This window comes from Exobacillus caeni (genome assembly GCF_005747095.1).
In the GTDB taxonomy this organism is placed as follows: Bacteria; Bacillota; Bacilli; order Bacillales; family Guptibacillaceae; genus Exobacillus; species Exobacillus caeni.
The window spans coordinates 227,933-285,603 of sequence record NZ_SWLG01000004.1 but is presented as its reverse complement, the minus strand read 5'-3'; the positions used below and the strand labels follow the sequence as shown (position 1 = coordinate 285,603).

The 57,671-nt window shown below is 42.6% G+C and carries 53 protein-coding genes and 1 riboswitch (2 of these 54 running past the window's edge); of the genes, 14 read left to right on the top strand and 39 right to left on the bottom strand.

Annotated elements, in window-relative coordinates; all coding sequences use genetic code 11:
- The 3 genes from FCL54_RS06950 to FCL54_RS06940 form a co-directional block, all read right to left on the bottom strand.
- Positions 1-1,135, bottom strand: the 5' portion of a protein-coding gene (locus tag FCL54_RS06950) for a M4 family metallopeptidase (RefSeq protein WP_138124690.1). Its footprint begins 509 nt before the window's first position; the window shows 1,135 of its 1,644 coding nt (coding positions 1-1,135); the start codon lies at positions 1,133-1,135; its stop codon lies off the left edge, out of view.
- 241 nt (positions 1,136-1,376) lie between these two features.
- Complete coding sequence (gene ltaE / locus FCL54_RS06945; RefSeq protein ID WP_138124688.1) at positions 1,377-2,399, bottom strand: low-specificity L-threonine aldolase; 1,023 nt, start codon at positions 2,397-2,399, stop codon at positions 1,377-1,379.
- 26 nt (positions 2,400-2,425) lie between these two features.
- Entirely contained in the window at positions 2,426-4,837 is a 2,412-nt protein-coding gene (locus tag FCL54_RS06940; RefSeq protein ID WP_138124685.1) for a sensor domain-containing protein, read from the bottom strand.
- 522 nt (positions 4,838-5,359) lie between these two features.
- Between FCL54_RS06940 and FCL54_RS06935 the strand changes: the two genes are divergently transcribed.
- Positions 5,360-5,944 carry a YitT family protein gene (locus FCL54_RS06935; RefSeq protein WP_138124682.1) on the top strand — a complete coding sequence of 195 codons (585 nt, stop codon included), beginning with the start codon at positions 5,360-5,362 and terminating at the stop codon, positions 5,942-5,944.
- Between the two features lie 41 nt (positions 5,945-5,985).
- Here FCL54_RS06935 and spoIIP read toward each other — a convergent pair whose 3' ends face one another.
- Positions 5,986-7,161, bottom strand: a complete 1,176-nt coding sequence (spoIIP, locus tag FCL54_RS06930; protein ID WP_246055162.1) for a stage II sporulation protein P — start codon at positions 7,159-7,161, stop codon at positions 5,986-5,988.
- A gap of 277 nt (positions 7,162-7,438) precedes the next feature.
- Between spoIIP and FCL54_RS06925 the strand changes: the two genes are divergently transcribed.
- The 3 genes from FCL54_RS06925 to FCL54_RS06915 all read left to right on the top strand — a co-directional run bounded on the left by FCL54_RS06925 (position 7,439) and on the right by FCL54_RS06915 (position 10,518).
- The gene (locus FCL54_RS06925) at positions 7,439-7,744 is read left to right on the top strand and encodes a c-type cytochrome (protein ID WP_425467110.1); all 306 of its coding nucleotides are present in this window, start codon (positions 7,439-7,441) and stop codon (positions 7,742-7,744) included.
- A gap of 258 nt (positions 7,745-8,002) precedes the next feature.
- Positions 8,003-8,138: riboswitch (FMN riboswitch) on the top strand.
- 144 nt (positions 8,139-8,282) lie between these two features.
- A complete protein-coding gene (locus FCL54_RS06920; RefSeq protein ID WP_138124676.1) occupies positions 8,283-8,864 on the top strand; it encodes an ECF transporter S component in 582 nt (193 codons plus the stop codon).
- 202 nt (positions 8,865-9,066) lie between these two features.
- A complete protein-coding gene (locus FCL54_RS06915) occupies positions 9,067-10,518 on the top strand; it encodes an amidase family protein (RefSeq protein ID WP_138124673.1) in 1,452 nt (483 codons plus the stop codon).
- Positions 10,519-10,765: 247 nt separating this feature from the next.
- Here FCL54_RS06915 and FCL54_RS06905 read toward each other — a convergent pair whose 3' ends face one another.
- Complete coding sequence (locus FCL54_RS06905; protein WP_138124667.1) at positions 10,766-12,484, bottom strand: peptide ABC transporter substrate-binding protein; 1,719 nt, start codon at positions 12,482-12,484, stop codon at positions 10,766-10,768.
- A gap of 426 nt (positions 12,485-12,910) precedes the next feature.
- On the opposite strand from FCL54_RS06905, the gene FCL54_RS06900 reads away from it, so the two are divergent.
- Positions 12,911-14,368 carry an aminotransferase-like domain-containing protein gene (locus tag FCL54_RS06900; RefSeq protein ID WP_138124664.1) on the top strand — a complete coding sequence of 486 codons (1,458 nt, stop codon included), beginning with the start codon at positions 12,911-12,913 and terminating at the stop codon, positions 14,366-14,368.
- Between the two features lie 148 nt (positions 14,369-14,516).
- Here the strand turns inward: FCL54_RS06900 and FCL54_RS24365 are convergent, their stop codons facing one another.
- Together FCL54_RS24365 and FCL54_RS24360 are read right to left on the bottom strand one after the other, a co-directional pair.
- On the bottom strand, positions 14,517-14,594 hold the full coding sequence (locus tag FCL54_RS24365) for a CocE/NonD family hydrolase (RefSeq protein ID WP_246055169.1): 78 nt from the start codon (positions 14,592-14,594) through the stop codon (positions 14,517-14,519).
- A gap of 61 nt (positions 14,595-14,655) precedes the next feature.
- Entirely contained in the window at positions 14,656-14,844 is a 189-nt protein-coding gene (locus FCL54_RS24360) for a hypothetical protein (RefSeq protein ID WP_246055160.1), read from the bottom strand.
- Positions 14,845-14,972: 128 nt separating this feature from the next.
- Between FCL54_RS24360 and FCL54_RS06890 the strand changes: the two genes are divergently transcribed.
- Together FCL54_RS06890 and FCL54_RS06880 are read left to right on the top strand one after the other, a co-directional pair.
- Positions 14,973-15,485 (top strand): ferritin family protein, encoded by a 513-nt coding sequence (locus FCL54_RS06890; protein ID WP_246055159.1) that lies wholly within the window; start codon positions 14,973-14,975, stop codon positions 15,483-15,485.
- 94 nt (positions 15,486-15,579) lie between these two features.
- Positions 15,580-16,179 carry a peroxiredoxin gene (locus tag FCL54_RS06880; RefSeq protein ID WP_246055168.1) on the top strand — a complete coding sequence of 200 codons (600 nt, stop codon included), beginning with the start codon at positions 15,580-15,582 and terminating at the stop codon, positions 16,177-16,179.
- A gap of 54 nt (positions 16,180-16,233) precedes the next feature.
- Here the strand turns inward: FCL54_RS06880 and FCL54_RS06875 are convergent, their stop codons facing one another.
- The 21 genes from FCL54_RS06875 to FCL54_RS06780 all read right to left on the bottom strand — a co-directional run bounded on the left by FCL54_RS06875 (position 16,234) and on the right by FCL54_RS06780 (position 39,363).
- Positions 16,234-16,359 (bottom strand): YuzL family protein, encoded by a 126-nt coding sequence (locus FCL54_RS06875; protein ID WP_138124659.1) that lies wholly within the window; start codon positions 16,357-16,359, stop codon positions 16,234-16,236.
- Positions 16,360-16,490: 131 nt separating this feature from the next.
- Entirely contained in the window at positions 16,491-16,955 is a 465-nt protein-coding gene (locus tag FCL54_RS06870) for an NUDIX hydrolase (protein WP_138124656.1), read from the bottom strand.
- Complete coding sequence (locus FCL54_RS06865) at positions 16,955-17,296, bottom strand: DinB family protein (protein ID WP_171016720.1); 342 nt, start codon at positions 17,294-17,296, stop codon at positions 16,955-16,957. Before FCL54_RS06865 ends, FCL54_RS06870 begins: the two co-directional genes overlap by 1 nt.
- 4 nt (positions 17,297-17,300) lie before the next feature.
- Positions 17,301-17,456 carry a hypothetical protein gene (locus FCL54_RS23855; protein ID WP_171016719.1) on the bottom strand — a complete coding sequence of 52 codons (156 nt, stop codon included), beginning with the start codon at positions 17,454-17,456 and terminating at the stop codon, positions 17,301-17,303.
- A gap of 210 nt (positions 17,457-17,666) precedes the next feature.
- Positions 17,667-18,845, bottom strand: a complete 1,179-nt coding sequence (locus FCL54_RS06860) for an acetyl-CoA C-acetyltransferase (RefSeq protein ID WP_138124650.1) — start codon at positions 18,843-18,845, stop codon at positions 17,667-17,669.
- 362 nt (positions 18,846-19,207) lie between these two features.
- A complete protein-coding gene (locus FCL54_RS06855; protein ID WP_138124647.1) occupies positions 19,208-19,984 on the bottom strand; it encodes a 3-hydroxybutyrate dehydrogenase in 777 nt (258 codons plus the stop codon).
- A 65-nt stretch (positions 19,985-20,049) separates the two neighbouring features.
- Complete coding sequence (locus FCL54_RS06850) at positions 20,050-21,369, bottom strand: GntP family permease (RefSeq protein WP_138124644.1); 1,320 nt, start codon at positions 21,367-21,369, stop codon at positions 20,050-20,052.
- Positions 21,370-21,397: 28 nt separating this feature from the next.
- Complete coding sequence (locus tag FCL54_RS06845; RefSeq protein ID WP_138124640.1) at positions 21,398-22,072, bottom strand: CoA transferase subunit B; 675 nt, start codon at positions 22,070-22,072, stop codon at positions 21,398-21,400.
- Positions 22,073-22,093: 21 nt separating this feature from the next.
- Positions 22,094-22,783 (bottom strand): CoA transferase subunit A, encoded by a 690-nt coding sequence (locus tag FCL54_RS06840; RefSeq protein WP_138124637.1) that lies wholly within the window; start codon positions 22,781-22,783, stop codon positions 22,094-22,096.
- Between the two features lie 242 nt (positions 22,784-23,025).
- Positions 23,026-24,393 (bottom strand): sigma-54 interaction domain-containing protein, encoded by a 1,368-nt coding sequence (locus FCL54_RS06835; protein WP_138124634.1) that lies wholly within the window; start codon positions 24,391-24,393, stop codon positions 23,026-23,028.
- 94 nt (positions 24,394-24,487) lie between these two features.
- Complete coding sequence (locus tag FCL54_RS06830) at positions 24,488-27,307, bottom strand: VWA domain-containing protein (protein ID WP_138124631.1); 2,820 nt, start codon at positions 27,305-27,307, stop codon at positions 24,488-24,490.
- Positions 27,288-29,120 (bottom strand): vWA domain-containing protein, encoded by a 1,833-nt coding sequence (locus FCL54_RS06825; protein WP_138124628.1) that lies wholly within the window; start codon positions 29,118-29,120, stop codon positions 27,288-27,290. The genes FCL54_RS06830 and FCL54_RS06825 overlap by 20 nt, the downstream gene beginning before the upstream one ends.
- An 11-nt stretch (positions 29,121-29,131) precedes the next feature.
- Positions 29,132-30,004: a DUF58 domain-containing protein gene (locus tag FCL54_RS06820; protein WP_138124626.1), complete on the bottom strand. Its 873-nt coding sequence runs from the start codon at positions 30,002-30,004 to the stop codon at positions 29,132-29,134.
- Positions 30,001-31,008, bottom strand: a complete 1,008-nt coding sequence (locus FCL54_RS06815) for an AAA family ATPase (RefSeq protein ID WP_138124623.1) — start codon at positions 31,006-31,008, stop codon at positions 30,001-30,003. The genes FCL54_RS06820 and FCL54_RS06815 overlap by 4 nt, the downstream gene beginning before the upstream one ends.
- Before the next feature lie 3 nt (positions 31,009-31,011).
- A complete protein-coding gene (locus tag FCL54_RS06810) occupies positions 31,012-32,604 on the bottom strand; it encodes an ATP-binding protein (protein ID WP_138124620.1) in 1,593 nt (530 codons plus the stop codon).
- Positions 32,601-33,467: an ABC transporter permease gene (locus FCL54_RS06805; RefSeq protein WP_138124617.1), complete on the bottom strand. Its 867-nt coding sequence runs from the start codon at positions 33,465-33,467 to the stop codon at positions 32,601-32,603. The genes FCL54_RS06810 and FCL54_RS06805 overlap by 4 nt, the downstream gene beginning before the upstream one ends.
- Before the next feature lie 4 nt (positions 33,468-33,471).
- Entirely contained in the window at positions 33,472-34,404 is a 933-nt protein-coding gene (locus FCL54_RS06800; RefSeq protein WP_138124614.1) for an ABC transporter ATP-binding protein, read from the bottom strand.
- Positions 34,401-36,818 carry a hypothetical protein gene (locus FCL54_RS06795; protein ID WP_138124611.1) on the bottom strand — a complete coding sequence of 806 codons (2,418 nt, stop codon included), beginning with the start codon at positions 36,816-36,818 and terminating at the stop codon, positions 34,401-34,403. The genes FCL54_RS06800 and FCL54_RS06795 overlap by 4 nt, the downstream gene beginning before the upstream one ends.
- Positions 36,819-36,947: 129 nt before the next feature.
- Positions 36,948-37,388: a GNAT family N-acetyltransferase gene (locus tag FCL54_RS06790; RefSeq protein ID WP_138124608.1), complete on the bottom strand. Its 441-nt coding sequence runs from the start codon at positions 37,386-37,388 to the stop codon at positions 36,948-36,950.
- A gap of 12 nt (positions 37,389-37,400) precedes the next feature.
- Positions 37,401-37,859 carry a GNAT family N-acetyltransferase gene (locus tag FCL54_RS06785; RefSeq protein WP_138124605.1) on the bottom strand — a complete coding sequence of 153 codons (459 nt, stop codon included), beginning with the start codon at positions 37,857-37,859 and terminating at the stop codon, positions 37,401-37,403.
- 4 nt (positions 37,860-37,863) lie between these two features.
- Complete coding sequence (locus tag FCL54_RS06780) at positions 37,864-39,363, bottom strand: hypothetical protein (protein WP_138124602.1); 1,500 nt, start codon at positions 39,361-39,363, stop codon at positions 37,864-37,866.
- Positions 39,364-39,560: 197 nt separating this feature from the next.
- Here FCL54_RS06780 and FCL54_RS06775 point away from each other — a divergent pair, with 197 nt between their 5' ends.
- Positions 39,561-40,073: a DUF3189 family protein gene (locus FCL54_RS06775; protein WP_138124599.1), complete on the top strand. Its 513-nt coding sequence runs from the start codon at positions 39,561-39,563 to the stop codon at positions 40,071-40,073.
- A 188-nt stretch (positions 40,074-40,261) separates the two neighbouring features.
- Here FCL54_RS06775 and FCL54_RS06770 read toward each other — a convergent pair whose 3' ends face one another.
- Complete coding sequence (locus FCL54_RS06770; RefSeq protein WP_138124596.1) at positions 40,262-40,597, bottom strand: hypothetical protein; 336 nt, start codon at positions 40,595-40,597, stop codon at positions 40,262-40,264.
- 98 nt (positions 40,598-40,695) lie between these two features.
- Complete coding sequence (locus FCL54_RS06765) at positions 40,696-40,926, bottom strand: hypothetical protein (protein ID WP_138124592.1); 231 nt, start codon at positions 40,924-40,926, stop codon at positions 40,696-40,698.
- A gap of 161 nt (positions 40,927-41,087) precedes the next feature.
- On the opposite strand from FCL54_RS06765, the gene FCL54_RS06760 reads away from it, so the two are divergent.
- Positions 41,088-41,504: a YuzC family spore coat inner layer protein gene (locus FCL54_RS06760; RefSeq protein WP_138124590.1), complete on the top strand. Its 417-nt coding sequence runs from the start codon at positions 41,088-41,090 to the stop codon at positions 41,502-41,504.
- 193 nt (positions 41,505-41,697) lie between these two features.
- Here the strand turns inward: FCL54_RS06760 and FCL54_RS06755 are convergent, their stop codons facing one another.
- From FCL54_RS06755 to FCL54_RS06740, 3 genes are all read right to left on the bottom strand, one after another.
- Positions 41,698-42,195, bottom strand: coding sequence for a universal stress protein (locus FCL54_RS06755; protein WP_138124587.1), 498 nt, complete (start codon positions 42,193-42,195; stop codon positions 41,698-41,700).
- A 936-nt stretch (positions 42,196-43,131) separates the two neighbouring features.
- Positions 43,132-44,481, bottom strand: a complete 1,350-nt coding sequence (locus FCL54_RS06745) for a TrkH family potassium uptake protein (protein ID WP_138124581.1) — start codon at positions 44,479-44,481, stop codon at positions 43,132-43,134.
- 238 nt (positions 44,482-44,719) lie between these two features.
- Complete coding sequence (locus FCL54_RS06740; protein ID WP_246055158.1) at positions 44,720-45,523, bottom strand: peptidoglycan-binding protein; 804 nt, start codon at positions 45,521-45,523, stop codon at positions 44,720-44,722.
- A gap of 222 nt (positions 45,524-45,745) precedes the next feature.
- Between FCL54_RS06740 and FCL54_RS06735 the strand changes: the two genes are divergently transcribed.
- From FCL54_RS06735 to FCL54_RS06720, 4 genes are all read left to right on the top strand, one after another.
- Positions 45,746-47,377 (top strand): GAF domain-containing sensor histidine kinase, encoded by a 1,632-nt coding sequence (locus FCL54_RS06735; protein WP_138124578.1) that lies wholly within the window; start codon positions 45,746-45,748, stop codon positions 47,375-47,377.
- 60 nt (positions 47,378-47,437) lie between these two features.
- A complete protein-coding gene (locus FCL54_RS06730; protein ID WP_138124574.1) occupies positions 47,438-48,091 on the top strand; it encodes a response regulator in 654 nt (217 codons plus the stop codon).
- A 154-nt stretch (positions 48,092-48,245) separates the two neighbouring features.
- On the top strand, positions 48,246-48,440 hold the full coding sequence (locus tag FCL54_RS06725; RefSeq protein ID WP_138124571.1) for a hypothetical protein: 195 nt from the start codon (positions 48,246-48,248) through the stop codon (positions 48,438-48,440).
- A gap of 37 nt (positions 48,441-48,477) precedes the next feature.
- On the top strand, positions 48,478-49,086 hold the full coding sequence (locus FCL54_RS06720) for a hypothetical protein (RefSeq protein WP_138124568.1): 609 nt from the start codon (positions 48,478-48,480) through the stop codon (positions 49,084-49,086).
- Positions 49,087-49,474: 388 nt separating this feature from the next.
- Here FCL54_RS06720 and FCL54_RS06715 read toward each other — a convergent pair whose 3' ends face one another.
- Together FCL54_RS06715 and hpaB are read right to left on the bottom strand one after the other, a co-directional pair.
- On the bottom strand, positions 49,475-51,076 hold the full coding sequence (locus FCL54_RS06715) for a flotillin family protein (protein ID WP_138124565.1): 1,602 nt from the start codon (positions 51,074-51,076) through the stop codon (positions 49,475-49,477).
- A 297-nt stretch (positions 51,077-51,373) separates the two neighbouring features.
- Positions 51,374-52,819, bottom strand: coding sequence for a 4-hydroxyphenylacetate 3-monooxygenase, oxygenase component (gene hpaB / locus FCL54_RS06710; RefSeq protein WP_138124563.1), 1,446 nt, complete (start codon positions 52,817-52,819; stop codon positions 51,374-51,376).
- A 133-nt stretch (positions 52,820-52,952) separates the two neighbouring features.
- On the opposite strand from hpaB, the gene FCL54_RS06705 reads away from it, so the two are divergent.
- Positions 52,953-53,666, top strand: a complete 714-nt coding sequence (locus FCL54_RS06705) for a class I SAM-dependent methyltransferase (protein WP_138124560.1) — start codon at positions 52,953-52,955, stop codon at positions 53,664-53,666.
- Positions 53,667-53,753: 87 nt separating this feature from the next.
- Here the strand turns inward: FCL54_RS06705 and FCL54_RS06700 are convergent, their stop codons facing one another.
- From FCL54_RS06700 to FCL54_RS06685, 4 genes are all read right to left on the bottom strand, one after another.
- Positions 53,754-54,371, bottom strand: a complete 618-nt coding sequence (locus tag FCL54_RS06700) for a hydrolase (protein WP_138124557.1) — start codon at positions 54,369-54,371, stop codon at positions 53,754-53,756.
- Positions 54,372-54,512: 141 nt separating this feature from the next.
- Positions 54,513-55,601 carry a Ger(x)C family spore germination protein gene (locus tag FCL54_RS06695; protein ID WP_138124555.1) on the bottom strand — a complete coding sequence of 363 codons (1,089 nt, stop codon included), beginning with the start codon at positions 55,599-55,601 and terminating at the stop codon, positions 54,513-54,515.
- On the bottom strand, positions 55,598-56,686 hold the full coding sequence (locus tag FCL54_RS06690) for a GerAB/ArcD/ProY family transporter (protein ID WP_138124552.1): 1,089 nt from the start codon (positions 56,684-56,686) through the stop codon (positions 55,598-55,600). Before FCL54_RS06690 ends, FCL54_RS06695 begins: the two co-directional genes overlap by 4 nt.
- A gap of 18 nt (positions 56,687-56,704) precedes the next feature.
- Positions 56,705-57,671, bottom strand: partial view of a spore germination protein gene (locus FCL54_RS06685; protein WP_138124549.1) — the 3' portion only. It continues 521 nt past the right edge of the window; 967 of the gene's 1,488 nt are visible here — the last part of the coding sequence; the start codon falls outside the window, past its right edge — the gene reads right to left on this strand; the stop codon is at positions 56,705-56,707.

Sequence of the window (57,671 nt, the reverse complement as noted above, 5' to 3'; positions counted from 1 at the left end):
GTGGAGCGAATGTGCTTCCATCCCCATCTCCATAAACCATTTGGGATCCGTTCCAGAACGCATTGTTATAATTTGAACCATAGTGGACGGTAGACGTTAATGTAGACCCGCTGTTATCATAACTGTTTCGGTTATGCGTGTTGTAATAATAATCATAGACTTTACCGGCATTGTAATGGGCATCTACATCTGCTCCCTGCGAGTATGCTGTCCATGCATTGTTGCTGTCAACAGAGTACCATCCCGGAATAGAAGTTCCGTTCTTTGCAGTAGTTGTCCTGATCACACCGCTCATCGGCTTTGTAACATCATAAAGATAGTATGTTCCACTTGAATAATAGGTGTTCAATGCTTTATATCCGCCGTTGACTCCATATCCGTATCCGGATGTCGCACTAGCTGTAACGGCGTTGTATGCCTCTACAATACTTCCGTCTCTAGCATCTACAAAGATTTGCCAGTTCGCAGGATACGGATCGATAAACTGCAGTTCCACTTTATATGCTAAACTGAACTTTCCGTTCTTTTCATGTACTACAAGCTTGCCTTTTTCAGCAGTTTCAAGCATGTCCGAATTTTTTACAAAGCTTGGCGCTTCACCAGACTCCCCATTGTTGTTCGTTTCAGCTTTTGTCAAATCAATGCTATCCCAGGCTTTTTCAATAGCGTCCTGCTTGCTAAGCTTAGGGGAAGTCGTTTTAACGTCAGCAGAAGCAGTTGGATGAACAGTTCCGTTAACGGCAGTCACTTTTCCTTCCTTATCTGTATGTACGATAAATTTCGCACCTTCAACAGGGACACCTTTTACAGATTGAATATATTCATAGTGCTTCATTCCAAGCTCGTCCGTTTTAACATCTAACAGTGTCAAATCCGTTTTAGGATTAAGCTTAAAAAGATCACTATTTTCTTTTAAGTATGTTTTAATCTCTTTTTCCGTGTTGTAGGACTTCTCAGAAAGCTTACCGGATAAAAAGGAAGGTACCTTATCATTTTTATCAAAATTTTTCTGGACAATCTCCATTTTGTCCATTGCCTTTTGCTGCAGTGCATCATCACTCATCGCATTGACTCCCGGTAAACCGGAACTAAATACCAGACCTGTTGCTAGAGCTAAAGCTAAACTTTTCTTCATCATGCTACCTCTCCCTTATCTTTTTTTGTAGAATATTTAAAATATTCTATACTAATGGTAGCACAGAAAAAAAGCGTCTTGTATTGGGAAATAAAGCGAGTTAAACAGCGAATAAACCCTTAATTATCAACGGGTTTCCCAATACAAAGATAAGCCGGGAAATGTTATAATAGAAGCTTTTCTATCCGGTTAGGGTTTTGGACAAAAATAAAGACAGGCGTACGCAACGCCTGTCAACTTGTTAGCCAGCTATTTTATTTAAGACAGATAAAGCCCTTTGAATTTCTTCTTCGGATACATCATAATGAGTGACAAAACGGAGTAAGTTTTCACCGAAAGCAACTGCAAGTACACCATTTTCTTTCAATTTTTCCGTCCACTGCCCTACGTTTTTTCCTGATTCAGAAATATCTACGACAACTATGTTGGTCTCCACATTATTTTTAACGCTTAATCCTTTAATTGTGGAGATTCCTTCAGCAAGCACCCTGGCTTTTTTATGATCATGAGACAACCTGTCAATCATATTATCAAGGGCTACCAGTCCCGGTGCCGCTAACACTCCAACCTGCCTCAGGCCTCCCCCTAACATCTTTCTCCACCTTCTGGCTTCTTCAATAAATTCTTTTGAGCCGGCTATAACAGATCCTACGGGTGCCCCGAGGCCTTTCGATAAACAAACCTGGATCGTGTCACTGTATCTGCCATACTCGGATAGTGCTACATCCGAGGCAACTGCTGCATTAAAGAGCCTTGCCCCATCAATATGGACCGGAATTCCTTTTTCCTGAGCGAGCTGATAGATATTCTTCATATCTTCAAGCGGATAAACTGCTCCCCCCGCACGGTTATGTGTATTTTCAAGAATGATCAATCCTGTTTTAGGCATATGTATATCAACAGGTCTTATTGCCGCTTTTATAGCCTCAACAGTCATATTCCCTCGTTTTCCTTTAACAGTCCGGGGCTGGACACCTGCAAGCGCTGAAATCCCAGCTCCCTCGTAATAGAAAACATGCGATTCCTCTTCAAGTATAATCTCATTGCCCGGTTGGCAATGCGTTAAAACAGCGATCTGATTTCCCTGGGTTCCACTCGTTACAAACAAAGCATCCTCTTTACCAAGCATTTGTGCCGCTCTTTTTTCTAATTTATTTACGGTAGGGTCTTCCCCGTAAACATCATCCCCGACTTCTGCTTCATACATCGCTTTTCTCATCTCTTCTGTTGGCTTTGTCACCGTATCACTTCGTAAGTCAATCATGGTTACCCTCCTGTTGTTTTACTCCATTATACAACAGAATCTGCTTTAAGAAATTTTGCTGCTTCTTCAGCAGGAACAGGTTGGCAGTAATAATAACCCTGGACTTCAATACATCCCAGTTCCTGAAGCAGGTCGATTTGCTCTTTCGATTCTACTCCTTCGGCAAGAATAGAAAGGCTTAAATGGTCAGCCATTGAAATCATCAATTTAACGATCGCTTCATTTTTTCTGTTTGTGCAGATATCCAAAATAAAGGATTTATCAATCTTTAAACGGTTAATCGGAAGCTTGCCCAGATAGCTTAATGAACTGTAACCTGTTCCGAAGTCATCGATGCTAATTTGAATGCCCCTGTCCCTTAGGTCATTTAATTTAGTAATCGTTGCTTTTTCATTAAACATAGCCATGCTTTCTGTGATTTCAATTTCTAAAAACCTTGCTTCTAACTTGCTTTTTTCCAATATTCCGTTTATCCGGCAAAGCACATCTTCCTGGTAGAAATGCCTTTGTGAAAGGTTGACTGCGATCAGAAGCGAAGATGCTCCCTGCTCATGCCACTGTTTCATTTGTTCGCATGCCTGTTCGAGGACAAGCTTTTCCAATTCGATTATTAAGCCGGTTTCCTCTGCGATAGGAATAAATTCACAAGGGGATATCAGCCCAAGCTCAGGATGGTTCCATCTTGCCAGTGCTTCAAAGCCGATCAGTATATTTTTCTTTGTATCAAACTTAGGCTGATAATAGACGATCACTTCTCGAGTGTCGATAGCCCGCTTCAAGTCATTTTCCATTATGATTTTATCCAGCGTGTTATTGTTCATTTCTGGCTTGTAGATGCAATAATTGTTCGTGCCGTGATCCTTCACATGGTACATGGCAATATCCGCATTTTTCAGAAGCTCATCTGTACTTTCTCCGTGCTCAGGATATACGGAAACTCCAATGCTTGTTGTTAACAAACATTCCTGTTTTTCAATCTGGAGAGGCTTGTGAAATACTGCAATAAGCTGTTGGGAAATGGTGTTGATGTATTCAACCGATGGCAGCGATGGAATGAACACGGTAAATTCATCCCCGCCTATTCTTGAAACAACGCTGTCTTCAGGAATGCTCTCCTTTAAACGAATTGCAATTGCCTCGATCACTTTATCACCAAATGCATGCCCAAAAATATCGTTGATTTTTTTAAAACGGTCAAAATCCAATAAGAGGACGGCAAACGTTTTATTTTTGTGCTTTTTTATATGAGCACGGACCCTTTTGACAAAATAGCGCCGGTTAGGCAGTCCTGTCAATTCATCATGATAGGCGAGATAGTGAATCATGTTTTCCGTTTTCTTGCTCTGAGTTATATCTTTCGCAATGCCATATACCCCGGTAACTTCCTCATTGATAGTAATGGGCATAAGGGAGACGAGCAGGTACAGCGGATCGTCATCTTTCTTCACGATCGCCAGTTCATATGTATCCATTCTCCCCTTTAATGCTTTTTCAAAGTAATACAAAGCTTTCTTCCGAACATCATTGCCCAGAAGCGGAAAGAAAGACATCTTTTTCAGCTCTTCTTCAGAATATCCCGTCATTTTAGTAACAACCTTGTTCACACTTGTAAAAAACCCGCTCTGGTTAAGAGAGAACACTGCATCGGGATTGTTTTCAAACAAGGAACCGTAGTGCTGCTGATTTTCTTGCAATCTTGCTGTTTGTTCCAGCCGTTTTGATTCTCCAAACCAGTCGGGCATAAAATTCAACAGCCAGACAGCAGCAAGCTCAAGGCCTAACAAGATCAAAAAAGCATTCGCAGGCTCGAGATCGGTGATAAGCTCCGATTTTAAAAACGAAAAAAACGCAAGGTACGGTGTTATGGAAAACGTGATCCCCATAATAGTACTGCCATGTGCCTTCCACTTTCCGATTACAGTATTTGATGACTCTCTTGCAAGCTGTAATACAAAGCGAAAAGCCGAATAGGCATACCCGGTAGTAGTTAGGAACGTTATGACAAAAAACAAGGGCATAAATACGATATCTTTAGAAAATAGAATAATGATACCAGCAATGAGGACTAGCAGTAACCCGATAGAAATGAACAATCCAGATAAAAAATATTCCAGGGGTCTCACAAACTGGTTGATCCCCGCTTTTAGGACGAAGAAAACAATAAGTGTACTGCCAGTAAATACAGCGACAAAGTGGGTTATGATTTTATCTGCCGGCATGATATCGATGATCGATAAGGAAATAGACAGATTCGATATCCAGAACGCCAGACCAACCCCAACCGAGCCACTCCACAAAACTTTTCTTTTATAAAGAACCATCTCATCATTTATTCTCTGAATCGTAGTAAAGAAAAGGTAAAATGCAGAGATAGACGTTATGATTCCAATCAACGTAAAAAAATAATTAATATTGTATGGTTCAAGAGTTCCAGTCATTTTATATCTCCGTTCAACGGTCTCCCATTTTTCTTTCTTTATCCTTGCAATAATGACTTTTTACATAAAAAACTTCAATTTCCCCCTTATTTTTCCACCAATAGATTATTTCTGCTAAATTTTACGTTCTCCTCTTAAAATAGAATAATATTTTTCACTTTTATTCCCCGGCTTCCCTTGTTTCCATCATCATCCTACAATGTATCCTTTTCGAATGAAAGGAAGCATTAGGACATACATATAAAGAAAACTCTCCGATTGCCAAGACCTTAAGTGAAGGCAGAGGTGTAGTTGCTCTTATCTATATTCTTAAACTTTTTTGCGACGTCGGTCCTTCTCCTCCGCTATAAAAGTTATATGTTCTATACGGTAAAGAAAACTCACCGATTGGCAAGCCCTTAAGTGAAGGCTGAGGTTAGTCGTCCTTGTACGTTAGCTCTCATATTTGCTCTTCATCGAATAACTTCATCTTATAAATTTATTCTCTGGACAAAAAAGTTTTATCCAAAGCAGGTGATAGTCATGGTTTTCAAGCGTTTCCTGGCTGTAATGACGGGAAGTTTTCTCGTAGGGGCAGGGATTAACGGTTTTCTTGTTCCCCATCATTTAATCGATGGCGGGATGATCGGTATAGGGCTTATAGTTAAGTATATGTGGGGATATAAACCTGGCCTGACAATCATTCTGTTGAGTGTTCCCCTTTATATTTATGCCTTTATTTATTTTCGGACATATTTCTATAACAGTCTCCACGGCCTGTTGTTATCTTCTTTATTCATCGATATTCTAACTCCCTTAAGAGGGATCTTTACTACCTCTATCTTGTTAAGTGCCTTGATCGGCGGTATATTGGTCGGCACAGGAATCGGAATCATGCTTCGCCATAAAACAAGTACGGGTGGAACCGATTTGCTCGCCCAGTTTATCGCCAGTTTCACTTCTATGAACGTTGGTATTATTATCTTTTTAATCGATGGTTTTGTCATCCTGGCAGGTGCACCGACAATCGGGTTGGATTCCTCGTTGTACTCCGCTTTAACCATCTCTGCGGTTGGATTTGCAACAAGTGTTCTAACAGTCAGGAAAAAGGAAGAATGGGTAAAATAAGAGATTGGCTCACCGTCTGGGATGAGCCAGTCTCTTATTTATTATTCTGCGCTAACTTTTTGTGCCTGCCAGTAAAAGTCACTGATCACTTCAGCAAGTGCAACGACCGTTCGGTTCAACTCTTCGATCGAATTATCCACCCCGCCGATTTCGATCAACAGCGAATTTGGAGACAAATCCTGGTTATATACCCCGTTGACTCCTTTTCCCTGTTTTTCGATTACTCCTCTGCTTAACCCCGGATACCTCTTTTCAAGGGCTTTATGCAGTTCTGTTGCCATCTGGTAGTTTTGCTCATAGTGAGGGTTTTCTTTTCCGATGACAAAAAATGTCCGAGCGTAAGACTTATTATTTATCGTAGCTGTTGTGACCTTTTCCCTGAATGAATCCCGGTGCAGATCAAAGAAAAACTGCAGGTCCTGATTGCTACCCATCGCAGATTGTACGATAGGCCTCGATGCATCATAGGATTTATAAGAATCCCAGCCTTTATTATTTAAGACAGAACCAATATTTGTCGTATCTACCTGTGTTCCAATCCCCCTCTTTTCAAGCTCTTCTCCCAGCTTTTCCCCAATCAAGGTAATGTTTGTTTTTCCATCTGACGCTTTGTTTGTATCCTTCGATCCTTCAAGTCCTAAAAGAGGAAGAAAAGATTCCCAGCTGTGTGTATGGTAGATATACACAACCTTCTTTCCATTTGTGGTTTGTACCGGTGGTGCTATCGGCTGCTGCGGGTCACTTACCTTCAGTTGTTCTTCGGCAACTTTCCTCTCTTTCAACAATTCTTCAACAGGCGGAGCTGATTCATTTGGTAGATTGGTATAATCCGTTCCTTCACCGGCAATTAGAATCTTGGAATCATATAATGCAAAGCCAGGAAGTTCCCTTCCGAGCAAGCTCCGTATATCGCCTGGTTTTACACTTGTAGCAAATTGAAAGGCTACCGACGAGAGGGCAGGCGGTTCACTTCCTTCAGGCAAAACTTGTGTAAAATAAGGATTTTCCCAACCCATTGTATAAACCAGCGCTTCAGTAGAAAAACTCGTTATCCATTCATGGAGCATGGACGAAGATAAGCGGTATTTTGATTCAGAAGAGGTAATAAAGCCTACCATGATAAACAAGACAATTAAACCTAAGATTATAAAAAAAGATATCGTTCTAAGATGCCTCTCCCGCGGCTGTCCATACATTCCAAACGCTGATCCTCTCATGACCTTACATCCTTTCTGAGCTTGTACTTATTTTCTTTATCAAATAGATAAAAGGTTCTTTTTCTTTTGTGTTATTCTATTTCTATGAACAGGTGATTTAAATTAGAAGAAGAAGTTTACTAGAATCAAAAATAGTAAATGTATAGTATTGTAAAAAAAAGAAAAAATAAAGATAGGCAATTCTAATCTAATCTTAAAATGTGATATGATATTATCGGAGGTGATACGGTTGAATAAGTACCTGGCTTATACATTATCGGTGATTGTTTTCCTTGGCATTGTCGTGGGATTTACATACTGGCTAACGTCAACTGAAGAACAGGCTGGCGGCGGAGAAGAACACGGCGAAGAAGCTGGAACAGAAGTTAATGCTGAAGAAGTCTTTGCAGCTAACTGTGCAAGCTGTCACGGTCAGAATCTTGAAGGGCAAGTTGGACCAGCTCTTAACAAGGTCGGAGGAAAGTACTCTCAAGAAGAGATTCTTGGCATTATCCAGAATGGTAAAGGCGGAGGAATGCCTGCAGGTGTTATCAAAGGTAAAGAAGCCGAAGCCGTAGCCAAGTGGCTTTCAGAGAAAAAATAATTTCGGTTACCAAAAAGCTTTCTGATATGTCAGAAGGCTTTTTTCACGTTTTAAAACATAACTAGTAGCAACAGGTACCTATTATAATCAAACAAAATCTAGATTATAATTTAGGGGCTGCATGAATCGGTATCTTACCGTTGTATCTGTATTGCCTTCCTGTTTAACATTTAATTCACCAATACTCAACAAGTGAAAGATATTTTATTTGAGAATAGCTATCAACAGAGGTATAATTATAACTGTAATTAAATATCGAACTATCTTCGGGGCAGGGTGTAATTCCCGACCGGCGGTGATGGAGAAGTTTTCCTAAGTCCGCGAGCCTTTATTTTGGGCAGGATCTGGTGCGATTCCAGGGCCGACAGTATAGTCTGGATGGGAGAAGATGGTGGTCAGAGCAAGTTTTAACATTATAGCTTGCTTTATTCCCCCATGCCAAAAACCGGAGCCCTGCACTCTCGGTTTTTTTTATTTTCTGGCTGTGGGACCACATCTCCTTTTTCGATGGTTCGGAAAAAAGGGAGAGATTTATTCTATGAAAACAAGATCAAAAACACAACGCATGATTGTTGTGGCCATGTTCAGCAGTATTTCTTATTTACTGATGCTGCTAGATTTTCCATTGCCGGGGTTTCCTCCATTCTTGCAAATTGACTTTAGTGAGATCCCAGCGTTATTTGTAGCTGTCCTGTACGGTCCACTTGCGGGAGTGGCGGTAGAAGCAATCAAAAATACGATTCATTACGGAATTGCCGGAAGCTTTACTGGCGTGCCTGTCGGTCAGCTTGCTAACTTTATAGCAGGAACGCTGTTCATCGTACCGACCGCATATATCTTCCGTAAATTTAAACAAACGAAAAAAGGGCTGACAGTCGGGTTAGTCGCAGGTACTTTATTAATGTCCATAATCATGGGATTATTGAATTATGTCCTGATCCTGCCTGCTTATACCTGGTTTATGGGATTTGAAGAAATGTCAGCTGCAGCACGCTCGACACTTGTTTTAACAGGCATAACACCGTTTAATATTATAAAAGGAATAATCATTGCAGTTTCTTTCATTCTACTATTTGTGAAACTGCAGCCATGGTTTGCCAGACAAACTAAAATAGCATAGCATGAACAACCGAACCAACTCAGGTTCGGTTGTTTTGTATTTTCAATGTTACACCCGCTTTCACTTTAGTTCCCCTGTACCGGCTCTTCCTTATTATCCTCTCTGTTCCTGCTCTTTTTGCTAATTCAAGTTCAATTAAAAGGATTTAAGGATTTTTTAAAGAATTGAAAAAAGACTAACTGATGAAAGGAAGTTACACTTTATGCTAGATATTGATTGGCTAGAAACTGCTACTATTACAGATATTCAAAATGAAATGAACTACAAACGTCTCTCATCCAAAGAGCTTGTCCTTTATTATCTTGAGCGGATCGCTCAGTATAACGGTAAAATCAACGCTGTGCTGGAAATAAACCCGGATGCGATATTTATCGCAGAGGCGATGGATTATGAACGGGAACAGCACCGGGTCCGCGGACCTCTACATGGTATTCCTGTACTAATTAAAGATAATATTGATACAGCTGATAAAATGCATACAAGTGCGGGTTCCCTTGCGCTTGCTAATTCCTATGCAGAAGAAGATGCATTTATCGCAAAGCAACTTCGAAATGCAGGGGCCGTTATTCTCGGTAAGACAAACATGACAGAGTGGGCCAACTTTATGACGGAAAACATGCCAAGCGGCTACAGCTCACGTGGTGGACAGGTCCAAAATCCGTATGGTCCGGGGACGTTCGATGTCGGGGGCTCAAGTTCCGGATCCGGTGCTGCAATAGCTTCAAACTTCGCAGTTGCTGCAATCGGAACGGAGACTTCCGGAAGCATCCTAAATCCTGCGAATCAAAACTCGCTTGTTGGGATTAAGCCTACTGTAGGACTCGTAAGCAGATCTGGCATCATCCCGATCGCACATAGCCAGGATACAGCGGGTCCAATGACAAAAAACGTGACCGATGCTGCAATCCTGCTCAATACGATTAAAGGAATTGATGAAAAGGACCCGGCTACTATTATGTCAGAAAAAGTTGCCTATATTGATTATACGGGATATCTACTCGAGGACGGTTTACTTAATAGCAGAATTGGCATTCCACCAGAAGGATATATGAAGCATCTTTCCTCTGAGCAACAAGAAATTTACAATAATAGCCTGGAAGTTTTAAAACAAAAAGGTGCTACTCTAGTTGAGTTAGAGATGATTTCCCCGATAGAAAAGGAAAAAGAATGGGACTTTAATGTTCTTTTATATGAATTTAAATCAGCCCTTAACGCTTATTTAGCAACTGTAAGTAACGGCTTGCCTGTGCATTCTCTCAAAGAGTTAATCGCTTTTAATCATGAACATGAAGAAAAAATGCTGAAGTATGGACAGACGCTTCTTATTGATTCACAGGCAACGAGCGGCAATCTAACAGATAGCGCTTATTTGCAAAGTAAGCTGAATGACATGAAACTGGCACGTAAGGAAGGAATTGACCGAGTAATAAATGAGAACAACTTGGATGCAATCTTTTTTCCAAAGGATATGGGTTCAGGTATTCCTGCAAAAGCAGGGTACCCTTCGATTACAATTCCGGCTGGTTATGACTCAGACGGTCAGCCCTTCGGCGTAATGTTCACCGGGCAGGCATATAGTGAATATACCCTGATCAAGCTTGGCTACAGTTTTGAACAAGCGACCAAAGTTCGAACTCCTCCAGCTCTATCTTAATGAAAATACAGGGCTGTTTTCTAAAGGATTGTTGTTTTTACCACAAAAGCATAAACTGCGACATAGCGAACGGCTGACCGCTACGGAAAGCGAACTGCTCGGTGTGGAAATCAATGCTGCAATTGCGTCGCAGTTCATCTCTAATGTGTAGCTTATTAAGCAACAAAGTATGCGAAAAGAGCCAAGTACAAACTTTTAAAACGTAAAAAAAAGGCATTCTCCGAAGAGAATGCCTTTTTAATATTTCTTACTTCTCAATGTAAGTCCACTTCAAGCTAGTGTCAGCTCCGAATGGGTGGATGTAGTAGTTTTTAACTTCTGGTTTTGCAAGGTAAGCAGCACCAGCTTGATACGTAGGAATGATAGCTGTGTCTTCTTTGATTAGAAGCTCTTCAGCTTGTTGAAGCATTTCCCAACGCTTTGCTTCATCCTGTTCAGTCTTCGCTTTGTTTACTAACTCATCAAACTTAGGGTTAGAATATCCCATACGGTTGTATGGTCCATCTGTTACAAACATGTCAACATAAGTCATTGGATCTGGATAGTCAGGTCCCCATCCGCCAGTAGAGATGTCAAAGTCTCCACCATCTTCAAGGTCTAAGAATTGTTTCCATGGCTGCTTGTTGATAGTAATTGCAAGTCCAGGAAGCTTTTGTTCGAACTGCTCTTTTGCATATTCAGCGATTTTAGAAGCAAGTTCACTGTCAGTTGTTAAGAACTCAAGTTCAACTTTGTCTTTTCCGATTGCTTTAAGACCTTTATCCCAGTACGTTTTAGCGTCATCAGCAGTTTGGTCCGCTAAGAATCCGTCTGGAGCAAATTCACGGAAATCTTTTCCGTCAGGACCAAAAGTGAATTCTTTTGGTACAAGGTAACGCGCTTCTACTGAACCGTTGTTAAGTAGGACATTAACAAGGCCCTGTCTGTCGTAAGCAAGGAATAACGCTTTACGGATATCAGCATTAGCAAGAGCTTCGTGCTTCTCGTTTAGACGCAAGAAGAACATTGTAGGATCAAGGCGTGTTCCGAAGTCTTCACGGTCCTTGAACTGGTCAACGAACTCTGCATTTAAACCAGCGCGGTGAAGTTTACCAGTTTCATACAAGTTAACAACAGTTGCAACGTCTTTGATTACTTTGTAGTTTGCTTCTTCAAGCTTAACTACGTCTTTATCCCAATACTTATCGTTTTTAGTCAATTTCCAGCTGTCGCCATGCTTCCATTCAGAAAGCACGAACGGACCGTTGTAAAGCATGTTTTCAGGCTCAAGAGCGTATTTGTCGCCTTGTTCCTTAGCAAATTCTGCTGGCTGCGGGTAAAGAGCAGCAAAAGTTAATAAGTCTTTGAAGTAAGGAACTTCTTGAGTTACTGTTACTTCTAGAGTTTTATCATCAACAGCTTTTACGCCTAATTCTTCCACTTTACCATATAACGGATCATCTTCAGTGATTACTGCGTTTCCGTTTTTAACACCTGCTACACCTAACATGAATGCATAAGCACCTACAGTGTCAGGATGAGCAATTTTTTGCCATGAGTATACGAAGTCATTAGCTGTTACTGGAGATCCATCAGACCAAACAGCATCTTCGCGTAGTTTAAAAGTATATACAGACTCGCCGTCTTTTTGTTCTACTTGTGGTTCCTCAGCCGCCACACCAAGTACAGGCTGGTTGTTTTCATCCAGACGATAAAGTCCTTCAAAAACCTGGTTCATTGCGTTAAATGCAACAACGTCAGTTGCTTGAGTGGAATCCATTGTCGGGATATCCTGGGAATCATATAGATTCAACACCTGTGCAACATCTTCACTGCCTTTATCTTCATTGCCGCTGTTCCCGCTGTTACCGTCGCTAGAGTTTCCACCATTGTTTGAGGAAGCTCCCTGGTTACCTGAACAAGCTGACAAGAAGAGGCTGAGAATCAATACTAGTGACAACAATACCGTAAGCTTGCGATTCTTCATTATTCAACCCCCATAATTTGATTAACCATTTCGGCAGAGGATCTTTTTTAAAAATTTAGGACCCGTCCCGGCTCTGATTTTGATCGCTGTCAAATCAAACCTGTGACCGGAGGACTACGAGACTATTTGACTAGGGAGGTCATCACAATCTCAATTTCGCACCCGAAACAGTTTCGAATTGGCAACTTTCAAAAAATTTACCATATTCCGAAATGGTTAAATTTATTTTAAATTTCAAAAAACTTCTTGTACCCATCCAATTGACGAAAAATTTACCCATCCAATTCTATTATTCTAGTAAATATGATACGTAAAGCTATTAAAATAAAGGTTTTTTTCCAATAAAATACTTTTTTATTTTTCTGAAATTAGGTACATTTATTCATTTGCATTCGATATAATGAGGGAAGTAGGAGGTGAGCCAGCTTGACTCTCCAATTAAATGTTGGCGGCCAAAATTCTAAACCAATTTACAAACAGATTGTTCAGTATTTTGAAGAAATGATTTTAAATGGTGATCTTGATGCAGGCGCTCCACTACCAACCGAGCGGGACCTTGCAGTTCAGCTGGGGGTTAATAGAAGTACGATAACTACGGCATATGCAGAGCTGCGAGCTTCAGGGCTCGTTTATTCTAAACAGGGAAGCGGCACAAGAGTGAGCCATAACGCCTGGGACCTTTTACCCCAAAGGTTTGTTAATTGGAGCAATGTCAGAAATGTCTCTTTTGCTCCGATGCTGCCGATTGCAAAACGGATCTTAGAAGTTACCTCCAATCAAGATGTTATCAATCTCGCAACAGGCAGACTTTCAAACGATTTATATCCACAAGATTCTTATAAACTGTTAATGCAACAGATCTTAAAAAATACTGACTTAACAAGAGTAGATGAACAAGAATTAAAAAAGGCACTGGCCTCCCATTTCTTTGCCGATCAGGATATAGTGGCTGAACCTTATGAATTGTTAACGACATCTGGAATCCAACAGGCGATACTCCTTCTTATCCACTGTCTGTTAAGCCCGGGTGACTCTGTTGCAATCGAATGTCCTTCCTATACTTACACGAACAAGCTGTTTACTTCGGCAGGCGTAAAAATGGTTCGCCTTCCGATCGATAAACAGGGGATAAAACCAGAAGAAATCTATGAATTATATAATAGACACAGAATAAAGATGGTAATAACAAATCCAACGTACCAGAATCCGACCGGTACAACGTTAACGATAGAACGCAGAAAAAAACTGCTAGAAATATGCAGCGACCTTCATGTGCCGATAATTGAAATAGATTGCTTTAGCACACTGTCATATAATGGAGATCAGCCTCCTTCCCTTTATTCGTTAAATAAGACTAAGGGGTTAGTTATCCAAATCGGAAATATTACCGAGGCTTTAGGCCCTGAACTTGATATCGGATGGCTTTTGGCGTCAAAAAACTTGATCGAACGATTCGAGGACGCAAAGTACCAGATGGGATTGGGCGCATCTTCTTTCACGGAGAAAATCGCAAGCGAGCTGCTGCTCTCAGGATACTGGAGGGACAATCGCACAGACCTTCAAGAAAACCTTACCCGAAGAAAAGATATTACATTATCTGCCTTAAAACAGTATGCCGGTAACAGCTTAACGTTTATTGAACCAGAAGGAGGCTTCTACCTTTGGTGTAAGCTGAATGGAATGACCAGAGAGAAAGACCTCCTCGAAACACTTATTCAACATGGAGTCGTAGCTGTTCCCGGCGGAATCTATGGCGTTGATAAAGGATTTATTAGATTATCGTTTGCACATTGTGAAGAAGAGAGAATTAATGAGGGAGTTAAAAGGCTCTGCAACGCGATCGGAGAGACAAAACACAAACTGTATTCCGATTCAATTGATTAGATTGTTAGATAAAATAGATAGAAGGACTCATAAGTGTCTGGCTCCTCCGTTGAGCACAGTATCTAGATGAACATTGGTACAGGTTTATCTAGATGAATTATTGGAGGTGCCTGACACTTTACTTTTGACTCAACCCTTTTTATTTCCTTTAGTTTCCCATCGTTCCTCCGCTCCCATCACACCATGGCTGAGCCGAAATCCATTCAATCGAATCATAACCATCCACCGCTTATTCCGGTAAGGAACAAATGTCCCTTAAGAATCTCTTCTTCCTCTAACATCCATATTCATGACCACATATCCTTTTGCTGCAAAAAACTTCCCGGTTTCATCGATGGTGTTGGTCGTTTTCCCATAAGGTGTCCGACAAGAATGGCTGGATAAATTCCCTCTTGTTCCGGCAGATAAAAGCAGCCCCTCTTCGGTACGATTACATCCCTTTTAACAGTTGCGTTTTTCTCTGTTGAGCGATACATACAGGCACCTCCATCTCACAATACATACAGATAACCCTTCCACAATTTCCCTTAAATCCCTTTTGCTTCTCACGTTTATTCCCTGGGTGAATATAATGGGTTGATAAAAAAAAGAAAGGGTGAGTTTGTTGTACCACTATCCAATCACTAGCTCGCAGTCATTCTATCCATATTACAACAACACTCCATACCAGACTCAACCAGACTTCCAATACCGTTATCCCACCTATCCGCAAACAGGATTAAACGAGCGAATTCTTGATGCGATATTAATGGCGATCAAGGGAGAAGCTACAGCGATTGAATTTTACAAAAGACTGGCAAAGGCAGCTCCTGATAAGGAACAAAAAGAGGATGTCTTGCATGCATTAGAGGATGAGAAAAAACACTTCGAGGCGTTTACACAACTGTATATCCAATTAACGGGCATTAAACCGGAATACTCCATAGAAAAAGTAATGTTTAACAGCTACAAAGAAGGGCTTGAAAGAGCCTATAAAATGGAATTGGAAGCATATGAAGAATACAGGGATTCCTATTTATTAACAAGAGATCAAACGATCAGAGATGTCTTCTTCCTTGCTATGACGGATGAAATCGAGCATGCAATGCGCTTTGGGCACAACCTGTTAAAAATTTAGGCAGAGTTTTCCCTAAACTGCATACGTTTTAATAAACGACACTGCCGGATAGGGGGTGGAAATCTTGAATGAAGATAATAACAATCCTTTAACCATTGGAGATGTAAAAACTTGCGAATTACCCTTTTGTGCCACACGTGATGATTGTGCTCCAGTATTTTCTGCTGAAGCATACGACCCCTCGTTAAAAAGAATTAAAGAAGTAAAACTTGAAGAATATCGGAGACGATGGGTAATTTTGTTTTTTTACAGCAGTGATTTCACATTTGTTTGACCGACAGAGCTAGCAGCGGTCGCTGCTATTTATCCGCAGTTAAAGCAGTTGAATACAGAAGTACTTGCTATAAGTACTGACAGCGTATTTGCCCATAAAGTGTTTACTCAGACATCTCCTTCAGCATCGAAGGTCCAGTATCCGCTTGTAAGTGATCGCACCCAGCTAATAAGCAGAGCTTACCGTGTTCTCGATGTAAAGACTGGTGCACCGTTTAGGGCTACTGTAGTTGTTGACCCAGAAGGAATAATCGTTAGCAAAATGATCTATCCAAAAGAAGTCGGCCGAAATACTTATGAAATATTGCGCCTTATCCAGGGCATACAGTATGGCCGCAAGACCGGACAGGGAGTACCTGCAAATTGGGTTCCCGGGCAGTCCGGTATACCCAGGGACCCAAACTTGATCGGAAAAATATAAGAGGTTATCAAACTGCAGAAAAGAACGCCCGTGAAATGAGCGTTCTTTTTTTTGCTAGAGGCTTTTTTTCTTCTTTCTTGCTGAATCCTTTGGACGTCCAAGCTCTACTCCTGTACCCTGCCCTTCAGGCTGTGAAGAAGGAAGGCCAATCGTCGACGGATCCTTTTTTCGCTTGCTCATAAAATCACCTCCATAAAAATAAGATGAGCCAACTTCCAGGAAGATAAACAATTTTTTAAGAAAGTTAAAAGGAAAATATATCCAGATACAAAAAGCCCCTTTTTGAAAAGAGGGCTGATAAAATCTTCCGGTTAATAGTCAGGAAAAATTTGTTCCAAAAAGGTCTTAATCACCTTTCGATGGCTTCCTACCATCCGTTCCGGCAATTCACGAGGGTCAATAAACCTGGCATCCGTGCTCTCATCCAGATTTACCTTTAGCTCCCCGGAAAAGGCAGTTGTGTAATAAGACGCTGTAACACTATAAAATTCGTCCCCGTTACTTGCCTTAACATAATTTTGAGGACCAGAAGAAAGGCCGATAAGGTGAAGTTCCCCTAAGGTTAAACCCGTTTCTTCAAACGTTTCTCTCCTCGCTGTTTCCTCAAGCGATTCCCCAAGTTCCATCAAGCCTCCAGGAAGCCCCCATCGACGGGCAGGCTCCAGCCTCTGTTGTAACAAAATTCTTCTTTCTTGATCCACAACCACAGCTACTGCACCCGGCAGTATCAGCGGTCTGTGGCCGACCAGTTCTCTCATTTCTTCCATATATCCCATTACTTCATTAATCCTTCCGAAACCATTGTGTTATTTTTAAAAGCTTCTTTTATTTGCAAAATATGATGCTCATCATGCCTTGATAACCTTTTGATGTATCCTTCAATCGTAATCGCTTTTCCACCAATCGCATTTTCTTTGTAAAAGTCCTCATCAGACAGAGATTCCAGGAATGCCACAACCTTTTTTCTTTGTGCAATCACTTCCCCAAAGAGTTTGTTTAAAGAGATTCCAGAGTGAGCATATGCTTCTGCTTTTTGGTTGGTTTCTTTTTCTAAATCTGCTTCTGATGCTGGAAGTGGTTCTCCACCTTTTAAATATGGAAGCCTATTTGTGAGCATATAATCATCCCAGTACATAAAAATGCGATACGATCGCTGCAGGTGACCATTTTCCCTCAGATACCGGCAAATGCCATAATTTTTCTGTTTCTGTTTGAGCTTCTTCAAGCCATTTTATTAATCGGCTGTACTCCTCGATTACTTTTTCTTTGGATTCCATTTCCATCCCCCTCTTCCCATTAACATAATTCAATCTTTTCGTATAAATTACCTCTTTTCTTTGACAACGGGAAAAGGGGTGACTCATAAGTGTCTGGCTCTCTCCGTTTAGCACAAAATTTAGATGGAAATTGGTACAAATTCATCTAGATAAAGTGTTGGAGGTGCCTGACACTTTGCTTTTGAGTCAGCCCCTTTGGTTCATTTCATGCTATACGATTTCGATGATCGCGGCGATTCCCTGTCCTCCGCCGATACAGAGGGATGCGATACCGTATTTTTGTTCACGCCTCTTCAACTCACGGATCAATGTATACAGAACCCGAGTACCGCTTGCGCCAACAGGATGTCCCAGCGCGATCGCCCCGCCGTTAACATTCACTTTGTCGCGGTCCAGTCCGAGTTCTTTTTCAACTGCAAGGTACTGGGAAGCAAAGGCCTCATTGACTTCAATCAAATCAATGTCTTCAAGTGTCAGATCTGTTTTTTGGAGAGCAGATTTTATTGCCGGTACGGGCCCGATCCCCATGATAGAAGGATCAACTCCCGAAATCCCCCACGAGACAAGGCGTGCCAGCGGCTTTAAGTTTCTCTCCTGGACAAAATCTTCACCAGCCACTACCACAGCTGCGCCTCCGTCGTTAATGCCGCTTGCGTTCCCCCCTGTTACAGTTCCGTCCTTTTTAAAGGATGGTTTGAGAGAAGACAGCTTTTCCGCTGTTGTTCCTTCACGGATATGCTCATCCTGGCTGACAACTTCAGTTCCTTTTCTTGTCTTGACCTCAACTGGAGCAATCTCTTCTTCAAACTTCCCTTGCTGTCTTGCCAGAGTCGCCCTCTGGTGGCTTAATGCGGCGTATTCATCTTGCTCTTCACGGGTAATGTTGTATTTTTCTGCAAGATTCTCGCCAGTGATACCCATCCCCATTCCTGTGTACTCATCTGTTAAGGTTGCCCATAGCATATCGTCGATTTTAGGAGCACCTAATTTTGTTCCGAAGCGGCTGCCTCTTAACGCATAAGGAGATAAACTCATGTTATCGGCACCGCCTGCCAGGGCAGATTGTCCGTCCCCGAGGATGATGGATTGTGCAGCAGATACCACTGACTGCAATCCCGAACCGCATAACCTATTGACTGTCAATGCCGGGCTTGTCATCGGAACACCAGCTCCAAGGGCAACGTGCCTTGCAAGATAGGATGCATTGTTTGTAGAGTGAATGACATTTCCCATTACAGTAAAATCAATATCTTCGGGTTTTAATCCGCTTCTTTTAATCGCCTCTTTACTCGCAGTGACACCCAGTTCTGTCGGCCCCACATCTTTTAGCGAACCTCCAAAAGTACCGAACGGAGTACGTGCGCCTTCCAATATAAAAACGTCTTTCATATATTCCCCTCCTTATTTCTATTTTACAAATCTTCAGAAAACGTTTACAAGTATTAAGAATCGGAGACGAGAGATTTATCAAAGAAAAGCTATGAAACCGGAACGGAAATTTCTGAAACAAAATTCTTCCGAAACAAGAACAAATTCTTCTGAAACGGGAATAAATTTCCCTGAAACTAGAATAAGCGGATCTGAAACTAGAATAATCCCCTTCGAAATCAGAATAAATTTCCCTCAAACTAGAATAAACGTCCCTGAAACCAGAATAAGCTTCCCTGAAACTAGAATAAGCGTATCTGAAACTCCCATAAACATTTCTCTATTGCTCTTTTATCTTCTCCGACTCCAACTAAACTCCAAACTTACTGTGCCGTATACCCTCCATCAAGCACCACAGCCTGCCCTGTGATTCCTCTTGCCTTATCACTTGCAAGGAACATCGTATAATCTGATATTTCCTGGACAGACAACAGCCTTTTTTGAGGGACAAGCGGATAAATGACTTCTTCCAGCACTTTCTCTAGTGATACGTTTCGGTTCTTCGCAAGATCACCAAGCTGATTGCGAACAAGCGGGGTATCCACGTATCCCGGGCATACCGCGTTCACGGTGATCCCATCTTCCGCCCCCTCTAATGCCGCTACTTTCGTCAGGCCGATCACACCGTGCTTCGCGCTGTTATAAGCGGCTTTTCCAGCAAAGCCGACAAGCCCGTTGATCGAGGCCATATTGATGATACGCCCGAACTTTTGTTTTTTCATAATCGGAAAAGCGTGCTTTGTCGCGATGAACGGAGCTACAAGCATTACTCTTGTCAGCAACTCAAATTTTTCTGTCGGAAATTCCTCAATGGATGAGACGTATTGCAGTCCCGCATTGTTAATGAGCACATCTAGACTGCCGTATTTTTCAACAGTCTTATTGATCGCGTTCTGCAGCTCTTCTTCTTTTGTAACATCACATTTTAAGCCTATTCCTTCATATCCTTGTTCTGTTAGCTTGTTAGCCGCTTCTTTCACACCGTCTTCGTTCAAGTCTGTGAGCACGACTTTTGCCCCGTTTTTCGCAAACTCTATTCCTATGTCATAGCCGATACCGCTTGCGGCACCTGTGATAAAAACAACTTTATTTTCAACCATAGTAATTCCTCCCGGCAAATGATGAATTCAGTATATCGGTAGGGTGGAACAATACAGTTACAATATTAAACTCCAAACCCTAACGAGAATAAGATAATTGCAAGCGCCAATCCAATCAGAGGCACGATAACAGTCAACGCTCCTACCGCACCGTATGCATCGCTATGGGACTCTCCGCAGATCGCGCGAATCGTTGTAACAACATACCCATTATGAGGCAGGGAATCCAGTGCTCCGGAAGAGATCGCCACTGTCCGGTGCAACGCTTCTGCATTAACACCCATATCCATGTAATGTGGTGCGAGAATCGGAAGCGCGATCGCCTGGCCTCCAGATGCTGAACCTGTTAAACCGGCGATAACACTGACTGCAATCGCTCCGCCGATCAACGGGCTTCCTGGAATGCTTGTCATTATATCTACCGCTGTTTCAAAGGCAGGAACGGCTTTCGCAACGCCGCCGAACCCGACGACTGCCGCAGTATTAGCAATTGCGATCAATGCTCCCAGTGTTCCATCCGAAACTGCAAGCCCGAAATTAGAGAAATATTTTCTGTTCAATAGATAAGTAGTAACAACCCCGCCCAAAAGTGCAATGATAAGTGCAGATTGCTTTAATGAATCATGGAAGATGAACGAGATTACAAGCACCACTACAAGTGGGATAAGTCCCATGAACGGGTTAGGAAGCGGGCGATTTTCTACTTCTGGATCGCCTTTTCGCGATTCAAACCTCTCCCCTTTATCAAGCGCTTTGTTGATCATGCGCTTTAACCACCAATAACCGAAGACAGCCATGAATACCGCCACGATCAAACTCACTTCCCAGCCTGCATAAGGGCTTGTGTTCATGTACTCGATCGGAATCCAGTTCTGGATTTCCGGAGAACCGGCAGAAGTCATCGTAAAAGTAACAGACCCGAACGCAAGTGCAGCAGGGATGAACCTTCTTGGAAGGTCAGCCTGCTTAAATAAACTAACTGCCATCGGGTACACTGAAAACGCTACAACAAACAAACTAACTCCACCGTAAGTTAAGATCGCACATGCGATGACGATTGCAAGTACAGCCTGCTTAATGCCAAGCTTCTCTACGACCCATTTTGAAACGCTGTCCGCCGCTCCACTGTCTTCCATTACTTTCCCGAAGATTGCTCCAAGCAAGAACATCGGGAACCATGAAGCGACAAACCCTGAAAACCCTGCCATATAGTTGCCTACAAAATTTGCTTCGCCTTCTCCTACCATCTGCGGAAAAAGAGGCATTCCGCTTAATACCGCAACTACCAGCGCACAAAGAGGACCTGCCACTAACAGGTTCATTCCTCTCATCGTTAAAATGATTAAGAGCGCCAGCCCCCCGATTAAACCAATCATACTTAACATTTTGTTTCCCCCATATCAAAATAATATTTTAATAAGCTTCCAGTTTCACATTATCGCTAATAATAAGCTCTGGCTCCGTAGACTCTTTGATATCTTCAATCGAGTAACCCTTTGCTGCTTCGACCAGCACCAAACCATTAGCAGTCACATCGATTACAGCCCGTTCTGTTATAATTCTGTCCACGACACCCTGTCCGGTTAACGGCAGGCTGCAGTCATTTAAAATCTTAGGTTCACCGGACTTGTTGACATGGTCCATGATGACAATGATCTTCTTTGCCCCATGAACCAGGTCCATCGCGCCGCCCATTCCTTTAATCATTTTTCCAGGGATCATCCAATTGGCCAGATCTCCGTTTTTTGAAACTTCCATGCCACCAAGAATCGCAACATCGATATGGCCTCCGCGAATCATCGAGAACGACTCGGCGCTGTCGAAAAAAGAAGCCCCTTTCATCGCTGTCACCGTTTCCTTTCCGGCATTGATGAGGTCGGGATCAACCTGTCCTTCTGTTGGATAAGGCCCTATCCCTAACAATCCGTTTTCTGATTGAAGCACAACCGTTTTATCATCAGGAATATGGTTCGCCACAAGTGTCGGCATTCCTATACCAAGGTTTACGTAGTAACCGTTTTCAATTTCCTTTTCAGCACGTCGAGCGATTTTTTCGCGAATCGCTGCTTTATCTATTTTCCCAGCCATTGTTAGTCCTCCTTATCCAGGTTAAGAACGAGTGGTAAGTCGTTCAATTCGTTTTTCTTGTTGACCTACGATCAGTTTTTGTACGTAAATTCCCGGAGTATGCACATCATCAGGATCTATTTCACCTGGCTCGACCAGCTCTTCCACCTCTGCGATCGTCACTTTTCCGGCAGCCGCAATCATCGGGTTGAAATTCCTTGCTGTCTTGTTGTAGACAAGATTGCCCATCTTATCCGCCTTAGCCGCTCTCACTAAGCTGAAATCAGCTGTCAGCCCTTCTTCAAGCAAATATTCCTTCTCACCAAAAACTCTTGTTTCCCTTCCTTCTGCGAGTGGCGTTCCGACACCAGCAGGAGTGTAAAATGCAGGAATGCCTGCACCGCCTGCACGTATTTTCTCGGCAAGCGTTCCCTGAGGAGTTAGCTCCACTTCGATTTCCCCGGAGATCACCTGGCGTTCAAATTCCTTATTTTCACCAACATAAGAACCAACCATCTTTTTGATCTGCTTGTTTTTCAACAAAAGACCTAGTCCCCAATCATCAACACCGCAATTGTTTGAAACGATGGTGAGGTCTTTAACCTTTGATTCCACTAGAGCAAGAATAAGGTTTTCGGGAATACCTACAAGCCCGAATCCTCCTACCATAATCGTTGCTCCATCCTTGATTTCTTTTACTGCTTCTGAAAACGAAGATACGATTTGCTTCATCTGTCTTTGTCACTCCTTTAACCTTTCTGCCTGTTTAATTTGCAAGAACTGTGCCAACTTTTAAAAACGGCTGAAAATGAAAGCCCTTTCACACATTTGTCATTTTTTTATCGTTCGCTTTTCCGGATTTCTGGAATGAAAACCTGATTTGGACAGGCCTTGTCGAAAAAAATCGTTTATTCTGTAGGAAGAAAAACAAAATTCCAGAATACCGGAAAGTTTTCCGGTATTCTGGAATTTAATTATGTCATGTTATACTTTTTTAGCTTTTCGTAAAAACTGGATTTTCCAATCCCGAGTGCTTTCGCTGCTTTTAGTTTGTCGTTCTCATAACGCTTTAAGCTGGCTTCGATCGCTTTGCGTTCCGTTTCCTCTAAAATTTCCTTCAAGCTCTTCTGCCCGATCGCAAGGCTCGGACTTTCTTTTAAGTAATCAGGCAGAGAGTCCATCATTATTTGTTCTCCCCTGCTTAAATGCACAGCAGCTTCTACGACGTTTTCCAGTTCCCTGGCATTTCCAGGCCAGTTATGCTGAATCAGAACATCAAGCACCTTTTCTTCAAACGAAGTTACTCTTTTTCCGGTTCGAGCAGCGTTTTTTATCAGGAAATGACGGGCAAGTTCTTTAACGTCAGCGAGCCTTTCCCTTAATGGAGGGATGACCATTTGTATGACGTTTATGCGATAGAAAAGATCTTCCCTAAAACGGTTTTCCTCCACCATCTTTTCCAGCGGTCGATTCGTGGCGCATATGACTCGGACATCAATCTTTTCCGGTTTTACTGAACCTATTGCCTCCACTTCTTTTTCCTGTAAAACTCTCAGCAATTTGACCTGCATGTTCAGTGGCATATCTCCAATTTCATCTAAAAAGATCGTGCCCCCATCTGCAAGCTTAAACTTTCCGATCTTCCCGCCTTTCTTTGCCCCTGTAAATGCCCCTTCTTCATAACCGAAGAGCTCTGATTCAAGTAATTGATCAGGAATAGCGCCGCAATTCACTTTTACAAACGGTTTATTGTTTCGTTCGCTTAATTGGTGGATGCTGTGGGCAAACAACTCTTTCCCTGTTCCGCTCTCTCCCCGAATCAGAACGGAAATATCACCGGGAGCCACTTGTTTGACCCTTTCCTTTAACTCTTTGATTTGAATCGACTCTCCCACGATATCGTGCAGGGAGTATTTGGCACCGCTCTGGTCTTTCATCTGGTTTCGGTAATACTCAAGCTCTGACAACAGACCTTTAATATGGCTGTTCATTTTCTTCCATTCTTCTGTGTCCCGGAAAATAACGATTCCTACTGCCCCGATCACTTTCCCTTCATGAACAATCGGGAGACGGTTGGCAATCATGTAATTCCCTCTAATATATTGAAGGTCTGCAAGTTCTTCTTTTCCAGTACGGGCGACAATATGCATCCTTGTATTCTCAATTACATCAGTCACATGTTTTCCTATTACCTGTTCGTTTGAATATCCAAGGAACTTGCAATACGATTTGTTCATATAGGTAACGATTCCATTTCTGTCTACTACAACAAACCATTGGAAAGCGTTATCAATAACCGTTTCAAGTATTTCTGTTTTAATTCGCTTATCGGAAGTAAACATCATTGAATGCCCCTTTACTAAGCTTCTCTATGGTTTATTCTATCATTGCAGACGCAAAAAATCCGAGGAACTTTGGCATCTCCCCGGATTGTTTTTAGAGTTTCCGCTTGTTTTTGGCATTCAGGAGCCTGTTCATTCTTTCTTCCTTCGATAGTTCAGATGTTTTCTTCTTCTGACTTACCTTCCTTACTGGTTGTTCCGTCATTTTCTCTGTTACACGCTGTTTCTGTTGAACAGGCTTGTTTTCTATGCTGTTTTCATCCCCTGGCTTCTTTTCTCTTTTTGTCCTGGTTTTTGAAGCATGCTTTAACTGCTGCATGGCTGTGCTTTTTTGTTTCTGCCTAGTCGATTCTTCCTTAAGCTTTTGCTCTTTTCGATCAACAAACCGGCTTAACGGCGCAAATCCAAACCTTCTTATCGCTACATCTAAAAAGAATAAAGCAAAGGCTAGAAATAGTAACCAGTGAGATATGGATTGGACAAGATAAGAGTTTGCCAGATTTCGTTCAAATGCCTGTTCCGGGGAGGACAGGACCACTCCCCCTCCTGCTTCGGCGATTTCTCTCAGTTTCTGCGTGTTGACCGGTTTTATCCGATATTCATCCGAATAGGGGACAGCGATACCGGTTTTAAACATACTCGTTACATTATCCCCGGACATTTCGCTTAGTTGAACAGAATAAACACCGGGACTCCCCGTAAAGTCTACCTCATACTTTCCAGGTGCGGTCGCTTTTACTTTCGGCTCTTGCTCCCGCCCATTGTTATCTACGATTGTGGCCTTTAATGGAAGGGAACTCTTGCCTTTCGAATCGATCAGAATCTTCACTTGATCCCCTTCAATGTTCTTCTCTATTTCGTAGACTTGATTTTCATACTTGGGAAAAGTCCATGTCACAAGATCATTCCAAAATGTTGCCCAGTTATCCCAGGATGGCCACTCTCCCGACCATTCCCCTTTCAAGTCAGAGCTCCAGGCGATACTTCGTCCAAGTCCGTATTGCCAGGATGTAAGAATCGGATCTTCTTTTCCGCTTACTAACGCAGTCTCCGCCCTGGACTTTGGCGTAGTGGCAACATAGGCGTTCATCTCAGGCATCCCTTCCGCAAAATGATGCTGCCACTCGTTACCCTGAATCACTTTTGGATAAAAAGGATCATTCTCAATATACGTACGGGTCGTCAACACCGTTTCCCTGGATAAAATGCTCGGAATCGTGCTCGCATCCTGGACATCGTAATACCTGCCCCCTCCTGCCCCTGCAAGTTCTTCCAGCAGGATTCCGTCTGCATCGCTACCGATCGCTACGGTTGAAAGCGTAATGTTATCTTCTTTCCCGTTTTCAATGGTTGTAAGGTAATCACTATTCGTTGCAGACTGTCCGTCTGTAAGCAGAATGATATGTTTCCGCTGTAGTTTTAGCGGCTTCAATTGCTGATAGGCCAGGTCAAGCGATGTAAAGATTTCCGTTCCGCCTCCCGCTGTAATCGACCTGACTTTTCCCATCGCTTTCTTTTTATTAGCGATTGGTTTCGTATCGATAATTTGCCACGGCCTGTCATCAAATGCGATGAATCCTAACGTATCTTTATCGCGCAGCAATTCCACAGAACGGGCTGCGGCCTCTTTTGCAAGCTGCAGTTTATATCCAGACATGCTTCCGGAACGATCAAGAACGATCACCATACCGAGAGATGGGAGTTCCTTTTTCCCTTTTAAATCCATCTCTACCGGGAGGACCTTTTCGATCGGCGTTTTAAAATAGCCACCAAGGCCAAAGCTGTTGTCTCCTCCCGTCATGATGAAACCTGTCCCAAAATCCTTGACCGCGCTATGGATAAGATCCATTTGTTTTTGTGTAACCTTAGTGGCAGATACATTGGCAAACACAATCGTTTTGTATTGTAAGTAGGCTGCAAGATTAGTAGGAAGGAGTTCAGGCTGGATCGTTTCAACTTGCATCTCAGTGGATTTTAACGCTGTTGTAAGGTTTGCCCCTTCTCCTCCTGTTCCCTCAACTACAAGGACTCTCGGAGTTCCCTTTACCTCTGAAATGGTAAAGGTTTCATTATTTTCTGTTATCGTATCTTTATCTGATAAAATCTCGGCTCTGTACTGATGGAAACCGGGTTCTTCTACGTTTACTTCAAAGGCGTATTCGTTGCTTCCTTTCCTTACTTCTACCCTTTGATCACCAATGATCCTGTTATCCTCATAAACTCTTATTCTGCTGTTCGCCTCGATATTGCTTTTAACGATAACAGTTAGGGAAGCTGTTTCTCCGACGTATAAAGAAGGAGAGATTTCCGCCGTTTCAACTGCCACATCTTCCCCGTACCTCGGTTCTACCGGAAGAACATCTACCCTGATGCCCTGTTGCTTCAAAAAACCCGCCTGCTGAACAGCATTCCCTGTCGTCTCATTGCCATCGGATAAAAGGACAACCCTTCCCCGGTCTCCAGCGGATAGCAGACTCCCCCCAAGGCGTAAACCATTTGATAGGCCAGTATGACCGGGTTCAACGATAGTGTGGAACCCGGATATCGCTCTTGTCTCTTTTTGCAGTGATAACTCCACTTCAGCGTTCTTTCCTGCTGCTATAACTGCGAATTGGTCATCCTCCTGCTTCGACTTTACTGCTTCCTTTAGCTTTAAAACCATCTCATTCTCTTGTTTACTAACACTATCAGACCGGTCGACTACAAACACGGTAGAAACACCCTGTTGAGGGACCATTACCTGAAGCCCGGCAATCGCTGTAACAAGGCAAATCACAATGAACGTCCTTACTCCAAGAAGAGATCGCTGCTCGTAATTGATCGGCCGTTGAATCCTGAGTGCGTATAACACAATCCCAACAAGTCCCGGTAGAAAAAGCAGCAACCAGTATGGATTATCGAATTGAAAGGCCACGCCTGTACACCTCCCATTCGATCACTAGAATAATGAAGGCGAATAATGCGAACCATTTCCAAATAAAATGAAGACCTGTTTGTTCTGGTGCTCTTCTATTATCTCCTGCTTCAATGGAAAAAGGTTTCCCGCTCTTTACAGATTGCTCATGCTCTGGCAGGGACACTGTTAAGTACCTGCTTCTTGTTTTGCCGCCTTCCCCTGTTTCTTCCAGTTGGTAAAAACCGGGTTCGGAAGGCGCTTTTAACATCCCCGCGTTAAGGTTGATTTCTCCAGTGCCATTCTCTTTGTCTGCCGAATGAACTCTGGCTTTTTTCACTCCTGATAGCAGAGAAACTTCTCTTTGTTCAGATGGCTGAAAGTAGCCAAGCATCTTTTTTTGTACTGTTAGTTCTTCAACACTGTTTCGAATAAAAATCGGAAAACCAGGATGAAGCGGCCAGTCAGAGTCTTTTAAATCAAAGGAAAGGAAGATCACCGTGTCCCCGTTATGCTGCCCTTTACTGATGACTGGAATATCCCCGCTCACAACGAGTGGAGAGAGATCGCTAGATTGGATGGGAAATGCTTTTTGAATAAACACATTCTCCATTTCTACAAATTCCAGCACAGGGTCTTCTTGAACGACCGTTAGCTTATCGGACAGTTCCTTCTTGTCTTTCATGTTATATCTTCCCTCTTTTGCAGGGGAAACAATTACCTTTGGTCCTTTTGGCCACTGGGTTTCCGGTATGTTTGAAAGAAAGTAGACCGCTTCTTTGCTTTGTACGAAATGATATTCTCCATTTTGATCCGGAGACACAGCTGTTACGTCTTCTCCTAAAAATGAAACTGCTTTTTCAATAAAAGGACTCGTGTTGCCCGCAAGAATAATTTCTGAAGATCGTTGTTCTTCAAGAAAGGCAAACTTCTCGTTATCCAGCCCATAGTCATCCGAAACATCTAGCATCGCTTTATAATAATCTTTGATCGGCATGCCTTCCATTTTGATAAGCTTACTGGAATTGGCAGGAATGGTTTCCTTCTTTTCCTCTAAAACATCTTCGCCGTTCAATACTGTAAGGCCAAAGGAAACAGGCTCATTCGATTCATTAACCATGGTTGCGACAGCTGAAACGGCATCACCGTTCCTTGCAACACCAAACGTGCGCAATGACACGTTATTTGCCATGCCATCTGTTTGATGAACAACGAGCATTGACGAAATGAACCTCCTGTCAATCGTTTCCTTCTTGAGATAGTCAGTGAAGACATGGATTTCGCCGGTTTCGTTATGTATGAGTGAGGCAGCAAGGCTGAGGGATTCGTCCATGTTTTGTTCTTCATAGGATAGTTTCAACCCATCTATCAGCCTTTTTATTTTATGCTTATCTGATTCCCTCGCCATCAGAAGATGAGGCGATTGTTGGGCTGCGATGACAGTCACTTCCTGCCCGCTTCCCAGGTTATCAACCAGTTCTTTTACTTTTATTTTTGAAGCTTCAAATTTCGTCTTATCATTTTCTTTTGCATTCATCGAAGCAGAGGTATCCATAATAACAACCAGCTGCTCTCCCTCAATACCTTTACCTGGGAGGTACGGTTTTACGAGCGAAAAGATAAGTAAAATTAAAAATAAGAGCTGAAGGAGCAGGAGTAAACTTTGCTGAAGCTTCCGCCACCATTTGTTCGCCTGCCATTCCTGGATAACCTGCTCCCACAATAGTGTGGAAGGAATAACTTTTTCTTCAAATTGTTTGCGAAACAAATACATTGCGACCAAAACAGCAAGAAAACCGCTCAGCCAAAAGAATGAAGGGGAGAAAAAACCCATTAAAAATCACCTCACGTAATCCAGCCCTGGCCCTTCATGACTGAAAAAATGTTTTCTTCAATAGACTCGGTGTCCTTTAACTGGATAAAGCCGATACCTCGTACATGGCAAAATTTCCGAATAGCATTTTGGTGAGCCGAGACCCTTTGAATGTACTGGTCCAGGACTCTTTTTGTAACGGAAACATTTTCATTGTGAGCCGTCTCGCTATCGATAAGTTTAAGATCACCTTGATAAGAAGGATCTATTTCCTCTTTACTGACTACCTGTATTAGCTTAAGTTCTTTTTGGGACGATTGGACCTTTCTAATCGCTTCCGTTATTTGGTCAACTGGTTCCAGAAAATCGCTGATGATGAAGGTTAGCGATTTTTTCCGTTGAACATTATTTGTTAAAGCAGCTGAAAAAGACCCTTCAATTTCCGCTACTTTTAAATCTTCTATATATTGAAGCAATCTTAGCGAGTAAGCCCTTCCTTTTTTATATGAAAAAGCAGGGGAATTCGACAGTACAGGAACAAATGCTACTCTGTCGTCATTCATCAAAGATATATAGCCGAGAACTGACGCGATCGCACAGGCCTTCTGCCATTTTTCTTTCTTTAGCCACATAGACTTCGAGCAATCCAGGTAGATCGTTATAAGTAGCTCTTGCTCATCTAGATAACGCTTAATATAATGCTTTTGCGTACGGGCATAGGTGTTCCAATCAACCGATCTCAAATCATCACCCGGAACATATGGGCGGAAATCAGAAAACTCAAGAGAGGTTCCCTGTCTTGCTGAACGCCGTTCCCCTTTATGCATGCTCTTAACTGATTGCCTGGATGCGATTTTTTGCTTTGACAATCTTTGAAGCAGAGCAGGTGTTAACAACCTGTTCATGTTAGAACGCCATCCCTCGTTACTGCCGCCACTACTTCCTCAAGAATTTGATCTGTTGATATTCCTGCAGCCTCTCCTTCAAAATTTAAAAACACTCTATGCCTTAGTACAGGAATGGCGGTTTTCTTTATATCTCCTACGGAAACATGATAGCGCCCTTCAAACAGAGCCCTTGCTTTTGAAGCCCTTAACAGACTTTGAAGTCCCCTTGGGCCTGCACCGTATCGCACAAAGGTTTTTACACTTTCTGGTGCCTTTTCATCATCAGGATGGGTGATCATGATCAAACTTGCTGCAAGATCAAGAATTTGGTCGGAAACGAGAATCTCTTTAGCTACTGATTGGGCCTGCAGGACAAACTCCCCATCTGCTACCTTGTTTAACATAATTTCTTCTGAACCTGTTGTTCGTACTGCAATTTCTTTGAGTTCCTCTTTTGTCGGATAGTGGACACTAATTTTCAGCAAAAAGCGGTCCATCTGCGCTTCTGGCAATGGGTAAGTCCCTTCTAGCTCTATCGGATTCTGGGTCGCCAATACGAAGAACGGGGAAGGTAGTTGTTTCATTTCTCCCATCGCTGTAACTGTTTTCTCCTGCATCGCTTCAAGCAAAGAGCTCTGTGTTTTAGGGGTGGCACGGTTTATTTCATCAGCAAGTACAATGCTCGCGAACAACGGGCCTTTATGAAAAACAAAACGTTGCTCCCCCTGTTCTCCCGGCTGAATCATCATTGTTCCGGTAATATCCGAAGGCATCAAATCCGGGGTAAACTGAACCCGTGAAAACGTAAGGTCCATAACATCTGAGATTGTTCTTACAAGCATCGTTTTTCCAAGGCCGGGCAAGCCTTCTAAAAGTGCGTGCCCGCCGGCTACGATTGTCCACAATAACTGATCGATAATATCCTCCTGGCCAACGATAAACCTTGAAATTTCACTTCTTATGCCATTTAACCTTAAAGAGATTTCTTGGATTTGTTTTTCCTTGTCATCGATAGAAGACACTTTTTATTCCTCACCTTCCTGGTCCAATTCGCTAAAATACCCTTTGACCACATCTTCAAGATATCCAGGGAGCTGCATCCGCTGCACGCTTTCCCGGTAAGCTTTTTCATAAGAGCCATAGACTTCCCGATAAGGAGTTAAGTTTCCTCGTAATACTGGCGACCCGGCGCCATATTGCTGTTCCCCTGCCCCTTCTCCAAGCTCTCCTTTATCTGTTTCTACATTTGAGTCACCATTAAGTCTCTCGGGGACTGTGAGAAACTCCCGCGATCCCTGGCCAAGGCCAGCCCCGTTTCCTCCTGAACCTGAACCGTTTCCGGTTCCTGATCCGCTTCCCTGTCCAACTCCTGAGCCATTTCCATTTCCAGTTCCTGTTCCTGAACCCTTTCCAGAACCAGAGTTGTTCCCATTTCCTTTCCCGCCATTACTATTCTGCTGACTGTTCTGGGCGGCCTGGTTGTCGCCAGCGTTATTACCGCTGTTCGCTACTGCTCCATTATTAAACGATAGGGACTGCACTCCGCCGGGAAGGTTGGAAGAAAGCATCGTATTGTTTAATGAGCCTGCTATACTTTGGACATTCTGTTGTAGAGCTGCCAGTTGGTTGGCAGCTTTAGCCTGTGCGATTCTTTTTTCCAGGGATTGCTCAAGGTTCTCAATCAGTTTCTGGAGTTCTTCTTCTGTTAGAGCGCTTTTTGAATCTTTTCCGCTCCATTCTTTTTGCATTTCTTGAAGCGCATTTTTATCAGCCTCAGACAAGGAATCCGTTTTTTGCTTTAACTCTTTTAAAGCTTCACTTACCTTTTTTTCATCCAACTGTTTCAACGCTTCAGATAGCTGATTCAACTTTGGACTGGCCGCTTTTTCAGAGAGAGAAGCAAGACTGCGTTCTGCGGTTTCCGCTTCTTTAGTCAGCTTGTTTAGCTTTTCTTCAGTTTGTAAAAGCTTTTGAAGCGATTCTTCCGCTGTTTCCGCCCCGGCCATTTCCTTTTTAAGCTTTTTGGCTTCCCCGTTTGCCTGTTTCTGCTGTTCCCGTTTCTCCGCTAGCTTTTTTACCTCTTTTTTTGCTTCCGCCACAGTTTCTTTTTCGATTTCTTTCTTCTCAGCCATCTCCATTACGCCGTTTGGAAAGAGAAAGGAAGCATAAACAAGGATGACAAGCAAACCCGTTGCCATGGAAGACCTGGGATGAAACAGAAATGGTTTTATTTGTTCTATTTTCGGTAACACAGCTTTCATGTGGCGGACCGTGTCACGCCGCTGAAGCTCACTCATGACATTCTCTTGCTCCAAACAGGATAATGATGTTGAAACTCTCTCTTCACCTGTATACGCATCAAACTCTATTGCAGCGCCCATTTGACCCGGCCGTTTATAAAACGAATAAACAAGTACTATTACAAAAACGAAAAAGCTTGCCCAAAGCAATTTTTCTTCCAAAAAAGGAATGACGAACAATCTGCCTGTGACAGCAATCAGAAATCCCAGACAGGAACCGGCGAGTAATGCATATAAGGTCCATTTACTGAAATGCCTGAAAAGCAGCTTTCGATGCATCACTTTCAGCATTGAAACAAGCAAATTTTTATCGTTCATGAAGAAGGATTTCCTTTTGAACTTTTTCCGGCTCTCATGTTAGGCCGAAGCTTCTTAACACTAACTGCAATCGCTGTGAAAGCAATAAGCAAATAAGAGATCGAAAAGCTTAGCCAGAGTGGAAACTCAATTCCTGCCCTCTGAAGCAATTCTCCTTTTGCATTTGGTTCAAAAACGGTAAACAACACGACAGCCGGATTGGTCATCACTGTAAAATATGGAAGCGGATTTGTTGCCTGGTTCGGATTGCCGACCATAAAGGCATTTAGTATGAATATCATCAAAAAGCCTGTTCCCGCTGTAAGAAATAGGGCGATTCCATAAGTTGTTATCATCGCCACTATCGTTTTCCGGAAAATCGTGGAGCACATCACGCCGATGCTTCCGATCCCCAGCATCGTTAAAAGGTAAATCCCAAATGTCGAAGCGAGTGCTGAAGGCGATACACCACCAAACAAGAAAACAATGCTATAGATCGGAAGAGAAGAGACGATCATCAACAATAAAAAGGACAGAGACGAAACAAGCTTGCTTATCACGATGCTTGTTGAAGATTGCTGGGTCGTCAGCAGCATATTAAGTGTCTGGCGTTCCCGTTCTCCGCTGATTACCCCTGCGGTCAATCCAGGAGTCATAAAAAGGATCAGGCCAAGCTGTACCATGGATAATACGATAAACATTCCACGGCTCTCTTCCGGACGGAAGTATCCGCTCTGGTTGGCCACCGAAGTGATGTAAAGAAAGCCAAGGGCGATAGCACCAAGGACCAGCAGATAAAACAGAATGCCAAGAAAGCTTTTAACCGATCTTAGACGGAGCTTAAATTCTTTGTTTAAAACAGGATTTATGAATAGGGATCTCATAGGACTATTCATCTCCTTTCGTTATTTCCAGGAATATATCCTCAAGGTCCGTTTTTTCTTCCGAAAAGTTCAGCACATGAATACCGTTATGGATCGCTTTTTCCAGCAGTTCCGTTTGTTCCCGCTCAGTTCCGTTGTATGCAAAATGAAAAGCACGTTCCTCTTTCTCGTCAAGCTGCACAGCGGTGACTTTCGGATCATCCTCAAAAAAGCCAATCGCCTTCTCCAGGCCATCCAATACCGTTACATTCAAAACTTTGTTTGCTTTCAGCTTTTGGTGAATCGCTGAGACTGTGCCGGTTGCGACAAGCTGGCCGTTTTCGATAACACCCAGCTCATCGCACATCTCAGCGAGTTCAGGAAGAATATGAGAAGAAATTACGATTGTTTTCCCCATCGCTTTCAGCTCTTTTAAGATGTCTCTCATCTCGATTCGAGCCCTCGGGTCAAGTCCAGACGCCGGTTCATCCAGAATCAGGACTTCCGGATCATGGATCAGGCACCTTGCAAGGCAAAGTCTCTGTTTCATCCCTCTAGATAACACATCCACATATGAATCCTTTTTATGGCTGAGGTTAACTAGCTCTAGCAATTGTGGAATCAACGCGCTCCTTTCAGCTGGACCCAGTCCATAGCTTGCACCGTAGAAATCCAGGTATTCAGATGCTTTAAGCTGGTCGTAAACACCGAAGAAATCCGGCATATAGCCGATGTGCCTTCGGACCTTTTTGGGATCTCTTGTAACATCGAACCCGTTTATATAAGCAGTTCCTTCTGTCGGAGCTAATAATGTAGCCAGGATGGAAAATGTTGTTGACTTTCCTGCACCGTTCGGCCCAACAAATCCGAAAACGGTGCCCTTTTCAATGTTTAAGTTCAAATTATCGAGTGCCGTAAACGATCCGTATTTTTTTGTTAAATTAAGGATTTCTATCATTCTGCAAACTTCCCTTCTACTGAGATCCTCGGAATGAACAACTGGGAATCATTGCGATTTAGTTTCTCAGCTTTGATGACGATCCTTCCATTCTCGTTAACGTATTGTGTTGCGTTCTCATTGATCGTAATCCTGTTATTCCCTTCATCAATCGCCACGCCTTTACCGGACTTTGCATTTACAACCACCAATTGCTCACCCGGGTTACGGCGGTCAAATACAAAAGTAAGCTTTGAAAACTCTGCAGTTTCGCTTGTTACCCCCTCTGGCAACTGATAGGAAATCGTATATGCCCCCGGTGATACATCAACGAAGTATTCACCATAGGTTAGACCATTATGGTTGATCGTGCCGTCTACGACAGAAATATCCGGTTCGATCGACTCAAGCGGGATCTCAAAAGAACCCTTGCCGCTTGCCTTGATAGAGACAGGTTGAATCAATAATTGAATGGAATCAGTATCCGGTTTCTCTCCCTCTACTTCTATTTGAAGAAGGGATTGGTTAGAAAAGCCTACAAGGATAGGCTGCTTTCTATCTTTCTGGTACAGGCCAGCCTGAAGGGCGAGCTGAAGCAAGCTTGATTTTCTCCAATCACTCTCTTTACCAGGCTGAGGAGGGGGGCCACCCATATAAGGCTGGCTGCCAGGAAAGGCTTTTCCAGCAGACATTCCGTTCGGTGCTGACAACAACGTAGAAGAAGCGGTATCAAGCTCTACTTTTTTAGTGTTGCCGGCAGCTATTTTCCCAATGGAATACGCATCGCTTCCTGATAGTAAGTAAACGTCTTCTAGATCAAATTTCGTTTTGTTTTCAATTTTTCCTGTAACTGTTTTTCCTTCCTGTTTCAAGTTTGCATCCATTTTACCTGATTGATAGGATGGAATGTCGCTTAACACAGACCGAACTGACCAGAATTCAACGTCCTGGAAGGTAACTTCTGTACCACCTGCTTTTTGTTCAACCATCGGCAGCTTTGTGTAATCTGTATTATTATCGATATAATTATTGCTTATCGGGACAGCTCCCGTCGTCGCATCTTTATAGCTCATCACATAGTTTCCGCCGCCGTTAGCAAGCATTGAGGCCATATGGTATCCTGCCCCCTTGCCGTCATCATCGATGTTCAGGATGCTGATTTCATTTAGCTTTGTCCCGCCTGAACGGTCAGAAGCACCCGTGAAGTAAATTCCAAGGCTGCTGATAAGCGCTATTGCAGGAATAATCCACCATCCCCATTCCCGCTTATCCGTTTTCTTCAAGATAAAATAAAGAACAGGAACAAGGACGATTAAATAAATAACAAGCAACAAGGCAAGCAATGGAAACGGCAAAAATCCAGAAGGAAACATTTCAGCGGTATTTCGCAACTCCTGATACATCCTGTCCTGGAACTGCATCTGGTTCGCATCTTTATCGACAGTTTTTATGAAGATATCATTCCACCAGTCGCTGTTTCCCTCCCAGGAGGCAACTGGCTCTGCCGATAAATCGTATGTAACCTGAGTGATTTCCCCTAGCCCTTCCGCACGGTTTATGACGATCGGATTCTGTTCGTTTCCAAAAAGCACGGTTGAGGAAGGCTGTAGCTTGCCGGTCATGATCGCCAGTGAATTTTCCGTGAGTTCTTTATCGCTATGCTCGCTTAACAAAGAAGAGGAGATCTCTTTTTCATCTCCCGCAGTGAACGGAAAAAGTTCGGATAGCTTTCCTGCTTCTTGTCCGAAGCCAGGGTAACTGCCGATGATCAAGTGGCCGCCCATCGCAATCCAGTCGATGATCGCCTGCTGCTGCTTTTCAGAAAGCTCGTTACTGTTAAAACGGTTTAATACAAGAACATCCAGTGATTCAAGTCCTTTAGCGGAGTCCGGAACAGTTTCCTTGTTCAACGAAAGAACCTCTGGGGCATTCCCGTTATACTTTGTGAGCTTCAAGAAATTAAGGGAATCTGGATCCTCACTCAGTACTCCAGCAACCAGCTTTTGCTCGGGAACTAACGAAGGAGTGACGTCTTCGTCTCCTGACAGGGTAACTTCCTTCCCATTTTCCCAGTCGCCTTCATACAAGTGAATGTATTTTTTCTTTTGTGTTGGTGCCGGTCCCATCTGGTCATTATAGCCAGGGATTGCAATTTGTATCGTTTTTGTTGTTCCAGCTGGAAGATCTACCGGGACCACAATATTGCTCCCTGCTAAATAATAAGGACTTGAACTGACTACAAGATCCCCATTAAGGTTTCCGCCAGTATTTTTTAATGTGATGAACACCGGATACCCTTTTCCTCGCTGGGCTTTATTTTCGATTCCGGCATCCACTTTCACTTCTACCCCGCCTTTTGCCAGGGTACTATTCGGCAACAGCATCCACGCTGTAACCACCAGAATAAAGACAAGTATTGCTCCTCTTTTTTTCAATTCGTTTTCCCCCTAAAATTCTACTATCTATTAAATAAACGATTCTCATTAAAAAAAGGTTCCAAAGAATTGCAATTAATTCCTGAAACCTTTAGTGATTTATATATCTATTGTGAACAGAACCCTATCTTACCCCGGTCCATCATAGTTTTTCGTAACTGACACTCCATCCGACTTTCCATTCCCGGGTTCAACCAAAAATCCAAATTTTTTATGAAAGGCGATCGAGTTTTTATTTACGGGTGACGTGACACAACGGACCTTGCTGCATCCCTTCTTCTTGACGGCTTCAAAAAAGCGGTTATACAGATCAAAAGCCAGCCCTTTCTTTCGATAGCTTGGATGGACTCCTATAAAATGTACATACGCTTCACCCTTTTTTGACTGGGAAATGAACCCTATCAAAAATGCAACGAGTTCCCCCTCTTTCTCTGCGATGAAACTCGTATTTGAAAAATGAATAAAAAAAAGTTTTGGAAGCATGTCAGCCATCTCCCTTCCGCCCCACCATTCATTAATCACAGCGGAGACCTTATCGTAATCTGCCTCTCTGGTATGTCTGATGTCCATTCTACGGCCTCCTTATAAATCCATTGATAGCCTTACCATATCGATACATTCTATCCCGTTTTCAACGATCGGCTCGTCATAATGTCGGATAAAGAAGTCCCGATCAATTCCTGTAATGCGAAACCCGCATTTTTGATAAATACCAAGCTGGGACAGGCTTGAATTCCCTGTGCCTATTTCGATTGTCTCCGCATTCTCCTTCCGCGCTGTCCGAACAGCAAACTCGACAAGCTTCTTCCCAACTCCCTTTCTCTGGTGCGCTTCATCTACCGCGATATTAACCAGTTCTACTGTTTTAGGCCTCGTTGGCAAAAGAACAAAAACACCGATCATCTTTTCACCGGACTCAGCCACATAACATTCCCCTCGATGTATATAACTATCCACAATCTCTTTTGAGGGATCTGCAAGAAGCAATAGCTCATATGGTATTTTTTCATTTTTCTTTAATCGTCGGATCGAATGTTCCATCACTCTACTCCTCTGTTGCGGCTATAGGCACCGTTATCGCTTGCTCCTTAACTTCCACGTATGTAGGAAAGTTTAAGAGCTCTATTTTTAAGCCATCTGAACGTTCAAGAAATTCTTTTTCAATGATGATCGACTGCGTAAATTCTCCAGGACCGCGCTCTGACATACCGCCGAAACTTTCGGCAATTTCCCCTTTTGTGTTGGAAATTTTTATAATCGGTCCTTCAGGAGGAATCGGCACATCGTTTGCTGACACGACATTGTGTTTCAGGTTCTCCATCTGGCTCGTATAATTTCTAAACCATATGGGAAAACGATCTCCCGTAGGGTTCTTTACTTTTATACGGATATTGACTGTTTCTCCCATGTTGTTTCCGGAAACGTTCTCATTCTTAAACCCGTTAAAAAAGATTTCCATTTCATTAACATTCCCAACGAATTCATCCACTTCCACTTCACTATGCGTTGTAAGCTCGATTGCTTTTTGAAGCATCTGATGTGAGACTTCAAAAGACATTCCTTCCTCGCCTGCAAATTCGATCCCTTGCAAAGTCATATCTAACTTTTTAGGCTTTGAATGAAAAGGCTGCAGACGGATATATGGCTTGCCCTCCTCGTCATAACTGACCGAGTTGTCAGTGCTGTACATTCCATCCCACTCGGAAGCCATATTCGGAATCCAAAAATCTGCTAGAATCGTTTGGACCGGCGGGGTATTTTCACCTGGAGTAAAGTACAAACGATTGCTGTTTATGCCCATTTCCAGGCTGTCCAACCGAATGTTCTGGCCATTGTCCATCTGTATTTCTTTATTAATTTGAAAAGTTTCTAACGCATCTTTTTGTGCCAGGTTTGCTTTAATCGGCAACGAAATATCTTTTAACTTGAACGTTTGATCCTTTTCACGGTTTTGCAAACTGGGACTCACTAATGCAAGACTATCGGTCTTCCCCCACTCCCATAACGTCTGTGATTTATCATAAGCAACTCTTGCATAATCCGGGCGGACAAGCACTCCCCGATAAATACGGTGCTTGTATACAACTCCGGGTGTCAGCCAATTTTGATATATGCTTTCATTGCTCTTTTCTACCGGCAAGCGAACCTCTTTCTCGCCTTCTTTCTGAAAGCTTAGTTCATCGAACCATAGATAAGGAATGTCGGACTCATTTCGATCTTCCTTCTTGAGTTCAAGGCTATACAATAAAAAAAGACCTTCCTGCGAGTACCATGCCTGTTCAATGCTTACCGTTCTCCTGGCTTCGATCAAAGGGAACTCTAAATCCAGTTTCTTTACCAGACCGTAACTCGCTGCCAGTGCCGTTGAAGCTTTGCCTTTGTACACCTCTTCAAACATCGCTTCTTTTTCTTCAAATACTGTGAATTCATCCTCATTTACTTTAAAAGACGGTTCTTGTGCCCGGTCATTACTTATGTAAAGAATGAATCCGCCAAATATTACAAATATCGAAATAACTCTTAATAAAATTGCTTTTTTCCCCATATTGACCCCTTTCTTACTCTAACCCCTTCTTTCATGATACGACATATATTAGTGAATTTATAGAAATTTTGGACATTAGCCAGAATTAGCCAACAAGTTCGATTAGTTAACAAAGTTGCTGAATAGATTCCAACAGAATTGGCGTTGAAACATATGGCCATAATAAGAATAGAAAAAATGATGAAGGATGATGTGGTATGATTTATATTTATAATGATTATGGCGGGACACATTCCACAGCTCTTGCTGCAGCATATCATTTAAAACAATTACCTCAATCAGAAAGAACATTAACTTCAGAAGAAATTCTAAACGTAAAATATTTCAATAAACTAACGAAAAAGGATTTTGGGAAACTGATATTTCATGGGAATGATGAAGATGGCAACTCAGTCTACTCAATTGGACGGAAAAGAAACAAGCTTGTTGTTCCAGCATTAAAAGAATTAATCTTATTACTACAAAAAAATTATAATTTTAATGAAAAAATAGTGTTCTCCAATACATCACCAACAGTTCCTCTCGCTATGACATTTGGAGGTTTTTTCTCAAGAGGATTGAAAATTGATTCTATCGGTGTACCGTTATTAGTAAAAGGTGCCAAGCAATGCTGTGATAATATATACCGGTTGGTTGAAAACACAAAAAACATTGGGAAAACTCCCTTCAAAGAAAACGTGATTATTTTGGAAAATAAAATGTATAAGTAATGAGTTAAAGTCTAATTTATCAATTGTCACTACTGCTTTTTCTTTGCTTCAAAAACGCGCCTGATTCGTTGGATGGTTATTAATTAAAACTCTGATTGTTTAAGTATTTAATTATGGTCTTGCCCCCGGCATAGCCCTTGGTTTTCTGAACAATAAAAAAAGCAGCTCCAGGGCTGCCTCAATATAATTTACAATAACAACAACGCTAAAAATAGCGCGATCAATAAAAATAATAGCCCGAGCAACCGGCTACAGGACAATTCGACCCCTGATAGCAAAAAGATTGACAGGACTAATAGAAACAGGGCTATTACAGCCAGCAATGATGATAATGACGCAAGAAGGCCACCTGCAAAAAGGCCAAGTCCAAGCAATAGCAAACCTAACAGGCCGACAATTATAGCAGCAGGTCTTGCCAGGCAACCAAGAACGCCACGCCATCCAAAAAATCCTATGACCGCAAGCAATGCTCCCATACTAAGATAGAGTACCTTCAATCCTCCTCCAGCAATCAACGCTTCCATTTGTGCGCCCTCCTTTCCAGTCGAGATACTATAGCTTACGACAGAAAAGAAAATATGTCCGGGCATCAATCTAATGGATGAAGTGTTTTGTTGCCGGATTATCCCCATTTAGAAGCGAAGATTACAGCCACAATAAAACCTGTGACCAAGCTGATCAGTTCAATGGGATTAATCAATGCACCCAATGTTATGCTTTTGGTCAGCTCCTGGGCCTTTGCCCAGAACTCCATATCAGCAGGACTTACCAGATTGAACAAAGCACCTAAAAGAATTTTAAAAATAAAATAAAAACAAACAAGGCTTATCGTAAAAACAACTAATTTTTTCATTTAAACTCCTTTCAAAACTTTAAAACCTTTTATACGGATTATAGTTCTATTGTATCGCTCCGACCAATTCTGAAAAAGGGATTATACTTGAAACCTGCCCAATCGCAGCTGGCATGTTTCTCCATATAATACTTTAAGCAGAGAAAATAGGAGGGGGAAATATGTATTTTCGATCGTTATGCCCATTCAACCATTATCCACAGTATCTACATCCCGTCCAGCAATATTATCACAACTTTTGTTTTTGTCCGCCAGGTTCCTGGATTCCGCCCCGCCTTCCAGCCCAGGCCTTTCCTCCGGTCGAGGTAAAAAGATTCCAGTCTTCTGCCGCTTCCTCACTTAACTTGCTTAAAGATGCTGAAACATTAGCGAAAAGAATTTCTGTCGACGCTGTTTTTGCCCATGATTTAAAAGACGCTGCCCAAAGAAGCGATAAAGAGGCCGTTCATCGTATGATAAAAGAAACAGGTATTAGTGTTACATTTGAGACAAAATTCACCCCTGACGGAATAAGAGTCGAATTCCTCCCTAAAAATCCGGAAGAAGATTCTAAATTGATGATTATATTAGAGTGGTAATATCGAGGAATCCTCCGATTGACTAACATTCTAAGGGAAGACAAAGCTGTTGGTCGCGCTTTAAATTTGTTACTGTGTTCGATCGACTATTTCTATTATACTCCTCTAATATAATAAAAAGCCCCTATCACAGGGGAACCTACATAACTTTCCCAATAAAAACAAGCCGCTCCTTCTCAAGGCGGCTTGCTTTTTATTTTACAACAAGAACGGGACAGTGTGCATGATCGACAATTTTCTGGCTTACGCTTCCCATCATAAGCTTTTTAATACCGCTAAGTCCCCTGTTCCCGACCACAATTAAATCGACTTCATTTTCTTGAGCGTAACGCGGAATCTCTTCTGCAGGATTTCCCTGTAGAATTTCTATATCTGCAGTACGGGTACCGAATGAAAATTTCTCTTCAATTTCTTTAGTAATCTGTTCAGTCGATTTATAGTCGAGTATAACTCCTTCTTTCTTGCTCTCTTCGTGATATTCTCCTCTTGCGTATCCGTCACTGCCTATTCCGGTCCCAGTTCCGTATGGTATTCGAGGGGCAGGGTTCGTACTGGCAACCGCTTTCTCCTTAACGACATGGACGACTGTTAACCCCGCATCTTCTTTTCTTGCTAAATCAATGGCATAATCAAGGGCTTCTCTGCTACCTCCTGAACCGTCATAAGCGGCGAGCACCTTTTTAATTTCCATTCTTTTAGCTCCTCTCCAGTTTTGCTTGCTTCTTTTTTTCCCATTAACGAAGCAAATGAAGCGGGAAACGAAAAAGTTTCTTGTTAATGTAAGTAATGAAAGCTTTTCGTTACATTGAAAACATGCCTGTTATATAGAAACTTGCCATTTAGCAAGCCTTTAGTTAAGGCAGAAGTATAGATGCTCTTATCTACGTTCTTAAAATTTGGCTCTTTTCTAAAAGATTGTTGCTTTTGCATAAAAGCGATAAACTGCGACGTAACGGATGGATGACCGCTGCGGAAAAACACTACGCTTTCCGAGGGCTCGCGCTGAGCCTCCTCACTCGCAAACAACGCTCCTTGCGGGGTCTCAACGTCTTCGCTGTCCCGCAGGAGTCTACGTATATTTCCTTCGCTGAGCTGTGCTGTGCTTTGATGTTCAACATCTTTGAAAAACGTCAATTGATTGAAGCGGAGGCCAGTCGACTCCTCGAAATTGTATTCATATTTTCTTCGTGCGATGTAACGCTGCCGAAGCCTTCCTTGTCCTGTGGGAAAAGCAACAGCTGAAGATCCCGCAGTGTTGATAGGTGGAGGCGAACGCCAAGAGACGTATGGATTGGACTCAACCACATGGAGATAAGAAACAACGAACGAAAGAGAGTCGATGTTGCCTTATCGCAAGTAGGTGAGGGAAATCCACTAGTCTCTGTGAGCCGGAACTAGACAGGCGGTTTTTGCTGAGAGGAAGCTGAAGCGTTGCCCGCGGAAAGCGAACTGCCCGGAGTGGAAATCATTGCTGTAATTGCGTCTCAGTTCCTCTCTAATGTAATGCTCATTTAGCAAAAAAGTATCCAAAAAGAGCCTAAGATTATAACTGACTCAAAGATACTTCTGAGTTGAAAAAGTTATCCTTTCTTCGCACAAAAACCAGCCTAATCAGGCTGGTTCTGAATCATCCAATAATGACTCTTTCTTTTGGATAGTGATAGTGGTCCCCTTCGACTTTTCCCCTGAGGAGGAACAAAAATGAAATAATTCCAATTCGTCCAATAAACATCATGAAAATTATTGTAACTTTTCCAACAGTACTTAGCTCTGGTGTGATGCCCAATGAAAGCCCGGTTGTACCGAAAGCAGAACATACCTCAAAAATAATAGCCATTACCGGGAACGGTTCCACTGCTGAAAGGAATACGATAGCAGAACCGGTCAAAAGTACGGCAGTAAAAACGACTACGAACGACTTACGGATATCATCCTGGTCGAGCTCTCTTTTAAAGATTTTCACATTACTATGCCCTTTGGCGAAAAAGAATATCGTTAAAAGCGAAATGGCGAATGTGGTTGTACGAATGCCTCCTCCTACACTGCTTGGTGAGGCACCAATAAACATCAGCACACTGATCACCAGCTGGGTCGCGACAGTAAATTCATTTATATCCATCGTAGCGAGCCCACCATTTCTAGTCGTAACAGATTGGAACAATGCATAAAAAAACGATTCATGCCACGATTTGCCAGCGAAAAAGTGATTTTTCTCAAGTAGTAGTATTAAAAGCGCCCCTATTACGATTAGTGCAAAAAAAGTAAAAGTAGTAAGTTTCGTAAACAAGGAGAATCTGTAATGCGATGCGCTTTTAAAACTGAACATAAAATCTTTTATTTCAATCAGTACCGGAAAACCAATCGCACCAAGGATCAATAAAATAATATTGATTGTCTGGACAAAATAATCCTGTGCAAACGGGATAAGTGATTCACCCGTGATATCAAACCCTGCATTTGTCGTTGCACTGACAGATGCAAAGAATCCCTGGTAAAACGCTTCCCCCCAGGTTGGAAAATAGTTATGAAAGTACAGACCGAGAATAACAGTTCCCACCAATTCAAACAGTAGAATCAGCGAGAGAATTTGTTTCATAAGTTGTACAAGACCTGACAGGGTTCCTCTGTTTTGGTCTGTACTGATGAGCTGCCGTTCCTTTAATCCGATTTTCTTCCCCATTACCAGCCAGATGAATGTACCAAGAGTCATGATACCGATCCCACCGAATTGGAGTACAAAGGCTAATATGAAGACTCCCGGAACACTAAATGTATCAACGGTCGAAACAACCGTCAAACCGGTTACACTAATCGCACTTACCGCTGTAAACAAAGCATCTATAAAATGCCACTCTACACCTGGTCGATGGGCAAATGGCAAACTAAGCAATACAGTTGAAATAAAAACAGCACTAAAATAAAACAGTACGATAAGCTGTACAGAGGACAAACGAATAGCATTATTTCTAAGCTTCACTGATAATCACATTCCTTACCCAAAAATAAACTTACGCCAATTATACCAGAATATAGAATAGTTCAGGAATCGCGAAATAAAAAAAGCATCTTTTGCAAAATGCTAGACGGGATCCATATTTCAAATTTAACCTGTTAACCGGCAATCCAGATTGTCCACTTATTCATAACATGGTTAATTAGATATTCTTATCATACAAGAAAGGGGCTCCTGTAAAAAAACAGAAGGCCCCTTATCTTTATTGCTCAATAACTTTTACTTGTACTTGTTTTCTTCCCCATTGCACCGCACCGTCATAATCTGGAATAAAAACATCGATTTCATTTCCATTAATTCCCCCGCCGATGTCCGCTGCTATCGCTTTCCCATAACCTTCTACCTCAACAGTAGCTCCTAATGGAATGACGCTCGGATCAACCGCAATAACTTTTCCGCCATCGTATTTCTGCAAATCGACCCCCATTTTTGTTTTGCCAGAGCAACCGTCACATTCCGCTGTATAGGCCGTGCTTGCAACTGTCAGGGTTTTTTCCTGATGACTTACCTGACTTTCCTTTTTGTTTAAAACGCTATATGTCTGTGATCCGGCAATCCCGTCTGCCTGAAGGCCGTGTGCCTTCTGGAAACGGTAGACACTGTCTTCAGTTCCGCTTCCATAAATGCCATCGACTTCGCCATTATATTCTCCCCACTCCTTTAATAGTCTTTGAAGGTGGATAACAGGCTTTCCAAGATCACCCTTTCGTAAAACTTTTATCTTCCCATATGTATTCGGTCCAGCAATTCCATCTACTTTAAGACCTGATTTTGATTGGAAATCCTTCACTGCCTCTGTTGTAATCGGGCCAAAGTACCCTGTTGCGGTATGGTATGGAAAAACGCCCTTCGCCATAAGATATTCTTGTAATTCGGCCACATCCTGGTTGGAAGTTCCTTCTACCAGCAATTGGTCGCCCATGGCAGCTTCACTGCTAAACGGTGACATCAGAAGAACCGCCATCATGCAGAACAATGCAGCCAGGTAATAGATTGCTTTCTTCATGTTTTTTCCTCCTTTGAAAGTCTACCAATAACCTTTCGATGCCAGAGGAGGAAATATTGTCTATCACTAAAAAAGACCGAACCATCCTACCATAAAATTGCGTAATTATGGCATATGACTGGCTGAATATATCCAAAAAGAGGACGGAAACACATCCTATAAATCTTAAACTTTAATAGTATAATGAAAATAAATGAATGAAAGTGTAAGGGGGAATTAATCTTGTCCGAAGAACTTCGGGAACAGGAGCTCGTCACACTAAAAGCGATAGCGGAAACGTTAAACCAGTCCAACGACCTTAACCAGATGCTTCAATCTGTCCTGGAAGAACTTCTTTCCGTTACCGGCCTTTCAACAGGATGGATCTTCCTGGCCGAAGACAGGCCCTCATTCCATTGTACGGCGGATTACAATCTTCCTCCCGCCCTGTTGATAAACGACAAAAAGCCGATGTGCAATGGAGGCTGCTGGTGCCTTGATAAATACTGGGACGGCCGCTTGAAAGAAGCGGTAAACATCATAGAATGCAAGAGGCTTGAGGATGCAGCCAAGTATTCCTGGGGAGATACAAAAGATATCACACACCATGCCACTGTTCCGCTTTCTGCAGGAGGGGAAAAGTTTGGACTTTTAAATGTCGCTTCACCAGGAAAGGAACATTTTTCAGATGAAGAATTAACCCTGCTTCAATCGGTTGCATATCAAATTGGAACTGCTGTAAAACGGACACTTCTCTATCAAGCTCAGGAAAAGAGGGCGGAAAATTATGCACGGCTGGATGAACTGACACGGCTTATCTGGAAAATAGACAGGTGCGAGGAGATCGGCGAAGAAGTTGTTGAACAAATAGGGAGCATTTTTCACTATCCGGTTGTTGCTTTTTTCCGTAAAGAAGGGCAGAACTTATCATTACGGGCTCAGTATGATGATGGCAAAACCTCTGTTTTCAGAAAATCTTACCCTGCTGAAAAGTTAAACGGGATAAGCAGGGCTTACTTAGAACAGCAGATTATTACAAGTAAGCGAAAATCAAGTTATATGGCCGATATCCTTCCTCCATACGAAGCGTCCGCGGCAATCCCTTTAACTATTCGGGAAGAGCGAATAGGGGTACTGCTAATCGGCCGCAGGGAATCAGAACCGTTTACAAAGAATGAAACCGAGGTATTTAAAGCCATCGCCGACCATCTAACACTTGCGATCGAGAGCGCACGGCTAAACGAGCAGCGCCAGGAGCTGGTCATTTCCGAAGAAAGAAACCGCCTTGCAAGAGACCTGCATGATTCCGTAAGCCAGAAACTTTTTTCCCTGTCAATGACTGCTCGGGGTGCGAAAGGAATCATGACCGAAGAAAACGAATTGCTTAAAGGCTCATTAGAAGATATCCAAAAGCTGGCCCAGGAAGCGCTTACGGAGATGCGTTCATTGATCTGGCAGCTTCGTCCCGCTGGAATTGAAGAAGGAATTGTCACCTCTTTGAAGAAATACGGAAATAACCTGGGATTAAACGTTTACGAAGAAGTTAACGGAGTCCATGAACTGCCGAGGGCAATCGAAGAAACGATCTGGCGTATCGGTCAGGAAGCGCTTAACAATGCTAAGAAACATTCTGATTCAGATACGATCACACTTCGGTTAGAGTCCAATAAAGCAAGTGTATCTCTTGAAATTGAAGATCAAGGGAACGGATTCGATTATAACCCCGAAAACACGGAAAAATGGTCCCTGGGCATGACCAGCATGAAAGAAAGAGCGGAACTTGTTGGCGGCTGTCTGACTATCAGAAGCGCTGTAGGAGATGGGACGAAGGTGAAAGTGACGTTTCCTTTAAATAAAAACTCGGTCACGAAATAGATAATTTTAGTTATCCAACTACTTAGTAAAATAACTTGCCAGGTTAACAGGGGGAATTTTATGGCTATAAAAGTGTTACTCGTCGACGACCATTTAATGGTCAGAAAGGGGCTTCGGTTATTTTTGCACACCCAGCCTGATATCGATATAATCGGGGAAGCTGAAAATGGAAAAGAAGCATTGGAGAAAACAGCTGAACTTAATCCTGACGTCGTGTTAATGGACCTAATAATGCCTGAAATGGACGGAATCGAAGCAACAAAGGAAATTAAAACCACCTTTCCGAAAGTAAAAGTTATTGTTTTAACGAGCTTTTCGGATCAGGACCACGTTCTTCCGGCCATTCGCGCTGGTGCGGAAGGATATCAGTTAAAAGATATCGATCCGGAAGAACTCGTGAAAACCATTCGCGGAGCATATAAAGGGGAAAGACAGCTCCATCCGCAGGCAACGAACCAGCTGCTGACCCATGTTACCTCCGGTTCGGCAACAAAAGAATCAGATGAGCCCGGAATCGAAGTGCTAACACCAAGGGAACAGGAGGTGCTAGAGCAAATTTCTTTAGGAAAAAGCAACAAAGAAATCGCCAGAGACCTTTTTATAACAGAAAAAACTGTCAAAACACACGTGAGCAGCATTCTATCAAAGCTCGAACTTCACGACCGGACACAGGCAGCATTGTATGCGACAAGAAAAGGCTGGTATAACACTTAAGGCCGCCTTCTCTATCCAAAGTCTTAGAGAGGCTCCTACAAACAATGTAGGGCCTTTTTTGTATTCCATTTTCCATCCTTTAGCCGAAGATGAACCCTTCGATAAAGGATAAACTTGTAAGTGTAAAGGAAAAATCATTCTGGAGGGATACAAAATGAATTTTAGCCATTATGAAATCGATGCCATGTTGCAAGAGCACAGGAACCACCTTCAATCTGTCTCAGAGCATGCGTGGAAACTGGAAAAGACGGCCCTGGCAGCAAGGGGAAGAAGGTTTAGCTTTATCTCTGAACTTAAAAACTACTTTAAGGTTACGAAGCAAGAATGCAATGGCTGCTGCGAATGCTAACCTGCCATTCTCGTAAGTCATTTCCGGAGGACTGGTTATGATACTGTTCCACTATCATTTCTGGACGAATAGACTGGAAGAAACAGAAAGTTTTTATAAAGGACTGGGCTTTAACGTAATCCAGAGGATCGCTATAAAGAATGGCGAGGCGGTATCGTATAATCCCCCTCTTTCCTGGGAAGACTTTCGGAACGAATCTCCACTCTTTCGGATTATCGAACTGCAAAAGGGAAAGGTGAACCTGACGTTCGGCCACGGAAAACGACCAATATTCGACCATATCGGTTTTCTTGTTACGAACGATGAACACGAGTCCCTCGTTACCTTTGCAAGGGGCCAACAGTGGGGAACAGAGGTTGGCGAGAGAAGAACATTTATCCATCCCCCCTTCCGATTGCGCATCGAACTGCAGACGAGACAGGATGTAGTAGCAGAGGATAGTGAGCTTTCGATTCAGAAAATGGATATCATGCTAAAAGACAGAAAAGGACTGGATGAGTTTTTCAAATCGTTCCCTGTGGAGAACGTGATTCATTTTAGAAACGGCGACACGAACCATCTTCTGCACGTACTGTTTCAGGGAAAAGTGGAGAAAGCAGCGACCGATCCTAATGATGTGAAAGTTACCCTTATAAACGGAGCTTGAAGATGAAAAAACACAAAGAATAACGGCCAGCACAAAGGATTTCCCGTTGTTCTGGCCGTTTATTGGGCTTTTCTTGAATGCGTAAGGAAGTGTGAGGTTGCTCGTTTTTGCTCAGGGCGATTAACCTCCTCGATGCAAAGCTGGCTAGGATGTCAGCTCAGGGCTCTCTGGATTGTTTGAGGACATCAGGTGCCTTATTTGTGACAAAAGAGAACTTTTTTAAAATTATAGGACATTGGTGCCGTTATTTACCGAAAAAATGCCTATTTGCACCTATTTTTAAGCAAATAGCGGAACAGATGTCCTCATTATTCTTAAAAGTAGTGGTTTGTGCGCAAATAGAGGACTCAATGTCCTATAAATCCAAATTCCGTGTTTTCAGCCCTCATTATTCTTTTCTGCCTTCATTTTCTTCCTGTTCGTTCTCTTCTGTTTCATTCTCTCGTGCGGAAGCAGTTTCAGCGATCACTTCGTTTTCTTTACGGTATTCTCGAGCATCTGGATCCTGTTGTTGTTCATTCTGGCCCCTCTCCTGCTTCTCGCCGTGATCATTTGATTTAATTTCCATGAAGTTATTAACGTTTCCTCGTGATACGAAGCTTTCGAGCATTGCTTTTAAATCCATCCCGGTCGCTTCTTTCAGGCTCTCTTGAAGCCCGGTCATCGTTCTTGTGACATTGCCAGTGATTTTCGCAGTACCGCTACTGCCGTCTGAGCCTCCGCCAAGATCGATCACCTTCATCTCATCGATTTGGGACAACGGCTGTGCCACTTCACGGGCATATTTTGGAAGCATGTCGATGACCATCTCCAGTATTGCAGCCTCGCCATACTTCTCCATCGCCTGTGCCATCAGTTCTTTCGCTTCGGCGTTAGCCCGCCCGCGCTCGCGAATAACTTCTGCTTCTGCCAGTCCTTTTTGTTTTTCAATCTGTGCTTTTGTTTCTCCGTCGATTCTCGCTTTTTCTGCCTCTGCTTCGGCTTTTGCCTTAATATCATAGGCGTCTGCATCGGCTTTTGCTTTACGGCGTTTTTGTTCTTCTTCTTCCAGCTTAACCTGGCGCTGGCGCTCGATGAACTGGATTTGCATTTCTTCTTCTTTTACCTGCTGATTAAGCCGGGCCTGTTCAAGATTGTAAGCCTGCTCGGAACGTGCCCTGCCTCGTTCCACTTCCGCCTTGTATTCTGATTCCTTTACATCTTTGTCCTTATTAGACCTGGCGATTTCTATTCTGCGGTTAATTTCTTCTTCTTCCGCTTCCTGGTCTGTTTTGGCTTTATGCATTCTTGTTTCACGAAGCGCGTTGGCCTCCGCAATATCGGCATCTTTGCGCGCCTCAGCTATTCTCGGCCTACCGAGCGCTTCGAGGTAGCCGTTTTCTTCATCCACGTCTTTGATCTCTTTTAACGCAAACGACGTGATTTCGAATCCGAGGTTCTTCAAATCTTCCTCCGCGATTTTTTTCACCTTTCTGTTAACCGAATCAAAATCTTTATAGATTTCATCCACGGTTAAAGCGGAAATAATCGCACGAAGATGGCCTTCCAGCACTTCTTTTAATTCTCTTTCTTTTTCCTTCTGGGCTTTTCCTAAAAATTTCTCCGCATAGTTCGCAACGATTTCAAGCTTGCTTCCGATACTGATTTCAGCGACACTTTTCGCTTTTATCGGAACCCCTTCTGATGTGTATGCTTTAGGGGATTCGATCTCAAGCTGAAAAGATGTTAAGTCGATCGGCGTACTTGTTTGAAACATTTTTAACCGCACACCGCCACCACGGATAATCTTCATGCTCCTTCCGTTTTCATCCACAAAAATTCGGTTATCCTGTTCTGCATCACCAAGCTTCGGTCCTGTAATAATTAACGCCTGGTTAGAGCTCGCAGTCTTATAACGCTTTTTAAAAATAAAAAATCCTATTCCTGCAGCTAACAATAAAAAGAAAAAAACGATCCCCAATACAATCAACCAGATTACATTCATCACCATATTCTGTTAACCATCCCTTCAGCGTTTGTCCTATGTATTTCTGTCACTACTTTCTACGATTGTAAAGCAAAATAGTTTCATAATTCTGGTAAAAAAATAACAATCCTCGTGTGGTTTCAGGGAAGTGAGAGGGGTCAGGGAGGCTTATAAGAGCTTCGAATTGTTTTTTAGGTGGTTTAGGATGGCGTTTAAGAGGTTCAGTGTAGTTTATAGGTGGTTCGTGAAGATTTATAAGAGGTTCAGTACAGCCTATAAGATATTCTAGAGAATGAAAGAAAGCACCCTGCAGGATGCTTTTTAATCGTCTTTCAGAAACCTTTTCACCCTTTCCACCGCATTACTTTTGTCATAGTTGTGATAAAGCGTGCCTGCCAGCCTGACAGGGTCTCCAAAGAAAAATCGTTCATACAACGTTTGCCTCGAACCGAACGCACTCATCGATACATCCCATGCTAAACGGAACAGCTTCACTCTGTCGTACCCGTCGCCTGTACTAGATTGAAGATATTTTCTTAACTCGTCATGAATCGGGCTGTTGAAATCTTTTTCGGTTGGAATCGAGACGAGACCACTCGCTCCGATCAACTGGATAATTTCCGAGAAGCGGGGGTATGTCCTTGGATAATAGTTAATCGCAGACAGGAGCGGATTCAAATCAGGAGTCATCGTACCCCATCTATCGATTTTCGCGTTTAGCTCTGAGGCTGCAAGCAGGCTTTTCATAGTCTCAAGAGCAATAATGACTTCCGCTACTTTTTCCTGAATATGCTGATATTCACTTACGTTAATCGTATCGACCAATAATTGGATGATGCCTAACAAAAATTCTGTTTTAACCACCTGTTTACTGACGACCATATGTGTCACATGGGGAAAGAAACCACTTTCTGCATATAAGCTGTTTCCGATCGCTAAATCGCCGTGTAAAAATACGCGTTCCCACGGCACAAGCACATTATCGAATACAACGATCGTATCCATTTCCTCAAACTTTGAGCCAAGAGGGTGGTCATATCCCGCTTTACCATAATCGAACGACTCCCTGCAAAAGAATTTTAATCCTTTTGTATTGTTCGGTATCGCAAAGGCATAAGCATAGCTTTCATCGATCGATAGCTGGGCGCCCGATGGAAAAACCATGATCTCATCGGTTATGCCTCCCTGTGTTGCTAACAGGCGTGCTCCCTGGATGATGATCCCGTCTTTTGTCTGGTCTATCATTTTTGCAGCAATGATATCATCCTTGTTCTCAGCATAAAACTTTGAACGGTCTACCTGTGGTTGAATAAAGGTATGCGTAAGACACAGGTCATTCTCTCTACAATATTCATAATACTTTTTTACATTTTCGGCGCAATTTCCCCCTTGCTCTGAAAAAAGCTGAGCCGAAGCATTGAAGGCCATCAGAACAGTATTCATATACTCCGGGCTTCTCCCCATCATCCCTCCGGTCAGCTTAGCCCACTCCTGAATCATTAAGCGCCGTTTTGCAAGGTCTTCCTTTGTTTTAGGCTCTAAAAAGGAAGTCCCCACCCGCATGCCGGTCGAAGGTGATTCATATGTCATCAAATCTGTCTTTTCTTTTAACATCTGATGGTCATAGAGCTTTGCCTGGCTATGGATTACACCTTTAAAAGCAGGTTGGTTTGAAATTGGGCCCGCCACTTTTTTTCCTTCCAGCCAGATGTCGGAGTTTAACTTGTCGATCCGGTTTATATATTCTTTTCCAGACGTTACAGGCACAGCGCTCCCCTCCATAAACTGCTCTTTCCAATAAAATATGCCTGTTAAAAAACATTAGTACAAAAGATAGGCTAAACAACCAGGGGGAATCTGCATACTCTAACGTATAAATGATTTGTGAGGAGAGGAAACAATGGTCAACAACCCGTATTTAGACTTTTTAGCCTCATTCGGCATAGGCGGGGCCCACCCTGGAGGTATGCCGTTAACGATCGAGTTGCTACAAACGATAACGATTAAGCCAGAACACCGATTACTTGATGTTGGCTGCGGAACAGGGCAAACATCTGCATTTATTAAAAAGACGTACGGTTCCAATGTTACTGCTTTAGATATACATCCCGGGATGATTGAAAAAGCCAGGGCGCGCTTCTATCACGAACAACTTGATATTGCGCTAGTCCAGGGAAACGCAGAACAGCTGCCATTTAACGATAATTCCTTTGATATCCTACTTATAGAATCCGTAACTGTATTTACAACAATTAAAAAATCTATAAACGAATACGCTCGTGTGTTAAAGCCTGGAGGAATACTTTTGAATTTAGAGATGACTGCCAATGACTGGTTTTCAGCAGCCGAACTGGCAGAGATCCAGAGAGTTTACGGCATCCAGGAAGTTCCTTCAGAGGAGCAATGGATCAACTACCTTCAAGATGCCGGGCTGACGGTTACGGAGGTCTTGAACAGGGAATCGGTGAGGCAAAAATCGATTGATTCGATCTCAGAATTCGATTTTGGAAAACTGATGGACTTTTCACTTTATACAAAATGGATGGAACATATTAATTTGATGGAAAAAATGGGAACCCGCCTCGGTTTCCGGATCTATAAATGTATAAAGTAAAAAACAAATAGTCCGGCTGCATTCCTTTTTAGTTAAACCTTCCTCGTTGAGAAAGGCACACAAAGACGGAATGCAGCCGGACCGTTTCTAGTCCCATGCCACTTTATCTGGTAAATGGCCAAGTGTTTCTTGCGCTGAGTTTTCTATGTAACGGGTTATCTCTTCAAATGTAAATACCTGGAGAGATTCATTTAGCTGTTTCTCCGTATAAAGAAAATCCCGTCTTGTTTCTTCGATAAAATCAATGAGGTGTCCCCAATGCTTCCTCTCCAATGGTAGGCCTGTTAATTTTTTAGGAAGCGTTTCTTTTAACATGTCCAATCGATAATGCTCGATAAGTTTTCCGTTCAAAAGTCTAAAATCGTGATGATAAGTATCTAGAACACTCTCATCGTCGTCAAGGCGTTTCTTTAGCCACGCATGGTAAAAAGAATGAAGCCAGATACGGTCTGTAGCCAGATGGCAAAGATATCCTCTCCAAAAAGGATGGGATATTTCCTTTCCGACATATGTTAAAAACCAGTTATAATCGATATCCCTTGTTCCATTTTCTACGCTTCCTATATAAAAGTGAAAACCATCTTTCGGTTGAATCGCATCCGGAGCAATGCTTCCGACTAAAAATGCTGTTCGATCTTCTTCTGGCATCCCTGACTTTTGAAATACCCTTTCTGCCGTTATCAGGTGCATTATTCTTGAGCCCATTTTCACCCTCCCATTCGTTGTTCTTAGATAAAATTAAAAGGCTCTGCAAAAAGAAACCCTTTAATTTTGGTTACTGGCACTACTAAGTTTACACAATCATCACGAGAGTTCCTGCCCAAGTTATACTTTTTCTATCGTTTTTTATTCTACAACCCCAGTTTCCCTGATCTTTACATCTGGAACTACTTTTATTTTTATAGAAGGATAAAGCTCATCCCACCTTTTGTTACTCCACTTATCTCTTGTTCGGCCTCTTACTTCTCTTCCTATTCCGAGCGTGTCGGCGTTTAAATCCTGTATTTTTGAAATGATATGCTCCGATTTTTTCTTCAGGTCTTTTTCCATTCGTGCTTCAATTTCTTTTATAACAGCAGGAGTAATGTTAGTGCCTGAATATTCTTTAATAATCGCAGTGATGGAAAAATGGATCGTTACTTCCGGGACCTCATTCAGATTCTCAAAAGAAAACTTTCTCCTGGATTTGATGTTGAATACGGAAGCATAAATGTCATCATTTAAATTAACGGTAAAGACATCGTTCGTACTGAATTTCTGTTTTAATACCTTGAACGTAAAAAGGTACTCATCACTCAGTTTTCCTACCATTTTATCTTTCTTGAACAGTGCTATTCCGTCGATTTTCACTTTATCTTCGTTTAGAACCAACAGTGGAAGAAACGGGTCTTCACCGATCGCATGATATGAATATATAAAGCTATGAAAGTTAGTTTCAGCCAGTATTCCCCGATCTGAATTATGCTCCAGAATTTCTGAAAGATAGCGCCCCGTATCGATATCTCCATACTTCGCTTCGATCATTTCCGAAACATCTGTGGCGGCGACCGCAAGAAAGACTCGACTTCCTATGCTAGGATCCCTCTCCAGTGCATCGATCAATTTGATAATCCCTTTTTGTTCGGCCAATTTTTTACTGTATAGGGCAACTTCAAGCTTTCCACTCACGAATGGATCCGGTGATTCGGCGTTAAATTTACTCCTCAACTCTTTGCTTGCCCTGGTTTCCGCTTCATAGACGATATTGGAAACCTTTCCTTCTGCATCATATACCGGAACAACCGCTGTGCCTATCACTTTATCATCTTCCTCTAGATCGTATCCTATCGCAGTTAACAGGTTGATATCGTCCACGATTTCTTGCTGGACACAACCAGAAAGCAAAGATAAACAGAGGCAGAACATTAAGACCTTCTTATTTTTTTTACTCATCATTTATGCTTCACTCTTTCATAGATGAGATTAACGATAAACAAAAAAGGAATATACCCGTAGATAATATAGAAGCCAACCCTTCCGACCATATCATTCAACACATCGATTTCCGTCCGTCCTTTAAGGAGTATGGTTGCAATGAAAATAAGCAACAGAAAGAAGAGGGTCAACGGTCGCTGCTTCATTTTAGTAAGCGATCTGGCTGCTCTTCCAGCAGCCCATACACTAAGGCAAATATTCGGAAGAACAACGATCGCCCATGAGGAAATCCCGATATACTCAAAGCGTTCTACAAAAGGTAACTGCACGATTTTCCATGCCGTTAATGTGGCCCAGATTAACTTCTCCAGCTGTTCCTGGCTATAAAAAACAAGTGTCGTTACCATAACCATTAAATAAATCAACACTGTAAACAAAATGCCAAACTGAGCCCATTTGTATGACTTCTGAGGATTTTTTATAAACGGGTAATAAATAAAAAGGGTTGTAAACCCAATATAGCTAAGCGACATGTCTTTTGCAGACAACAGAATGTCTTTTGCAGAATGGTTCATTACCGGAAGCAGGTTATAAAAATGAGCGAATTCTAATGGAAAAAGAATCCCAAGGATCAGATACATAGGCAAGACGACGCCAAAAAAGCAAATACCCGCCACCACCCGAAAACCGCCGGCCAGGCAATAATAGGTAAGAATTAAAAAGGCAAGGCTCAATGCCCAGGTTTCCATTTTAGGAAACATCCATACCTGGACAACCTCGATATACGTCCTTAAAACGGTGGCTGACATTGCCAGAAAGTAAACGATCCATACTGTCCCGAGCAGGCCGCCGATCATTTTCCCAAAGATTTGCTGCTGTATCCAGATCACATCTCCCTCTTTATTGCGAAGGATGCGATACATCAGCCATAACACAATGTTCAGGCTGGCACCAGCAAGAATAACGGAAATCCATGCATCCTGCTGTGCTGTCTTCGCGACAACCCGCTGAAAACCCAGAATTCCAACACCCAATTGGATAGAGTGAACAAGAAAGAAGACCAGGTATGGAGATATTTTAAACTGCTCTTCGACTTTCGCATGCACTCTCTATCACCTCGTACTCTATTCATCAAAGTCATTTTTCTTTTTCGCCTGCGCCCCTTTAAATCGGATCGTGTTCTCTGTTTGAAGCTGTACTGGCCTTTTTGATTGAAACGAAAAAGGAAGACGGATCAAAGCATCTTTTAAATCTGGAATTCTTAACGGATATAGCGGCTCTAAAATAGGCCTTCCGAGTGAAGTAAGACGAAGCAAGTGGATCAACATAAAGCAAAATGCGATCACTACGCCTAAAAGGCCCCAGAGATGCGCGAACAACAAGAACGGGAAACGGATCAGCCTGATCGTGTTACTCATTCTGTAGACAGGAGTCGTAAAGGATCCCAGTGCAGCAAGCGCTACGAAAATGAGCAGAACGTTACTTGTCAATCCGGCTTCAACAGAGGCAGTCCCAATAACGATACCTCCTACGATACCGATCGTCTGTCCGACTTTTGTAGGCAGTCTTGCGCCGGCTTCACGAAGCAATTCGATGGCAAGCTCGAGGAATATCGCTTCCAGAATGGGAGGCATCGGAATTTCCCTTCTGGAGCTAATTAATGTTGCCATCAGATCTTTTGGAATCAATTCATAATGATAGGTCAGTACCGCAACATAAGTAGGAGTAATTAACAAAGAAAATAGTACGGCTACAAAACGGATCGTCCTGAACGCAGAAGCGATAATCCAGTTTAAAAAATAATCTTCAAATGCAGAAAAAAACTCAACGAGTGTTGTCGGTCCGATGATGGCAAGAGGCGACCCATCAGCCAATATAGCTACTTTTCCTTCCCCAAGAACCGACGCCACCCGGTCAGGACGTTCGGTATCGATGAGCTGAGGAAATGGGGAATTAGCATTATCGGATATGAGCTGGGCAAGATAAGAACTATCGTTGATCTGATCGATCTGGATATCTTCTAATCGCTGGATAACGGTGTTTACGTTTTCCTCGTTTGCGATACCTTCGAGATAAAGCACAGCGACTTTT

Excerpts from the sequence above, each read along its gene's own strand:
- ltaE (WP_138124688.1), bottom strand. The coding sequence starts at position 2,399 with ATGATTGACTTACGAAGTGATACGGTGACAAAGCCAACAGAAGAGATG.
- FCL54_RS06940 (WP_138124685.1), bottom strand. The coding sequence starts at position 4,837 with ATGACTGGAACTCTTGAACCATACAATATTAATTATTTTTTTACGTTG.
- FCL54_RS06935 (WP_138124682.1), top strand. The coding sequence starts at position 5,360 with ATGGTTTTCAAGCGTTTCCTGGCTGTAATGACGGGAAGTTTTCTCGTA.
- spoIIP (WP_246055162.1), bottom strand. The coding sequence starts at position 7,161 with ATGAGAGGATCAGCGTTTGGAATGTATGGACAGCCGCGGGAGAGGCAT.
- FCL54_RS06920 (WP_138124676.1), top strand. The coding sequence starts at position 8,283 with ATGAAAACAAGATCAAAAACACAACGCATGATTGTTGTGGCCATGTTC.
- FCL54_RS06915 (WP_138124673.1), top strand. The coding sequence starts at position 9,067 with ATGCTAGATATTGATTGGCTAGAAACTGCTACTATTACAGATATTCAA.
- FCL54_RS06905 (WP_138124667.1), bottom strand. The coding sequence starts at position 12,484 with ATGAAGAATCGCAAGCTTACGGTATTGTTGTCACTAGTATTGATTCTC.
- FCL54_RS24360 (WP_246055160.1), bottom strand. The coding sequence starts at position 14,844 with ATGTATCGCTCAACAGAGAAAAACGCAACTGTTAAAAGGGATGTAATC.
- FCL54_RS06875 (WP_138124659.1), bottom strand. The coding sequence starts at position 16,359 with ATGAGCAAGCGAAAAAAGGATCCGTCGACGATTGGCCTTCCTTCTTCA.
- FCL54_RS06870 (WP_138124656.1), bottom strand. The coding sequence starts at position 16,955 with ATGGGATATATGGAAGAAATGAGAGAACTGGTCGGCCACAGACCGCTG.
- FCL54_RS06865 (WP_171016720.1), bottom strand. The coding sequence starts at position 17,296 with ATGCTCACAAATAGGCTTCCATATTTAAAAGGTGGAGAACCACTTCCA.
- FCL54_RS23855 (WP_171016719.1), bottom strand. The coding sequence starts at position 17,456 with ATGGAATCCAAAGAAAAAGTAATCGAGGAGTACAGCCGATTAATAAAA.
- FCL54_RS06860 (WP_138124650.1), bottom strand. The coding sequence starts at position 18,845 with ATGAAAGACGTTTTTATATTGGAAGGCGCACGTACTCCGTTCGGTACT.
- FCL54_RS06855 (WP_138124647.1), bottom strand. The coding sequence starts at position 19,984 with ATGGTTGAAAATAAAGTTGTTTTTATCACAGGTGCCGCAAGCGGTATC.
- FCL54_RS06850 (WP_138124644.1), bottom strand. The coding sequence starts at position 21,369 with ATGTTAAGTATGATTGGTTTAATCGGGGGGCTGGCGCTCTTAATCATT.
- FCL54_RS06845 (WP_138124640.1), bottom strand. The coding sequence starts at position 22,072 with ATGGCTGGGAAAATAGATAAAGCAGCGATTCGCGAAAAAATCGCTCGA.
- FCL54_RS06840 (WP_138124637.1), bottom strand. The coding sequence starts at position 22,783 with ATGAAGCAAATCGTATCTTCGTTTTCAGAAGCAGTAAAAGAAATCAAG.
- FCL54_RS06835 (WP_138124634.1), bottom strand. The coding sequence starts at position 24,393 with ATGTTTACTTCCGATAAGCGAATTAAAACAGAAATACTTGAAACGGTT.
- FCL54_RS06825 (WP_138124628.1), bottom strand. The coding sequence starts at position 29,120 with ATGGGTTTTTTCTCCCCTTCATTCTTTTGGCTGAGCGGTTTTCTTGCT.
- FCL54_RS06820 (WP_138124626.1), bottom strand. The coding sequence starts at position 30,004 with ATGAACAGGTTGTTAACACCTGCTCTGCTTCAAAGATTGTCAAAGCAA.
- FCL54_RS06810 (WP_138124620.1), bottom strand. The coding sequence starts at position 32,604 with ATGAACGATAAAAATTTGCTTGTTTCAATGCTGAAAGTGATGCATCGA.
- FCL54_RS06805 (WP_138124617.1), bottom strand. The coding sequence starts at position 33,467 with ATGAGATCCCTATTCATAAATCCTGTTTTAAACAAAGAATTTAAGCTC.
- FCL54_RS06800 (WP_138124614.1), bottom strand. The coding sequence starts at position 34,404 with ATGATAGAAATCCTTAATTTAACAAAAAAATACGGATCGTTTACGGCA.
- FCL54_RS06790 (WP_138124608.1), bottom strand. The coding sequence starts at position 37,388 with ATGGACATCAGACATACCAGAGAGGCAGATTACGATAAGGTCTCCGCT.
- FCL54_RS06785 (WP_138124605.1), bottom strand. The coding sequence starts at position 37,859 with ATGGAACATTCGATCCGACGATTAAAGAAAAATGAAAAAATACCATAT.
- FCL54_RS06780 (WP_138124602.1), bottom strand. The coding sequence starts at position 39,363 with ATGGGGAAAAAAGCAATTTTATTAAGAGTTATTTCGATATTTGTAATA.
- FCL54_RS06775 (WP_138124599.1), top strand. The coding sequence starts at position 39,561 with ATGATTTATATTTATAATGATTATGGCGGGACACATTCCACAGCTCTT.
- FCL54_RS06770 (WP_138124596.1), bottom strand. The coding sequence starts at position 40,597 with ATGGAAGCGTTGATTGCTGGAGGAGGATTGAAGGTACTCTATCTTAGT.
- FCL54_RS06765 (WP_138124592.1), bottom strand. The coding sequence starts at position 40,926 with ATGAAAAAATTAGTTGTTTTTACGATAAGCCTTGTTTGTTTTTATTTT.
- FCL54_RS06760 (WP_138124590.1), top strand. The coding sequence starts at position 41,088 with ATGTATTTTCGATCGTTATGCCCATTCAACCATTATCCACAGTATCTA.
- FCL54_RS06755 (WP_138124587.1), bottom strand. The coding sequence starts at position 42,195 with ATGGAAATTAAAAAGGTGCTCGCCGCTTATGACGGTTCAGGAGGTAGC.
- FCL54_RS06740 (WP_246055158.1), bottom strand. The coding sequence starts at position 45,523 with ATGAAGAAAGCAATCTATTACCTGGCTGCATTGTTCTGCATGATGGCG.
- FCL54_RS06730 (WP_138124574.1), top strand. The coding sequence starts at position 47,438 with ATGGCTATAAAAGTGTTACTCGTCGACGACCATTTAATGGTCAGAAAG.
- FCL54_RS06725 (WP_138124571.1), top strand. The coding sequence starts at position 48,246 with ATGAATTTTAGCCATTATGAAATCGATGCCATGTTGCAAGAGCACAGG.
- FCL54_RS06720 (WP_138124568.1), top strand. The coding sequence starts at position 48,478 with ATGATACTGTTCCACTATCATTTCTGGACGAATAGACTGGAAGAAACA.
- FCL54_RS06715 (WP_138124565.1), bottom strand. The coding sequence starts at position 51,076 with ATGGTGATGAATGTAATCTGGTTGATTGTATTGGGGATCGTTTTTTTC.
- FCL54_RS06705 (WP_138124560.1), top strand. The coding sequence starts at position 52,953 with ATGGTCAACAACCCGTATTTAGACTTTTTAGCCTCATTCGGCATAGGC.
- FCL54_RS06700 (WP_138124557.1), bottom strand. The coding sequence starts at position 54,371 with ATGGGCTCAAGAATAATGCACCTGATAACGGCAGAAAGGGTATTTCAA.
- FCL54_RS06695 (WP_138124555.1), bottom strand. The coding sequence starts at position 55,601 with ATGATGAGTAAAAAAAATAAGAAGGTCTTAATGTTCTGCCTCTGTTTA.